The sequence below is a fragment of the Desulfovibrio sp. genome (assembly GCF_035644575.1).
Taxonomy (GTDB): domain Bacteria; phylum Desulfobacterota; class Desulfovibrionia; order Desulfovibrionales; family Desulfovibrionaceae; genus Desulfovibrio.
Genome location: NZ_DASQOG010000095.1, coordinates 1 through 55,346, shown reverse-complemented (window position 1 = coordinate 55,346; position 55,346 = coordinate 1). Strand labels below are relative to the sequence as shown.

At 56.2% G+C, this 55,346-nt stretch carries 45 protein-coding genes and 1 tRNA gene; 22 read left to right on the top strand and 24 right to left on the bottom strand.

Annotation, left to right across the window (positions count from 1 at the left end; all coding sequences use genetic code 11):
• Positions 1-44: 44 nt before the first annotated feature.
• Positions 45-139: transfer RNA gene (locus tag VEZ52_RS05350), tRNA-Ser, on the top strand.
• Positions 140-469: 330 nt separating this feature from the next.
• Positions 470-2,056: a P-loop ATPase, Sll1717 family gene (locus VEZ52_RS05345; RefSeq protein WP_324835867.1), complete on the top strand. Its 1,587-nt coding sequence runs from the start codon at positions 470-472 to the stop codon at positions 2,054-2,056.
• A 557-nt stretch (positions 2,057-2,613) separates the two neighbouring features.
• Here the strand turns inward: VEZ52_RS05345 and VEZ52_RS14630 are convergent.
• The 3 genes from VEZ52_RS14630 to VEZ52_RS05335 form a co-directional block, all read right to left on the bottom strand.
• Positions 2,614-2,898 carry a tyrosine-type recombinase/integrase gene (locus tag VEZ52_RS14630; RefSeq protein ID WP_414649503.1) on the bottom strand — a complete coding sequence of 95 codons (285 nt, stop codon included), beginning with the start codon at positions 2,896-2,898 and terminating at the stop codon, positions 2,614-2,616.
• Positions 2,899-3,224: 326 nt separating this feature from the next.
• The gene (locus VEZ52_RS05340; RefSeq protein WP_324835866.1) at positions 3,225-4,364 is read right to left on the bottom strand and encodes a flagellin; all 1,140 of its coding nucleotides are present in this window, start codon (positions 4,362-4,364) and stop codon (positions 3,225-3,227) included.
• A gap of 118 nt (positions 4,365-4,482) precedes the next feature.
• The gene (locus VEZ52_RS05335; RefSeq protein ID WP_324835865.1) at positions 4,483-6,555 is read right to left on the bottom strand and encodes a diguanylate cyclase; all 2,073 of its coding nucleotides are present in this window, start codon (positions 6,553-6,555) and stop codon (positions 4,483-4,485) included.
• A gap of 386 nt (positions 6,556-6,941) precedes the next feature.
• Here VEZ52_RS05335 and VEZ52_RS05330 point away from each other — a divergent pair, with 386 nt between their 5' ends.
• Both VEZ52_RS05330 and VEZ52_RS05325 read left to right on the top strand, forming a co-directional pair.
• Complete coding sequence (locus VEZ52_RS05330) at positions 6,942-7,976, top strand: glycoside hydrolase family 99-like domain-containing protein (RefSeq protein ID WP_324835864.1); 1,035 nt, start codon at positions 6,942-6,944, stop codon at positions 7,974-7,976.
• 189 nt (positions 7,977-8,165) lie between these two features.
• A complete protein-coding gene (locus tag VEZ52_RS05325) occupies positions 8,166-9,011 on the top strand; it encodes a hypothetical protein (RefSeq protein ID WP_324835863.1) in 846 nt (281 codons plus the stop codon).
• Positions 9,012-9,059: 48 nt separating this feature from the next.
• On the opposite strand, the gene VEZ52_RS05320 is transcribed toward VEZ52_RS05325, so the two are convergent.
• Positions 9,060-10,310, bottom strand: a complete 1,251-nt coding sequence (locus VEZ52_RS05320) for an HD-GYP domain-containing protein (RefSeq protein WP_324835862.1) — start codon at positions 10,308-10,310, stop codon at positions 9,060-9,062.
• A gap of 453 nt (positions 10,311-10,763) precedes the next feature.
• Between VEZ52_RS05320 and VEZ52_RS05315 the strand changes: the two genes are divergently transcribed.
• Positions 10,764-11,228, top strand: coding sequence for a VOC family protein (locus tag VEZ52_RS05315; RefSeq protein WP_324835861.1), 465 nt, complete (start codon positions 10,764-10,766; stop codon positions 11,226-11,228).
• Between the two features lie 93 nt (positions 11,229-11,321).
• On the opposite strand, the gene VEZ52_RS05310 is transcribed toward VEZ52_RS05315, so the two are convergent.
• Positions 11,322-13,634, bottom strand: coding sequence for a methyl-accepting chemotaxis protein (locus VEZ52_RS05310; RefSeq protein WP_324835860.1), 2,313 nt, complete (start codon positions 13,632-13,634; stop codon positions 11,322-11,324).
• A gap of 285 nt (positions 13,635-13,919) precedes the next feature.
• Here VEZ52_RS05310 and VEZ52_RS05305 point away from each other — a divergent pair, with 285 nt between their 5' ends.
• Together VEZ52_RS05305 and VEZ52_RS05300 are read left to right on the top strand one after the other, a co-directional pair.
• The gene (locus VEZ52_RS05305) at positions 13,920-15,575 is read left to right on the top strand and encodes a DUF6056 family protein (RefSeq protein WP_324835859.1); all 1,656 of its coding nucleotides are present in this window, start codon (positions 13,920-13,922) and stop codon (positions 15,573-15,575) included.
• Positions 15,576-15,612: 37 nt separating this feature from the next.
• Entirely contained in the window at positions 15,613-16,566 is a 954-nt protein-coding gene (locus VEZ52_RS05300) for a glycosyltransferase family 2 protein (protein ID WP_324835858.1), read from the top strand.
• Positions 16,567-16,625: 59 nt separating this feature from the next.
• Here the strand turns inward: VEZ52_RS05300 and VEZ52_RS05295 are convergent, their stop codons facing one another.
• From VEZ52_RS05295 to nifH, 9 genes are all read right to left on the bottom strand, one after another.
• On the bottom strand, positions 16,626-18,200 hold the full coding sequence (locus VEZ52_RS05295) for a sigma-54-dependent Fis family transcriptional regulator (protein WP_324835857.1): 1,575 nt from the start codon (positions 18,198-18,200) through the stop codon (positions 16,626-16,628).
• A gap of 106 nt (positions 18,201-18,306) precedes the next feature.
• On the bottom strand, positions 18,307-18,774 hold the full coding sequence (locus tag VEZ52_RS05290; RefSeq protein WP_324835855.1) for a pyridoxamine 5'-phosphate oxidase family protein: 468 nt from the start codon (positions 18,772-18,774) through the stop codon (positions 18,307-18,309).
• Positions 18,775-19,094: 320 nt separating this feature from the next.
• Positions 19,095-19,685: a gamma-glutamylcyclotransferase family protein gene (locus VEZ52_RS05285; protein ID WP_324835854.1), complete on the bottom strand. Its 591-nt coding sequence runs from the start codon at positions 19,683-19,685 to the stop codon at positions 19,095-19,097.
• A gap of 238 nt (positions 19,686-19,923) precedes the next feature.
• A complete protein-coding gene (anfK, locus tag VEZ52_RS05280) occupies positions 19,924-21,312 on the bottom strand; it encodes a Fe-only nitrogenase subunit beta (RefSeq protein ID WP_324835853.1) in 1,389 nt (462 codons plus the stop codon).
• A gap of 173 nt (positions 21,313-21,485) precedes the next feature.
• On the bottom strand, positions 21,486-21,839 hold the full coding sequence (gene anfG, locus VEZ52_RS05275; protein WP_324835852.1) for a Fe-only nitrogenase subunit delta: 354 nt from the start codon (positions 21,837-21,839) through the stop codon (positions 21,486-21,488).
• Positions 21,840-21,881: 42 nt separating this feature from the next.
• The gene (gene anfD, locus VEZ52_RS05270; protein ID WP_324835851.1) at positions 21,882-23,432 is read right to left on the bottom strand and encodes a nitrogenase iron-iron protein, alpha chain; all 1,551 of its coding nucleotides are present in this window, start codon (positions 23,430-23,432) and stop codon (positions 21,882-21,884) included.
• Positions 23,433-23,576: 144 nt separating this feature from the next.
• Entirely contained in the window at positions 23,577-23,948 is a 372-nt protein-coding gene (locus VEZ52_RS05265) for a P-II family nitrogen regulator (RefSeq protein ID WP_240823512.1), read from the bottom strand.
• 75 nt (positions 23,949-24,023) lie between these two features.
• Positions 24,024-24,341 (bottom strand): P-II family nitrogen regulator, encoded by a 318-nt coding sequence (locus tag VEZ52_RS05260; protein ID WP_192113562.1) that lies wholly within the window; start codon positions 24,339-24,341, stop codon positions 24,024-24,026.
• A gap of 285 nt (positions 24,342-24,626) precedes the next feature.
• The gene (nifH, locus tag VEZ52_RS05255) at positions 24,627-25,454 is read right to left on the bottom strand and encodes a nitrogenase iron protein (protein ID WP_215646824.1); all 828 of its coding nucleotides are present in this window, start codon (positions 25,452-25,454) and stop codon (positions 24,627-24,629) included.
• 552 nt (positions 25,455-26,006) lie between these two features.
• On the opposite strand from nifH, the gene VEZ52_RS05250 reads away from it, so the two are divergent.
• Positions 26,007-26,711, top strand: coding sequence for a Fe-only nitrogenase accessory AnfO family protein (locus tag VEZ52_RS05250; protein ID WP_324835850.1), 705 nt, complete (start codon positions 26,007-26,009; stop codon positions 26,709-26,711).
• A gap of 58 nt (positions 26,712-26,769) precedes the next feature.
• On the opposite strand, the gene VEZ52_RS05245 is transcribed toward VEZ52_RS05250, so the two are convergent.
• Positions 26,770-28,338, bottom strand: a complete 1,569-nt coding sequence (locus VEZ52_RS05245) for a sigma-54 dependent transcriptional regulator (RefSeq protein ID WP_324835849.1) — start codon at positions 28,336-28,338, stop codon at positions 26,770-26,772.
• Positions 28,335-29,807 carry a sensor histidine kinase gene (locus tag VEZ52_RS05240; RefSeq protein ID WP_324835848.1) on the bottom strand — a complete coding sequence of 491 codons (1,473 nt, stop codon included), beginning with the start codon at positions 29,805-29,807 and terminating at the stop codon, positions 28,335-28,337. Before VEZ52_RS05240 ends, VEZ52_RS05245 begins: the two co-directional genes overlap by 4 nt.
• Positions 29,808-30,066: 259 nt before the next feature.
• On the opposite strand from VEZ52_RS05240, the gene VEZ52_RS05235 reads away from it, so the two are divergent.
• The 3 genes from VEZ52_RS05235 to VEZ52_RS05225 all read left to right on the top strand — a co-directional run bounded on the left by VEZ52_RS05235 (position 30,067) and on the right by VEZ52_RS05225 (position 33,504).
• Entirely contained in the window at positions 30,067-30,480 is a 414-nt protein-coding gene (locus VEZ52_RS05235; protein ID WP_324835847.1) for a hypothetical protein, read from the top strand.
• Positions 30,481-30,614: 134 nt separating this feature from the next.
• Positions 30,615-31,685 (top strand): sulfite exporter TauE/SafE family protein, encoded by a 1,071-nt coding sequence (locus tag VEZ52_RS05230; protein WP_324835846.1) that lies wholly within the window; start codon positions 30,615-30,617, stop codon positions 31,683-31,685.
• Between the two features lie 211 nt (positions 31,686-31,896).
• A complete protein-coding gene (locus tag VEZ52_RS05225) occupies positions 31,897-33,504 on the top strand; it encodes a GGDEF domain-containing protein (RefSeq protein ID WP_324835845.1) in 1,608 nt (535 codons plus the stop codon).
• A gap of 59 nt (positions 33,505-33,563) precedes the next feature.
• Here the strand turns inward: VEZ52_RS05225 and VEZ52_RS05220 are convergent, their stop codons facing one another.
• Complete coding sequence (locus tag VEZ52_RS05220; RefSeq protein WP_324835844.1) at positions 33,564-35,456, bottom strand: sigma 54-interacting transcriptional regulator; 1,893 nt, start codon at positions 35,454-35,456, stop codon at positions 33,564-33,566.
• 299 nt (positions 35,457-35,755) lie between these two features.
• Between VEZ52_RS05220 and VEZ52_RS05215 the strand changes: the two genes are divergently transcribed.
• The 4 genes from VEZ52_RS05215 to VEZ52_RS05200 are packed head-to-tail and all read left to right on the top strand — an operon-like array spanning position 35,756 to position 40,270.
• The gene (locus VEZ52_RS05215) at positions 35,756-37,600 is read left to right on the top strand and encodes an FAD-binding protein (RefSeq protein WP_324835843.1); all 1,845 of its coding nucleotides are present in this window, start codon (positions 35,756-35,758) and stop codon (positions 37,598-37,600) included.
• On the top strand, positions 37,600-38,571 hold the full coding sequence (locus VEZ52_RS05210; RefSeq protein WP_324835842.1) for a succinate dehydrogenase/fumarate reductase iron-sulfur subunit: 972 nt from the start codon (positions 37,600-37,602) through the stop codon (positions 38,569-38,571). Before VEZ52_RS05215 ends, VEZ52_RS05210 begins: the two co-directional genes overlap by 1 nt.
• A 3-nt stretch (positions 38,572-38,574) precedes the next feature.
• Positions 38,575-39,444, top strand: a complete 870-nt coding sequence (locus tag VEZ52_RS05205) for a CoB--CoM heterodisulfide reductase iron-sulfur subunit B family protein (RefSeq protein WP_324835841.1) — start codon at positions 38,575-38,577, stop codon at positions 39,442-39,444.
• Positions 39,445-39,487: 43 nt separating this feature from the next.
• The gene (locus tag VEZ52_RS05200) at positions 39,488-40,270 is read left to right on the top strand and encodes a substrate-binding domain-containing protein (protein ID WP_324835840.1); all 783 of its coding nucleotides are present in this window, start codon (positions 39,488-39,490) and stop codon (positions 40,268-40,270) included.
• A gap of 119 nt (positions 40,271-40,389) precedes the next feature.
• Here VEZ52_RS05200 and VEZ52_RS05195 read toward each other — a convergent pair whose 3' ends face one another.
• The 3 genes from VEZ52_RS05195 to modA form a co-directional block, all read right to left on the bottom strand.
• A complete protein-coding gene (locus tag VEZ52_RS05195; protein ID WP_324835839.1) occupies positions 40,390-41,139 on the bottom strand; it encodes an ATP-binding cassette domain-containing protein in 750 nt (249 codons plus the stop codon).
• Entirely contained in the window at positions 41,136-41,816 is a 681-nt protein-coding gene (gene modB / locus VEZ52_RS05190; protein ID WP_298998414.1) for a molybdate ABC transporter permease subunit, read from the bottom strand. The genes VEZ52_RS05195 and modB overlap by 4 nt, the downstream gene beginning before the upstream one ends.
• A gap of 149 nt (positions 41,817-41,965) precedes the next feature.
• Positions 41,966-42,733 (bottom strand): molybdate ABC transporter substrate-binding protein, encoded by a 768-nt coding sequence (gene modA, locus VEZ52_RS05185; RefSeq protein ID WP_324835837.1) that lies wholly within the window; start codon positions 42,731-42,733, stop codon positions 41,966-41,968.
• Positions 42,734-42,887: 154 nt separating this feature from the next.
• Between modA and VEZ52_RS05180 the strand changes: the two genes are divergently transcribed.
• Complete coding sequence (locus tag VEZ52_RS05180) at positions 42,888-44,012, top strand: TOBE domain-containing protein (protein WP_291443451.1); 1,125 nt, start codon at positions 42,888-42,890, stop codon at positions 44,010-44,012.
• A gap of 95 nt (positions 44,013-44,107) precedes the next feature.
• Here the strand turns inward: VEZ52_RS05180 and VEZ52_RS05175 are convergent, their stop codons facing one another.
• The 4 genes from VEZ52_RS05175 to VEZ52_RS05160 all read right to left on the bottom strand — a co-directional run bounded on the left by VEZ52_RS05175 (position 44,108) and on the right by VEZ52_RS05160 (position 48,565).
• Positions 44,108-45,163, bottom strand: a complete 1,056-nt coding sequence (locus tag VEZ52_RS05175) for a GntG family PLP-dependent aldolase (protein WP_324835836.1) — start codon at positions 45,161-45,163, stop codon at positions 44,108-44,110.
• A 12-nt stretch (positions 45,164-45,175) separates the two neighbouring features.
• Positions 45,176-46,411, bottom strand: a complete 1,236-nt coding sequence (locus tag VEZ52_RS05170) for a dicarboxylate/amino acid:cation symporter (RefSeq protein WP_324835835.1) — start codon at positions 46,409-46,411, stop codon at positions 45,176-45,178.
• 67 nt (positions 46,412-46,478) lie between these two features.
• The gene (locus VEZ52_RS05165) at positions 46,479-47,135 is read right to left on the bottom strand and encodes a GntR family transcriptional regulator (protein ID WP_324835834.1); all 657 of its coding nucleotides are present in this window, start codon (positions 47,133-47,135) and stop codon (positions 46,479-46,481) included.
• Between the two features lie 470 nt (positions 47,136-47,605).
• Positions 47,606-48,565, bottom strand: coding sequence for a TIGR01212 family radical SAM protein (locus VEZ52_RS05160; protein ID WP_298998402.1), 960 nt, complete (start codon positions 48,563-48,565; stop codon positions 47,606-47,608).
• A 226-nt stretch (positions 48,566-48,791) separates the two neighbouring features.
• Here VEZ52_RS05160 and VEZ52_RS05155 point away from each other — a divergent pair, with 226 nt between their 5' ends.
• From VEZ52_RS05155 to VEZ52_RS05130, 6 genes are all read left to right on the top strand, one after another.
• Positions 48,792-49,832 carry a rod shape-determining protein gene (locus VEZ52_RS05155; protein WP_022659878.1) on the top strand — a complete coding sequence of 347 codons (1,041 nt, stop codon included), beginning with the start codon at positions 48,792-48,794 and terminating at the stop codon, positions 49,830-49,832.
• 121 nt (positions 49,833-49,953) lie between these two features.
• On the top strand, positions 49,954-50,844 hold the full coding sequence (gene mreC, locus VEZ52_RS05150; protein WP_298998399.1) for a rod shape-determining protein MreC: 891 nt from the start codon (positions 49,954-49,956) through the stop codon (positions 50,842-50,844).
• Positions 50,841-51,311: a hypothetical protein gene (locus tag VEZ52_RS05145; RefSeq protein ID WP_022659880.1), complete on the top strand. Its 471-nt coding sequence runs from the start codon at positions 50,841-50,843 to the stop codon at positions 51,309-51,311. Before mreC ends, VEZ52_RS05145 begins: the two co-directional genes overlap by 4 nt.
• The gene (mrdA, locus tag VEZ52_RS05140; RefSeq protein ID WP_324835833.1) at positions 51,295-53,211 is read left to right on the top strand and encodes a penicillin-binding protein 2; all 1,917 of its coding nucleotides are present in this window, start codon (positions 51,295-51,297) and stop codon (positions 53,209-53,211) included. Before VEZ52_RS05145 ends, mrdA begins: the two co-directional genes overlap by 17 nt.
• Before the next feature lie 189 nt (positions 53,212-53,400).
• Entirely contained in the window at positions 53,401-54,507 is a 1,107-nt protein-coding gene (rodA, locus tag VEZ52_RS05135; RefSeq protein ID WP_324835868.1) for a rod shape-determining protein RodA, read from the top strand.
• A 23-nt stretch (positions 54,508-54,530) separates the two neighbouring features.
• Positions 54,531-54,872, top strand: a complete 342-nt coding sequence (locus VEZ52_RS05130; RefSeq protein WP_192113538.1) for a bactofilin family protein — start codon at positions 54,531-54,533, stop codon at positions 54,870-54,872.
• The last annotated feature ends 474 nt before the right edge of the window (positions 54,873-55,346 follow it).

Genomic DNA, 55,346 nt, shown 5'->3' with positions numbered 1-55,346 from the left:
CTTTTCTGCATTCTGGTTCGCTTAATTGCTGGCCTGATGCATGCGGAGAGGTGTCCGAGCCGGCCGAAGGAGCTCGCCTGCTAAGCGAGTATACGGGCTTAAACCTGTATCGAGAGTTCAAATCTCTCCCTCTCCGCCACATACGCAAGTTAAACGGCGAGTTACTGTTAAAGGTAACTCGCCGTTTTTGCGTTCTAGCGGGGTGAAATTCGGGTCGGCGCGGGGTGACGTGCATACCGGCGTACATACTTTTGGGAAAACCCACAAAGGACACCCCGATAGAATTTGGGGAGATTTCTCAACATAAGCTAATACATATAGCCATCTCACCCTAATACCACCCAAACTTATTTCTTGATAATTATTATCCAAGCAGTATACCATAAAAATGTATTGAAATAAAGGTTCCCCTTACAATCAAAGCACTGCAAGCACCATCTCGCGCTTGCGTAACAACAGCGAGCTTTAAATGATCCCCATTAGCAACTTGAACACTGGATTCAACGACGCAGTAAATTATAAGCTTCGAGAAAACAAGGAAATTTTTAACAATTTTTTTGTAAATCAAAAAATCATTGAAGACATTGTACCTACTAATATATCTTTCCTAGTCGGCGACAAAGGAACAGGAAAAACTGCATATGCGGTATATATGACAAATAATGAGACAAAAAATACAAATTCTGTATTGCATTTCCTTATGGAGACAGAATATCAAAAATTTGTTCAACTCAAAAAAGAACATTCACTAGTGTTGTCTGACTACACACAAGCATGGCGTGTAATCATATACCTCTTAATGGCAAAGAAAATAAGTCAAAATGCGCCTGGAAATTTTAGTTTTTTTGGAAATAATAAATTTCAGAACCTAATAAATGCAATAGATGATTTTTACAATGACGCTTTTTCTCCAGAAATTATTACTGCAATGAATTTTGCAGAAAATTCACGCGTTGCTGCGCAGGTCATGAATAAACATATAGGGAAATTTGGCGGGGAAAACTCAACCTCTGTGAATTTTGTAAATCAGACATACCAAATCAACTTACTTTACTTACGCAAACAGTTTGAGGAAGCTTTTAGATCTATTAAACTCGTGAAAAATCACATCATATTTATTGACGGAATTGATGTACGGCCACAAAACATTCCTCATGAAGAATATCTTGACTGTGTAAGAGGCCTCGCAAATGCAATTTGGTCAGTAAATAATGATTTTTTTGCAAATATAAAAGATTCACATGGCAGAATGAAAGTTGTCCTCCTAGTCAGACCAGACATATTCAACCTTTTAGGTCTTCAGAATCAAAATACAAAAATGCGTGACAACTCTGTACTTCTTGATTGGAGAACAAAATATCCAGAATATCGAAAATCAGAACTTTTTTTGCTTGCAGATAAAATTCTAAGCTCTCAACAAGAATCAAAACTCGAACATGGTCAAGCATGGGACCACTACTTCCCATTTAAAGTTGAAAGCAAAATGAAGAAAGCAAATGACTCTTTTATTTCATTTTTAAGGTTTTCTTTATTCAGACCAAGAGATATAGTTACAATGATTAATATCATGAAACTTTCTGCCCTTGAAAGGGACAAGGAAGCTTCTCACTTTATAGTAAACGATTTTGATTCTCCGACTTTTAGGCGCGCTTACTCGACATATATGCTAGGAGAAATCAAAGACCAAATTTCATTCTACCACACACCAGAAGACTACGAAGATTTTTTAAGATTTTTTTCATATTTAGATGGCAAGACTAGATTCAATTACGAGGAATACACTGTATTCTTTGAACAATTTTATGATGAGATCATAAGCAAGAAGAGACAAATTCCAAAATTTTTCGGCTCGCCCGAAGATTTTTTACAGTTTCTGTACGAACTTAGTATCATTTGTTATATACAAGAGGCTGAAGACGATGCTGAAAAATTCATATCATGGTGTCATCAAGACAGAAGCACGGTTAATATTTCTCCAAAAGTGATAACAAGAGTGCGGTATGAAATTCATTACGGCCTTGCGAAAGCACTCAACGTTGGGAAACGCTTTAAATAACGGTATAGAAATCTATACTTAAACAATTGGAGCGCTGAGCCTCACCACGACATATCAGCGCTCTTTTTTAATACAATACATACAAATAATTTTATACTCTGCATCATAGTTTAAAGCAGAATGAATTTGGTGCATATTGTATATATAATTAATTATATATACAATATGCATACGATGAATATGCTAGTTTTAAATAAGATACATAATATACCACATCGATCACCTAATCATTTTCTTCCCGCTTTATGCAGGGAAAGCTCTTCACACTAATAACAAAATTGTAGGTTTTTTTACTCGACTATCCAAGTTCACGTACACAAGCTTGAAAAGAGGGATGCATCACTGATTGGCGCACATGACATGCTCCATTTTGACTCCAAACCGATTTTTATCATCACTCCTCCACCAAGACCGTCCAGCCCCCCCCCAAAAAAAACAGCTTATGCGTACCATTTTCCCGCACGCCGCATCAATCGTTATTATCCCAATCCTTACCGTTCACAAATAGGGCGAGCTGCCACAAAGCAACCCGCACTCTTCAACTGACACAACCAAGCCTACCCGTCGGCCTCAGCCTCATCCCCAGGGACAGCTACCGACTGAACCGCCCCTTCAATGACCCCGGCTAAGCGATCAAGATTGGGGGCAACGCTACGCAGGTAAATATCCGTTGTGGTGGGCCTCTGGTGGCCCAAAAGCTGCTGTATGTCGGTTATGTCGGCCTTTTGCGATTTGACCAGACAAACGGCAAAATAGTGCCTAATTGCGTGAAACCCGAATGGGGTTACCCCTGCCTTCTCGCAAAGCCGCTTCATCATCAGTTTCATCGAGGGCTGCCGCATGGAGTATGGGGCCTGAGTAACCGGGTTAATGAACACAAACCATATGTCCACTACACAGCAGCACTGGAAAAGGGAGGCCTCCCACGGCACTGCCATAGCCAGTACCCTACCCAGGTCGTCAGTGCTGGGAACGACTTAAACCTGTATCGAGAGTTCAAATCTCTCCCTCTCCGCCACATACGCAAGTAAAACGGCGAGTTACTGTCAAAGGTAACTCGCCGTTTTTGCGTCTGAATGGGGTAAAATTGGGGGCGGCACTTGGTGGGGTGCAGGTCGATGCACGTACTTTGGTATGCACCGACGTGAAAATTTCTGAAAAAAATTGATTACCCGCCAATGATCTGCATCGCCATCTTGGGCATGGAGTTGGCCTGAGAGAGCATGGCCACAGAAGACTGCGTCAAGATCTGTTCGCGTACAAACCGCGTCATTTCCGAGGACACGTCCACATCAGAAATACGCGATTCTGCTGCCTGAAGGTTTTCGGCCTGGGTCTGAAGATTGCTCACGGTATTCTCAAACCGGTTTTGCAAGGCCCCAAGCGAGGCGCGAATTTTATCTTTGGAAACAATGGCGTTGTTGATGGTGACCAAGGCTTCCTGCGCCTGAGTCTGGGTGGCTATGCTCATGTTCCCCGATCCGTCTTCGGACAAAATTCTGTCGCTTGAATACGTATCCACGGTCAGAATACCTGTCGCGACAAGAGCGTGCATTTTCCCGTTCAGATCTCGCACAAACGAATATGTTTCACCAGCGCGGCCATAATCAACAGCTGACGCAGTTGGTGAAAACTGGCTCTGCACGCTGGGGGGGACAGTTCCCCACCATATTTCGGTGTTCAGCGTGTTGGGACCACCATAGGAAAGCCCAAGGCTGGAAATGAGCCCATCCATTGTATTAGCCTCACTGGACAAACCCAGCGAACTGGCGGTGCAGTTACCTATCTGAATATAGTAGTAGTCTTCGGCACTATCGTTGGCTGTGCCAAAATGGATCTTCATTTTTCCGGTGGATGTTAGCCCCGCACCATCGTGGGAACTGCTGGACAGATTGCCGTTCAGCAGATGGATGCCGTTGAAGTCTGTGGCGTTGGCAATTCTGGTAATCTCAGACGCCATGGCCTGATATTCCGAATCAATCATGAGCCGTTGCGTGGAGTCGTATGTGCCAGTAGCGGCCTGTTCGGCCAACTCCTTCATGCGAATAAGCTTTTCATCAATAACGCCAAGCGCGCCGTCTGCCGTCTGGATCAACGATATGGCATCGTTGGCATTACGCACACCCTGATTAAGCGCGCTGATATCTGTGCGCATCAACTCACGAATGGCAAGACCAGCGGCATCATCTGAGGCACTGTTTACCCGCAACCCAGTGGAGAGACGCTGCGTGGATGTTGCCAGCTCGGTGTAGTGCGACTGAAGATTCGCCGCAACGCTATTAGCCATAGAATTGGTGCGTATGAACATGAGCCCCTCCAGATTTCTGGAGCACTGCAAATTTCATGCACATAATATCGGCCATTTTTTCCCATGAATGACTTGAAACAGCTCTTTTGCGCCAATATTCTGGCAACAGAGCACAAGCTCAATAGCGCTTACGCTTATTCTGCTCTGCAGCAGACTCAATTCCGTTTAAAAAAGCAAAGTATTTACCATCTTCCTTAACCATGTGGTTCAGCACGAGGTCGTGTATTATGCATTGCAGCATTTGCACTGGGGACACGGGATTTTCAGCATCCTGTTTAAGCAGGCCAGCGCACTTTTGCAGCAACTCTTTGTGCCGGGCCACATGCTCATCAACCTCTGGGTACCCGCTATTGCGCAGCACCGCTTCTTCGTCATTAAAGTGCTTTTCTACAATCTGGTGCACATCCTTAAACCGAGAATTGAGGTCCGGGGCATCTCCTTCTGCGAGCACACGTTCAAGCAGGCTGTTCACAATGGAAACCAGCTCCATGTGTTGCCCGTCCAGTTCCGTATTGCCGGAAGCATATTCGCTATTCCATAGCACCTTCAGCCCCAAGCTGCTCCCGTTGCGCATCTGGGCATACATTCCCCCATCATCTGCCTGAAATTTAACGCAGTTACGACCTTCGTGCTTTGCCAGATAAAGCTGTTCATCCGCGCGCTGCACAATCCACTCTGGAGTAGTGGATTCCTGGCAAATACATGACACAACGCCAACACTGACCGTCACCACCCTGGCTATCTGTGATGCCGCATGGGGAATCCCGCACTGCATGACAGCCTTGCGTATGCGCTCGGCCAGGCTCACTGCGCCAAGTATGTCAGTGTCGGGCAGGAGGCAGACAAATTCCTCGCCGCCGTATCGCGCCGCCAAGTCTGTGGGGCGGTTAAGGCATCGCGCCACGGCCTGAGCAACAGCCTGAAGGCATTCATCGCCCTTCACATGGCCATAGGTGTCATTGTAATTTTTGAAAAAATCTATGTCCAACATGATGAGCGAAAGCGTCGCCCCGGAGCGGATATGGCGATTGCGCTCATAAGCGAGCATGGCGTCAAAATGCCGCCTGTTGGAAATTTTTGTCAGGCCATCCTCGTTGGTCATCAACTCAAGTTTGTGGTTGGATTCCGCGAGGGCGATTTCTGCGAGCTTTCGTTCCGTAATGTCTTCGTGCGCCACCACAACCATGCGCGGGCCATCCCCGCAAAAAGGATTGACCCTGCCCAAAAACCAGCGCTTTTGCTCTGGTGAATGACAGCCATATTCCATGGAAAACGTCTCAAGTTTGCGGTCAAGAACATCCCTTATACCCTGAGCAAATGAGTTGGCTTCCAGGACATTATCAACGCACACGCCTTCGCAGACACGCAGATAATTTACCCCTTCGGAAACAAAATCCCGCGACATGCCATTCGCAGAAGCAAAGTTGCGCCAAGCCTGATTGACCAGAACGATCTCACCTTCGGCGTTGATAAGGGCGATATTGGCGGAAAGGCCGTCGAGCGTGGACTCCAGAAACTGCTTGGAAGAACGCAACTGGTCAGACAACTTCTGGCTCACCAACATAATGAGCCCTATCGTCCAAAAGGTGCTGGTGGTCATAAGAAGAAAATACGTTGCCGCCAGAGGGGATGGGCTTGTGAACAAGGCCATCCCCGGCCCTCCCCACCAGGGAAGAGCCGCGAAAATAAAAAGCCACAGCGTATTAAAAATAAATACATATTTTAAAAATCTGGCTGGCAGCGTATGCTTACAGTTGCCACCGGCAACTGTAAGAGCTGAAAGCAGCGAAAGTATTGAGCATGAAAAAGAAAGGAGTGTTCGTCGTAAAAATATGCTTCCTTCAATGAATGCCAAATAGCTCAGCGCAATCAGCGATACAGCCGCTATAATCAGCACAGATCGCAACAGTTTTTTATTTTCCACAAATTCTGCAAGGCCAATGTATATACACAAAAAACAAAGCAAAAATGAAGCTGTATAAATAAATATTGCAATGCTTGCGACTAACTCGACATCTCTGAACGAGTTCATGAAAAATCCAAAAACCATCACCACGCTGCCCAATACCCACCACTGGATCCCCTGCCCGCCCTTGTTGATCCGATACTGGAGTATAAAGGCAACAAGCTGAGTACAGCAGCACAAACCATAGCAAATAACTAAAGTTTTTATATCAATAAAATCAGCCATCTTGCAGATACTCGCGGTTGAGGGGTCACCTACTTCGGCCTGCTTACATCAACACAGGGTTAGCTGATTGTAAACAGCATTATACTGCACGCGGGTGTTACACAATGCCCTGGAGCTTCTCTAAGCAAGTTTGGCGGGATGAATGATACACACAGGGATTGACCAGCGTGGTATTGGGGCAAGGGTTAACCCTGGGAGTAGTCCTCAACGACTGCCAAACGTTGCGCGCATCAGCACACCTTCGCATAGTGACTTTCAGGCTTCTTCATGTTTTTGTGATGGGAGTTCACCGTTATAGTCAGCAGCAGGCCGCCCCCCGTATCGTTTGTTTTTCAGACAGTACGGGCGGGTTTTTGTTGATATTCAATGAACAGCCATGGCAAAATATGATAAAAGCTATCGCGTTCTATTTGCCGCAGTTTCATGTCATTCCAGAAAATGATATCTATGGCAAAAATTTTACGGAATGGTGCAACGTCCGAGGGGCCATTCCTCTGTATGAAGGGCATGCCCAGCCGCAGATTCCTCATGATATTCTGGGCTACTACGATCTTACTGATGAAAAGATCCTGACAAAGCAGCATCACATCGCCTGGGATAACAACGTTACGGCATTCTGCTATTATTACTACAATATGGCGGGCCGCACACTATTGAATGCGCCTCTGCACATCATCAACAAAAGCCGCCTGATACGGAACGAATTTTGCCTCTGTTGGGCGCACGAATGCTGGTACGACAATACCCAGCCCCAGAGGACAAAACCGTTTATCGCGCAGGAATATTCGCCGGGAAACGCCAAAAAAATTATCCGTGATCTCGCGCAGTATTTTGACAATCCGCGCCATATCAGAATAGACGGCAAACCCCTGCTGCTGGTGTTTGCACCGGAGCGCAATCCCCTGATGCCTGTGTACAGCGAGATCTGGCGCGAAGAAGCGTGGGCCATGGGGCACACAGAACTTTGCCTGGCTGGCGTAGAATGCCATGTGGGGCAGCATCCCGCCAATCTGGGGTTTGACGTTATGGTGGAATTTGCCCCGAACCTGAACCCCATGAACATGCTCTCCAGTGCAGGAGAAGAACCCCGCCGTTTTGATTATGTTGCCACCGTGCAGGACATGCTGCTGAAAGAAACCCCCGCCTACATCCGGCTGCGCTGCGTTTTCCCCGGGTGGGACAACACCCCCCGACGCGGCAGACACGGGCTATCTTTTGAGCACGCCTCAGTGGATGTATTCATCGCTGCCCTGCGCGCCATGGCGCAGCATACCCGCGCATATCTGCCAGAAGACATGCAATATGTTTTTATCAACGCCTGGAACGAATGGGGCGAGGGCTGCCATCTGGAGCCGGATCAAAAAGACGGCTTTGCGTACCTGCACGCGGTGCGCAGCGTCATGAACGAATTTAACGCCTAGCTGGCATCCCCATTGGAGAGGCTTTACGACAGCAAAGGGGCTTGGACAGCCCAAACGATGGATTACCACGGCGCACCCCCTTTCTCTTGCAACACGAGCCTCACTTTCGCCCGGCCTCATCCCTGTGCAATGCCCCCTACTGGTGCGTTGATACCCTTACTTTCTGAGAATTCTTCCACGTGCGAGCCGATGCGGAACCATATTTTATCAGAACCATACTTTACAAACATTCGTGCGCTGGGCAAATTAAAGCCTGTCAACACGCTCAATCATTCGTTATTGCCGGGACACGCCATGAACACGCACATGCCGCTACGATATGCCGCGACTATTTCAATTTTGCTTGCTGTTCTCGCGTTACAAGGATGCGGCGTCAGATCCATTTCTGATTCCGGCTATCAGGCGGAGGCTGGCAGATTGCGGCAACCAGGTCATTCTCTTTACAAAGGCGAGTTGACCGAATTTGAAGTGCTGGGGGTCAAGCCCACCGCTTCAGTCGCGCAGGAAGAAATCCAGCACGCGCTGGAAAACAGGCAACAGTTTTCCCTGCCCAAAGGCTCCTCTGTCATGCTTATCCAGTCAGGGGCCATCATGCCGGACGACAGCATGATCCAGGCATTGGAAGCGCATTACCGGGTTGCGGCTTTTTCCGGCATTCCAGTGGGCCAGGGCGATGCCAGCCACGCAGCAGCTTTACGGTTGGCTGCGGCAAAGGGCAATTGTGCAAAAATACTGGTCTATTGGGGAATTCTGGAAACAGCGCAAAAAGATATGAGCACAAAAGCGGTTTCCTGGGTTCCCATAGTTGGCGGCATCATTCCAGATGAATCGCAGGAGATGCGAATCCGCCTGAAAATGGCTCTTATCGATGTTGCAACAGGCCAGTGGGAAGCTTTTTCACCCAAGCCGATTCAGGATACATCAGCCAGTGCGCGCTACACACGCGCATCTTCAGACCAACAACAAGTGGCTGTTCTTAAAGCCCGGGCATATGCGGAACTGGCTCACGCCATCGTAAAAAAATACGCTGAATAGCCTGAGAGCAGTGCAAAACCGAGCGTCGCAGAGGACTGGCTCTGCCAGCTAACTGGCCGCTTCCGTCCTGTATTGTTCCCTGATGTTCTGCTGGCACTGCAACACAATAGCGTTTATTTCGTCCTTGTGCCCTTCTATGGCATCAAACATTTGATCAGAAATCTTTGCAGAGATACTTTTTCTGATTATATCAAAGGCCGTATCAATGGGCAGGCTCTTGCGATATGGGCGATCTTCCATCAAGGCTGCAATCACATCTGAAAACGCCAGTATTTTTGAACCCACATCCAGATTTTCATCTTGCAGGGAATACGGATACCCGGACCCATCTACCTTCTCATGATGGTTCTTGGCCCAGAGCACAATTTCATAAAACCACTCGGAAATGCTGAGACTGCTCAAAATCTGCCCCGTATAATACGTATGCAGCTTGACCTGATCAAATTCATCATCAGTGAGCGGGCCTCCCTTTTCAATAAGGCCGGGGTCGATTCCGATTTTACCTATATCGTGCAGATAGCCGCTGATCTTCAATTTCAGACAACGCTCGCGCGAAAAGCCAAATATTTTGCCGAGTTCACACGCAAGATTGGCTACGGTGTAGGAATGCGAGGCTGTGAAGTGGCTTCTAAAATCAATGATGCGCGAAATGGTCAGGGCAAAATCGAGAACATTTTCAAGGGTAAGATCAAAATTCATCGACGAATCGACCAGCCTGAAAAGCTGATCAAGCTCGAGATTATTGATTTCAATCCAGAAGATATCCGGAGCTGATGCCTGCGCAAAGGCAGCGAAGACATCAGGATGAAATGTGGTCGAAACGTTGGCCCTGATTTTTTCTATGACCGAGGCCTTTTGCTTGAGCACAAAAACATCTGGATTGATCAGCACGTCAACCCGGTCCGCAAGGTGAAGGATATGACTGTCCAGCAGCACCTCGCCTTCATCCATATTCAAAGATGCGTCATAGTGGATATGATGATGCCTGATGATCCTGGCAACATCCTTGAACGGGCCAAATGACGAAAGCATTCTGTATCCCATTTCACAGTGCGGTCTTGGATTATGCACATCTGCCTGAGTGAGCGCATTACGCTCCTGAACAGACAAGGCTCCAACATCGTGGACAGCTGCTGCAATGATCAGCCTGAAGAGCTGATCACAGTCAAGATTCATTTTTTTGCCAATATGATAGGCAATGACGGCTGTACGCCTATGGTGCGACTTTAAAAGGTAATTGCAGCTATCGATTGATTTGATGATCGGAACGGCCAATTCTTTCAGAGAAATAGCTTCCATGACAGGCAACCTTGCGTTAGATGAAAGCAAAGATAGTTTTTTTTACTAAACCACACAGGCTATAGCAAGCAATTTTACATTAAACACAAAAATAATCACACCACCGCAACGCATAACTAAACAGCATTTATAGAACATTCATCCTGCAACAAGCAGAAAACATCCCTAACAACGCACAAAATCTGATTTTCATACTATCAATACCACAGCATCTATGGATACTGACAATCAATAGCCACATACCAGACCACAACTGCATGTCTTTTACATCCCCGATTTCTTAAGCCCCAAGCCTGAAAAAACTGGATTGTCAGCGGCATGGCATTGATAGTGCCATACGCATGACATACAAATCGGACGCCCCCCAAGGACCCACGGGCCGCTGCCTTGCGCCGCAGCTAGTGCTAAATGCCTTTTGGCCTTTCCATTCCCATATACCGCAGAGGAGACGCCATGTTCCGCTATGTGCACACCAATATCATTGCAAAGGATGCCGCCAGGCTCATTGCCTTTTACAAGCAGACGCTGCATTGCACGAGCATGGGGCAAAAGCGTGATCTGCGAGGCCCGTGGCTTGACCGGCTCACCGGTTTGCCCAAGGCCCACATTATGGGTGAGCATTTGCTGCTGCCCGGCTATGACGGCAGCCATCCAACGCTTGAAATTTTTTCATACGACAGTCTGCGCGACACCTTGCCGCCGGAGGTCAACCGCCCTGGCTTTGCGCACATTGCATTTGAAGTGGACGATGTGGAAACAACCCTGGCAGAGATCGTTGCCGCAGGGGGCGGGCAGGTTGGCGAGGTTGTCACAGCCGCCTACCCCAACGACATGGAAGCAGTTTTTGTGTACGCGCGCGACCCTGAGGGCAACATTATTGAGCTGCAAAGCTGGCGAAAAGTGCAATCAAATTCATAGCCAGCGTTTTCCCTGCTCTATCAGACAGACAGAAGCCCCTGCGGCCCGGTAATTTCGGGCTGCAGGGGCTTCTGCAAAAGACGGTATCCGGTGCTAACTAGAGCGCAGGGCCGCTATAAGCTGTTCAAGCTTTTTGGTTTGCGCCACAAGTGCTCCGACCGCTTCAGTTGACTGAGCCATTGCATTATCCGTTTCAGAAGCGATAACGCTGATGGAACTGACCGCACGGTTTATCTCTTCAGATGTGGCAGACTGCTGCTCGGCGGCGGTGGCAATGGAACGCACCTGGTCCCCCGCAGATTCAACCATTTCAACAATTTCAGCCAAGGCCTCGCCAGAGCGTTGGGCCAACCCCGTGGCCTGGGTTACGCGCTCCACGGCGGCATCCATCTGCGCGGCAGCGGTATTGGTGCCGCTTTGTATGCCACCAATTGCCGTGCGCACCTCGGTGGTGGCGTGGGCGGTTTTTTCCGCCAGCTTGCGCACTTCGTCGGCCACCACGGCAAAACCACGCCCGGCCTCACCAGCGCGCGCCGCCTCAATGGCTGCATTGAGTGCCAGGAGGTTGGTCTGGTCGGCGATATCTGAAATAACGCCCATGATGGCTCCAATACCTTGCGCCTGCTCGCCCAGGCTGCGCATACTGTCGGTCATCTGCCCTGCTTCATTGCGGATGCTCTGCACGGCGGCACTGACTTCCTCCACCAGCCGGGCGCCGTCCTGCGCCTTCAGCTTGGCCTTTTCGGCATTTTCCGATGTGGCAGAGGCGCTTCTGGCTACCTCAAGGATTGTGGCGTTCATCTCTTCCACGGCATTGGCAGTGTCGCTCACGCGGCCACTCTGCTCACGCGCGCCCTCGCTCGAATGCGCGATCTGCTGCGAAAGCTGCTGCGAGGCTATGGCGATATTTTCCGCTACTTGCGAAACCTCAACGGCAGTCTGGGCAATTGCCGCATTCTGCGCTTCAATGCGCGTCTTCTGACCGTAAATTTCCGTCAGATCCGTCCAGAAAGTAATGGAACCCAGCATGCCGCCGTCCAGATCATAAAATGGCGTTGTCTGCACAGAGACGCGCAATTGCTTTCCAGACTGGGCCGTATAGTCAAACTCCCTGTTCAGAGCCTTACGCTCCTTGATGGCCCGGTCTGACAGCGTCTCATGGTTGGCATCCCCCCACGTGAAAAGGCCTGAGCGCTGGCCCAGATATGTATCCTTGGGGCCCGGCTTGCCCAGCAAGTTGCACACCTGTTCATTCAGCCAGGTCACCTTGAAATCGCTGCCCACGATGTAGCATGGCGTGGGTATGCCGTTGAGCACGCCCTGCGCAAAACCAAGGCGTTTTTTCAGCTCGTCCACCATTGTGCAGAGGTGCCCGGCAAAGCGTTTCATCTCCGCACGGTATTTGCCTGCGAGCACGGCCTTGAAATCACCCTGCGCCACGGCTTCTGTAAAATCTGTGAGCTGTTGCAGGGGAGCGAACACAAGCTTGCGGTTCACAACGCGTATCACCAGCGTCAGCAGAAGAACCGCGCCCACGCCCACCATGTACAGCACAGACCGCTGATCCGCCGCTGGCGCCGTAAGCTCGGAATCGTAGGCGCTCATACACACAAGCCACCCTGTAGCCGGTACTTTGGCCACAGACATGAACTTGTCCTCACCTTTCCATTCATAACTGAAAGTTCCGCTGCCCTTTGCGAGTGCGTCCTGAATGAATTTTTCCTTGGAATAATCCTGAAGCAGGAGCTTTTTGTCCATGCTGTGGGAAATGAAACGGCCGTTCTGGTCGATGGTAAAGCCGTATCCGCGCCGCCCCAACCGGATGGGGTCAATGGTCTTTTCCGTAAAGTCCGTCCAGCGGGGGCACACAGCCACAGCGCCGAGCAACGCGCCGTCCTTGCCGCGCACAGCTTTGGCCGCCACGTAGATCAGCACATCGCCCGAGGTGGCTTTCATGACGCTTTCGCTCAGGGCTACATCCTTGCCGCTGAATATCTGGCGGGCATAATCCCGATCAGCCCTGTTCCCCCCGGTCAAGTCGCCCATATCGGAATTGACCCCGGCAACGATACGCCCCCTGAGGTCAAAAAGCAGAAAAGACCAGTATCCTGGCAAGGATTTGACGTAGCTTGTCAATAATTCCTGCGCTTCCTGGGGCTGACCGGCAAAGGCCTTCAGCACAGGTTCCTGCCGGGAAAGGATGGTGGCCACATCCACAGACTGCTGGATGTATATTTCAGCAGAACGCGCCACAGTTTTACTGGCTTCGTTCAGGGCCTCGGTCTGCACTCCGGCAACCATGTGGTAGGACGAGGTGGACACGTAGATGACAAGCACGGTAATCACGGCAACAACCGCTGCCGTTACGGACAATGTGCAGATAGTATTGATGCTGATCTGGCGCATGGTAAACTCCGAAATACAGAGGTGGCCGGGGGTCGCTACGGGGGGGCAGGGCTGAAGGCTGACAGACATTTTCACGTTAATTTCTACCAGTATTGCTTCTTAACGACAATACCTGTTAAAACATTAGAACAACTGCCTACTCCCCGATGTCAGCAGCCCACGCCTTTGGCACTGAAGATAAACACATTGACATTGAAAGATATTTACTAATAGATACCAGCTACGGAAACGCATCTCGGGCTTTCAGCCCTTTTCCCTGACAGCATGGGCCAGGACTTTTACGAAATGCAACACACTGAATTAAATTCCGCCGCACAGACGGTTCAAAAATCCACTCGTTTACGTCGCAATCGCTTTATTTTCACAAGTCTGCTCATCATGGGCATCATGTCATGGTTCTGCGCCATGACACCGTGGGTCAGCGATGATTATGCCTTTTCGAGCATTTATCCTGGCTGCACCAGCCTGTGGGACATGCAAGTGCTCGAATACCGCGAATGGAGCGGGAAATTTGTCGGGCATTTCATGTCCCGCGTGCTGTTGCGCGGGCCAGCATGGCTGCACCCCCTACTCACTCCGGCCATGTTTCTGCTGCTCGTTGCCAGCGGCTCGCTGCTGGCTGTGGGCGCACAGTGGCGCGAACGCCTGAGCGCCTGGCACCTCGCCGTCATGGCCGGGCTTGTGTGGATTGCCCTGCCCGCATTTGGAACTGTTTTTTTCTGGCGCACCGGCACGGGTGATTACGGCTACAGCCTCGTGTGGGGCGTTCTTTTTTTGGTGCCGTACCGCATCTGGGCCGACAAAGCAGACTTCCGTATGCCGGGCGGCCTGCTTTATGCGCTTGTGGGTATTCTTGCAGGCTGGAGCAACGAGAATGTCGGCATGTTGGTTCTGCTTGCAGCTCTGGGCGTGACGCTGTTCCGCTGGCGCGCATCTCGCAACGTGCCTGCGTGGGCACTCTCGGGTATTGCCGGGGCAGCCTTTGGCTGGGGCATGATGATGGCCGCGCCGGGCAATGCCGTGCGCCTCGCAGCAGTTGGCGGCGCGGGAAAAATCCCCCTGCTGTCCCTGCCTGCCTTTTTGCGCTTTTTGGAATTCTGGAGCACGCAACAGCTTGAAATGCTGCCCTATTTCCTTGCATCTCTGGCCCTTGCATGGCTGTTGCGACGCCGGGGGCTTTTAAAGCCTGCCGTGTGGATCCCTTCAGTAATTTTCTTTCTCATGGCCCAGGCCAGCCTGGCAGCCTTTATTGCCAGCCCCTCAACACCCTATAGGGCCATGAGCGCCACATTCTTTTTCACTGCGCTCTGCCCTTTTTCTCTGCTTGCAGCTCTGAACCCATCAAGCATCAAGGCCAAGGCTCTTTTTGTCATATTCTGCGCCCTGCTGCTCTCAAGCGTGCTGATAGAAGCCCGCGTTTTTCTTATGGCGCAGCCAGTCATCGCCACGCATAACAATAGCACCTTGCGCAGCCTAGACTACCCGGAAACAGACAAGTATTTCTTTCCAGGTTACGATATCCGCGAAGTAAGCCTTTTCTCAACGGATTGGCGCAATCTAGTGCCGTGGAACGAGTCGCGCACGTTACGCGTCTTTGAAGCGCCCGATGCCCGAACGCTCGTGGCATGCAACATTGCTTTTTTTGACAACCTGCCCCAGGGCAAAGTTCATGTGGCAGCCAGGATACGCACCGCCACCACGGCAAGCCTGTTGCAACAGGCGGCAAGGGCCTTGTTTGAAAGCCCTGACGAGGGAATTGTTTCAGCCAGAACAGCTGCTCTGCGGTATTTCCCCGCCTCCGCCACTGTTACGGACGATGGCAAGGCAGCGTTGTTTATTCCCGGAATCAAATCTGTGGACGACATCGCCTATATCGCTGTAGAACAGCTTGGCGCGCCCCTTGTGTGGCGCAGAGCAAGTGCGCCTCATTTGCAAAACTGATCGCATCCAACGTACTCTCCGCATGGAGGAATAAGCCTTGTCCCGCACCGCCCCATTGTTGGCACTGGTTGTACCCTGCTATAATGAAGAGGAAACCCTGCCCCGCACTCTGAATGCCCTGGCCGAGTTGTTGGCCGACCTCAAAAAACAGGGCCGTGTGCATGCGGAGAGTTTTGCCCTCTATGTGAACGATGGCAGCCGTGACCGCACTTGGGAACTGCTTGAAGAACGGCACGCGATCGACCCCTTTTGCCGGGCTGCAAGCTTTGCCGCCAATGCAGGCCACCAGAACGCCGTATGGGCGGGCATGGTCACCGCGCGCGATATGGGCGTGGACTGCATCATCAGCCTTGATGCCGATTTACAGGACGACATCGCCGCCATCCCTGAAATGATCGACCGCTATACAGAAGGCAACGACATCGTCTATGGCGTGCGTAACGACCGCAGCACAGATACGCCTTTCAAACGGCGTACTGCGCACATGTTTTACGGATTCATGCGCTGGCTCAAGGTGCCGTTGATCCCCGACCATGCCGACTACCGCCTTGTGGCCCGCCCCGTGCTGGAAGCGCTGAACGAAATTCATGAGCATTCACTCTTTCTGCGCGGAATCTTTCCGGCTCTCGGCTTTAAAAGCGCGCAGGTCTTCTACGTGCGCCAGTGCCGCATGGCCGGTGAAAGCAAGTATCCTTTCTGGAAGATGGTGTCTTTTGCCTGGAAGGGCATTACGGCATGCAGCGTTGCGCCCCTGCGCATTGCTGGCCTTATGAGCATGCTCTGCATGCTGGCGGCGCTGGCCTTCAGCGGCGTTTCCCTGCTCAAATACGCCATGGGCGAAACCATTCAGGGCTGGACGTCACTGATTATTGTGGTCTTGCTGCTGGGCTCCGTGCAACTTTTCTGCATGGCGCTGGTGGGGGAATACCTTGCCAAAGTCTTTACCGAAGTGCGCCACAGACCTCGCTACATCATTGCCAAAAAGCTGTAAGCGTAAGTTGCACAGGAATACTACGTGCGGCCCTCCAGCAAAAATTTTGAGGGAGCTGCCTAGCCGTCGGCGCGAAACTGCTTGTACGTCAGGTTGAATTTCTTCATGCGCAGCCCCATGCTGCGGCGCGTCAGACCGAGGTTTTCTGCGGCCTTGCTGGTGTTGCCGCGACAACGACGCAGGGTCTCCACCAGCATATCGTATTCTATGGAGGCCAGCCGGGCCTCCATACCTGTGGGTTGTGCTGCTTGCGGGGTTTCTGTCTGTTGCAGGGCAAGCGGCAGATCATAGACGTGCAGCAAACTGCCCTCAGCCAGAATCACCGCCCTGTGGATAACATTTTCAAGCTCGCGCACGTTGCCCGGCCAGGTGTGGCGCATAAGCAGATTCAGGGCCGCAGGTGAAATGCCCGTCAGGCTTTTTTCCGTTTCTCTGGCATAGTGGGCCGCAAAGTGCTCGGCCAGCGCCACCACATCGTCGCCCCGCTCGCGCAGTGGCGGAATCATGATGGGAAACACGTTGAACCTGTAAAACAGGTCTTCCCTGAACGTCCCCGCCGCCACCATTTCGGCAAGATTCCTGTTGGTGGCCGCGACTATGCGTATATTTACGGCAATGCTGCGGTTGCCGCCCACGCGCTCAAAGCAGCGCTCCTGCAACAGGCGCAGCAATTTGGCCTGTACGCCAAGGGGCAGCTCACCCACCTCGTCCAGAAAAATAGTGCCGCCATCGGCCTCTTCAAATCGTCCCTTGCGAAAAACCGCGCCGGTGAACGACCCTTTTTCGTGGCCGAAAAGTTCGCTTTCCACAATGCTTTCCGGCAGGGCCGCGCAGTTGCACTTGACGAATGGCCCGCCCGACGCAAGCCCGCCGTAGTGCAGCGCATTGGCGACCATTTCCTTGCCCACGCCGCTTTCGCCGAGCAACAGCACCGTGGTGCGCGTGGCGGAAACCTTGCGGATCAGATCGTACACATCCTGCATGGGACGCGAAATGCCAATCATATTTGATGGATGGAACCGCTCTTTTAGATCGCTGAGCAACAAACGGGTGCGTTTTTCCCACTCGACCTTGTCGATGTTTTCAACAAGATACAGCTCCACAGCATGGGCCAGCATCTGGGCCATGACGCTGAGCACATTCACATGCTGCTGAAGGGCTGACTCCGTGCGGTACAGGCGGCTGGCGCTGATGGCGCCCAGCACCTTGCGCCCATGCCGGATGGGTACGCAGATGAAGGACATATCCTTGTCGCGCTCAAGGGCAAGGCTGCCAGTGCGGTTCAGAAAAGCAGGTTCGCTGCCTATGTTGCGCACGATGATAGGCTCGGCGCTTTCCACCACCTTGCCGGTTATGCCCTCGCCCACGTGATACACGCCCCTGTCCTGCTCCGAGGGGGTGATGCCCATGCTGCGATAAACGAATACGTGGCCGGATTCACGGTGCAGCAGACTTATCATGCCCCGCGCCATGCCCATCTCGCGGCGCATGTAATCCAGCAGGCTGTCCAGAGCGGCCACGATATCGTTTTGTTCAGAAAGCAACCTGCCCACGTGGAGCAAGAGTGCGATAATCCTGCCACGGCAGGGATCAGCCTCGCATTCGTGCAACAGGTCTACGGCTGGGGAATTCATGGTGAACCAGACCATTGTTCAGAGTCTGCACCGGCTGCGCCGGCAGGGACAGCCCGGCTACGCGCCGGGCAAAAATCCCTAATTCCAATCTACCCCACGCGCCGAATCACGCATAGTATTTCCCGGTGATTTCATGAATGGTGATTTCAACCACCGCCGTCATCTTCAACATGTTTTCCGGGTAAGCCGTGCCCGCGTGCTGGGGCGTATGCTTGGCCACAACGACATCAAGCGCGGCGATCTTTACGTCGCGGTCTTCAACCACGGCGGCATTGCCTGTAATAATCACACTCTGGTAGGCGGTATTGGTGTCGCAGGGCGTGTCGGCCTGAATAAACGAGTGTGGGCCTTCAACTTCAAAACAGACCCTGGAATCAGCGCGCAGATTTTTCAGCTTCTGCCCTGCCGCCAAACCATGAAAGTAAATGCGGCCGTTCATGCGCACAAAGTGCACAGGAGTAACGTAAGGGAAACCATTTTCTCCCAGCGTGGCAAGGTGCCCGACCTGAACAGCATCCAGCAGGGAATCCATCTGTTCAGTGGTCAACGGGTGTTCTTTCATACGTAGCTGCATGATTCCTCCAGGGTAAACAGATACAGAGAGCGCGGTGCGAGCGCAAAATCCTGCATGTCCGCAGTCTTTATCGACAAAATATCTGACCTTAAAAACCGGACAGTTCGGAAAGCACTTTTTGCGGATATGCTCCCAGAAAAATCCTTTTACGTCAGGTCAGAGTTATTTCAAAGTAAAATTACCATGCAATTTTTATATATTCCTTAGCGTATTTTTATCTTTCAGACACGCTTGCGGCATAACACAGGCATAATACCTTGCGGCATAACTGGTGTACTGGTGTGAGGGCGCGCCGGACAGAAACCGGCCCACCCGGGGCCCTATCCGGCGCACTCTGCGCAGGTAGACTCACGCAGCACGCCCCTGAGTAGGGTATCCCGCTTGGGCACAGGATACCGCGCGGGCGCGTTCTGCAAATTTTCAAGATGGTTCATGTACGCGCCGGGCAGACCGTTGGCCCTTGCGCCAGCAAGAATGTGGGCCAGATACTCGCGGCTTGGCGGCACGGCTTGCCCCAACACATCTTTTTTGTACAACACGGCCGTGTGCTCACGGCCTGCCGCATCCACTACCAGCACAGGGTAATGAAAGTACGCCCCGCCGCCGTCCAGTCGCACGTTACACCACAAGTCAAGGCTTGCAGCGTCGCCGAACGACAGCTCGTACAGCACGCCCCACACCTCCTGCTTCTTGTCTGGCCCCGGCGTCTGCACCACGGTTTCCTGCCCTCCGTCCCACACGCGATTGCGGCCATAAAAAGCCAGTCTGTACCCCGGCAGGCAGGCCGCGCACACCACGCGAGCGGCAGAGCAGCGCTCAGCAATCTGCTGCGGATTCATGTTGGAGCCATAGGCAAAATAATACTGCCTGTCCTTGCGCCCGTACTGCTCAAAGCCCGTGGTGATATCCATGATGCATACCTTTTACAAAAAACGGGAGCGTTGGCTGGCTGGCAACATGCGCAATGCCCTGCCGTAACCCCGTTGCAGCCCGATATGGCCCGATGCGGCCCGGTGCGGATTTTTATTTTCGACGAGGAAGGCGGGCCTTTTTATGCAGGGAGTGCACTCTTCTGGTACCCGACCGGAATAAAAAGGCCCGCCTGACGCCGCCGGAAACAACTTGCCAGATATTCTGGCGCGCGGGCCGCTACCAGACGTTGAGAATCCATTCCTTGTTCTTCTTGTATTCCATGTCGGTAAACAGAGTGTTCGCCATGTTTTCAGCCAGCCACATGGCCCCGGCGTAACCCATGACCGGATAACGGTACAGGCCCGCGCGGTCGTAGGTGGGAAAGCCCACGCGCAGCATGGGAATGTTGTTGTCCATGGCTGCCCAACGCCCCTTGGAATGACCAAGAATCAGATCCAGCTCAAGTTCCTTGCGCTTCAGGCGGCCGTCCAGATCCCACAAGTCAGCGTTGGTGACCACTTCCATCTTCCAGTTGACCTTTTCCACCATTTCCTTGAGGCGCGGATCATTGGCGTAGCGGGAGTTGTCATCGCCAAGCAGCAAGAGCTGGGGCTTCATTTCAAGGTCAATACAGAACTGGGCAAGGCCGATGACCAGATCGGGATTGCCGTAGATAGCCACTTTTTTGTCTGCCAGAAACATGTGGGCCACATCGGTGATGGCGTCCAGGGCAATGCCGCGTTCGTGCACCAGCTCCTTGGTGAGGGGCTTGCCCGTGAGCTGCGAAACCTGCTTGAGGAAAATATCCGTATTGCGGATGCCAATGGGCGAAGGGCCGATAATTGTGGGAATATCAAATTCCTTGTGCAGATATTCCGCTGCCTTGCCGCCCTCGTACCTGTTGAGGGCAATGGTGCCCAGAGCATTGGCGGTATCCTTGAGGTCGGCAATGGTGGTGCTGCCGTGCGACTTGCCCGTGCCGTCCGGCAAGAGCGGCGAATCAAAACTCTCAATTTCAAACAGCACGTTGGCGTCCACGCCCATGAGCTTGAGCAGGTGCTTGAGTTCCTTGACGTCGCCGGGGTTTACCCAGCCGGTAACAAGGTTGAGCTTGCCGTTAGGTTCGCCCTTTTCCGCAAAGTGGGTGATGATGTCACGCACGGCCACATCATAGCCGCTGATCATGCTGCCCACAAAACTGGGAGTGTGGATGGCGATAAGGTGCACCTCGCGCCCTGCGTACTTTTCCTTGAGCAGGCCGTTGTTGAGCTTGGTCACCACGCCGTCGATATCGTCGCCGATAACCTCGGTAGAGCAGGTGGAAATGATGGGCACCACCTTCACTTCGGGATAGCGCATCAGCAGCACGTCCACAGCTTCTTCCACGCGGTTGGTTGCGCCAAATACCGCGCCGTCTTCATGCACCGAGGACGAAGCGATTTCAAAATTGTCCTTGAAGTGCTGCGAAAACAGCAAGCGCACAAACATGACGCAACCCTGGCCGCCATGAACGATGGCGATGCAGTCCTTGATGCCAATGCTCGCGTACTGCGCGCCGCAGGGCTGACAGGTGAATATGGGATTGATGACCCCTGCCCTTTCCTTTTCCATAATTTCGCAAGACATGGCAGTTCCTTATGTGAGGCCGGGCTGGCCCGGCGCTTGGCTGTTGTGAAAAGCAGTCTTCGGCTCCTGACAGGAACATGCCTTTCAGGCCAGGCCGCATGTTTTCAAGGGATCACCCTGTTTTGCCCGTGTCCGACGGCAGAAGAGACCTGCCGGACACGGGCACGACAAACCTAATATTTGGGATCCGTCAGCTCCAGATTCAGCGAACCGTGGATGGTCAGAAAATCCAGCCGGGTTTTGGCTGCAGCCATAAGCTCGCGGATGTCATCCTTGCCCATGCTGACAAGCCAAGGATTCTCGCTCGTTAGGCCACGGGCCATCATGACGGCGTCCACCCAGTAGCAGCGGTTTTCCGGCGATTCGATGTCGGGTTCCTCGCCGCAGAGTATCTGCATGGTCTGGGTCATTATGCCTTCGTTCTGCCGTTCCCTGTCCCATGCGCGGGAATGGAACTGCCAGAGGCATTTTTTCATGATATAGTCGATGACGACTTCAACATTTTCGCTAAGGGTTCCGGCACTCATGCTGCTCCTCCGCAATGGTAGGTCTGGTGGCTGGCCGCAGGGCTACACTGCCAGTGAAAGCGGTTCGGGGTAGGGCGGATATTCCTTGCCGCGCAGGTGGGTCACGCAATCGTAGCCGCCGGAGTATTCCCGCTCGCCCGCTTCGTCCTTGATGTCCCGCCCGCAGACCATTTCCTGGGTCATGAAACCCTGATCCAGCGGATACTCGTCCTTGGTAATGTCGATTTTTGCCAATTGGTGGATGGGTGAGTACACGGCATTGTAAATGTCGCGGGCAAAGCGCACCCAGCCTTCAAAGCCCTTCCAGGGGCCGTTGTGGTAGGCGTGGGCGTTGAGGTAAGGCACCAGCACCTTTTTTGCCACTTCGCCGGGCCGCTTGCCGGTAAAGATGATGTCGGCCTTCCAGTCTTCCATGGCCTCCAGGCCTTCAAGCTCATTGGGGTCGTCAATGGCAAGGGTGCCCACCTTGGCGCGGGCAATGCCCTTTTCAAAGTCACCCTGATGGCCGAACTTGGAGTAGATGGAAACCACATCCAGGCCCATTTCCTTTTCAATAATGTGCGCCCAGTGCCACAGTTTGGAGCCGCCGGGCCACAGGCAGACCTTCACGCCCTTGAGGCGCTTGGCGTACCAGTCAAGCTCAGGCTGCCAGCGGGCGGTTTCTTCGTCAATGATGGCCTGGGCTTCCTTTTCCAGCCCGAAAAACAGGCCGATCTTGAGCAGGGATTCGCTCACCATCTCGTGGCCGAAACCGTCAATATCAAGGCGCGGCGTGCCATAGCGCACACGCAGCTCGTTGCAGATGTATTCTGCCGAGCGGGCGCACTCAAGCACGTTGAGCTGGGCCTTGTGCATGGCACGCAGGTCGTCGTACTTGCCGTTGCCGGTAAAGACCGAAAGCACCTGAATGCCCATGCGCCGAAAGTAGTCACACATGATTTCCACATCGCCCTGAATGTTATAGTCGCCCACGTAGTTGATAACGTAGCGGCTCTTGATTTCAGGCTCGACCGTGCCCACCTTCTGGTTGATCCAGGCGATGTTGATCTTGTGGTGCCCGCCGGACTGGCTGGGGCCAGCAAAACCGGGCGAGTTGCACACAAAGATGTCCACTTCGGGCATTTCTTCCATGATCTCCTGGGCCAGGGCGTTGATGTCGTCGCCGATGAGGGCCGAAGCACAGGTCTGGTAGATGGTCATGCGCTTGATGTGCGGAAAAGCCCTGAAGGCCTCCTTGATGCTGTTGCGCAACTGGTCTTCCGCGCCAAAGACCACGTGCTTTTCCTTCATGTCCGAGGCAAAGGTGTACTTGAGCTGAAAGTTGCCGTCGTCGCTGATGTAGCGCTTGGTCTGCCATGTATCGTAGGTACAGCCTACGGGGCCGTGGCTCAGGTGGATCACATCCTTCATGGGCGTGCCGATCACGTGCTTGGCTCCGCAAAAGGCGCAACCGCGCTCGGAAATACTGCCGGGGATCGTGTTCAGGTATCCAAGTGGCAGACAGGTGGAGAGGTCATCGCTTTCGCCCTTGACCACGGCGTGCTTTTCCCGCTCGGGGATGCATTCGCTGCATTTAAAAAGATGGTATGGCATATCAGTATCCTTTACGCGGCCTAGAGCCGTTTACGAATGAAATGAGGTAACTGCTCTGCACGGATTTTTCTGAAAATCCTTGCCGCGAAATGCACGCACGCAGGCTTTGCCTGCCGTAAGCGGACATTTCAAGCGTTACATGCTCTAGAGTATGGCCGCTGTTCCCATTTCGCCGGTACGCACCCGCAGGGCCTGCTCAACCGGGCACACAATAATCTTGCCATCGCCGATGCCGCCCGTCTGGTTGATTTTGATGATGGTATTCACGACCCTGTCCAGCATGTTGGCTGGAACCACAATGGAAAGCAGCCGTTTGGGGACGTACATCATGCCTTTGTAGCTCCCCATGCCGCGCACAATGGGGCTTATCTCCACGGAAACCTCTTCGGCGATGCCCTTCTGTTTGCCCCGCCCGAATACGGGAATGACGCTCATGCCCGGAAAACCCATGCGGTCCAGGGCTTTTTTTGTGGCCGTCACCTTGTTGGGACGGATGATGGCGATAATCTCCTTCATGGCGAGCTCCTGAACTGTATTGCCTCAATGCTGTGCAAAAGCGCCTCTGGCGGCACAAAAGCAACGATGGTTGCGCTAGATGCCTTCCTGCCCGGTGCGGATGGTCAGCACCCGCTCCACCGGCGACACAAAAACCTTGCCGTCACCAAAATTTCCAGTGTTGGCATAGCTCTGCACAAGTTGGAGCACCTGATCCACGTGCTCGTCCTCCACCACCATCATGAGCAGATTCTTGGGCAGCTCGTCGTAGTGAACGCTGCCGCTGTCCAGCCCTTTCTGCTTGCCGCGCCCAAAGGCCTGAATTTTTGTCAGGGCCACAAAACCCGATGCGGCAAGCCCTTCCACCACGTTTTCGGTGCTCTCTGGACGAACGATGGCTCGTACCATTTTCATTGGCGGCTCCTTTTGAGTTGTTGAAACTGTCTCTTCACATGTGCTGTGTCAGGTCGCTAGCCGCGTTGGGCATTCCAACCTGCCAAAAGCGTATTTTGGTTCCTGGCAGGGAAAGTGCCTGTTGCAGGCTTCAGGCCGCGCTGGGCATTCCCGCCTGCCAAAAGCGTATTTTGTTTCCTGGCAAGGAAAATGCTCGGTTCAGGCCAGGGATAGTACTTTTGTGGTACAGCCCTGGACTGAAACGAGCATTTGACGCAGTCTAGGGGGCAAAAGACGCTTTTGGCACTAGTCGGCAATGCCATACTTGACGACCATCGCCTCCAACTGATCCATCGACAGCGGCTGAGGAATAACAAAGTTCTGATTGTTGATGATCTTTTCAGCCAGCTCGCTGTATTCCTTGGCCTGATTCTGGCTGTCGTCGTATTCGGTCACGGTTTTTTTGTTGAATTCGGCCTTTTGCACGATGTTGTCGCGGGGTACAAAGTGGATCATCTGCGTGCCGATGGAGGCGGTGAATTCTTCAAGAAATTCCCTTTCGCGGTCCACGTTGCGGCTATTGCAGATAATGCCGCCAAGGCGCACGCCGCTCTGCTTGGCGTACTTGAGCAGGCCCTTGCAGATGTTGTTGGCGGCGTAAATGGCCATCATTTCGCCGGAGGCCACTATGTAGACCTCCTGAGCCTTGCCGTCGCGGATGGGCATGGCAAAACCGCCGCACACCACGTCGCCGAGCACATCAAAGAACACGAAATCAAGATCGTCAGTGTACGCGCCCTGATTTTCCATGAGGTCGATGGCCGTGATCACGCCTCGGCCAGCACAGCCCACGCCCGGTTCGGGCCCGCCAGATTCCACGCAGAGGATGTCGTGAAAACCCTTCTTCACCACCTTGTCCAGAGTCACTTTTTCCGCACCCACGGCACGCAGGGTGTCCATGAGCGACTCCTGCGGCTTGCCGCCCAGAATCAGACGGGTGGAGTCGGCCTTGGGGTCGCAGCCATGGATGAAAATTTTCTTCCCGTGAAAATGGGCCATGGCCGCAGCCGTGTTCTGGGTTGTGGTGGACTTGCCGATGCCGCCCTTTCCGTAAATGGCTATCTTGCGAGGCATAACGCATTCTCCCGCCGTCTTCCGGCTGTTTTGACCAGGGACAAGGCGTCTCTGGCATCGTGTATGCCCCCCTTGTGCATCGGCTGTGCCATTGAGAGAATTTTTTAATTTATTATTTTTAAACAAATAGTTACATAAATTACACTTTGTCACGATTTAGAGCATGCGTACGCAAGCGTACAAAGCACTGTTTTTTTGAACATTTTGGTACATTTTATAAATATACCTGTGATTACAGCGTGTTAAAAAATCACCTTTTCAAACAATTTCGCGACCCAAAACAAACTACCAAAATTATAAAATGCTAATTTATTTAACTTTATATACAATCAGCAATCACTCCCGCTTTGTTATCGAGTCATAACTCTGTACGCAGGTGGAACGTACCTGCCCAGCATTGAGGGCAGGCATAGCACGCACACGGGCGCTCACAACAATAGTGTTATTATTTCAACATATTACTTATAACTATTTCCAAGCGCATGGATATTGCAAACGCCCCCATGAAAGGCCGGACTGCTTTGAGGCCCTGCCACAACACACGGAGAGCGTATGCAAGGTTTACTCGACGGTTCGCGGATTGCGGTTTTTCACGATGATCTAGGCGCACTGGCAGCGCCCACTGCGGCCAGCGCAGTGGCGGTGTACGTGCGGGGCGAACACGACTGGAGCGAAGACAAGAGGCACAGCTTCAGCCTGACCAGCGGCGCAGGCCTGACCGAACTGCGCGAGCAGATGCACGCGCTTGCCGCCAATCTGGGGGACTGCCGCATTGTGATTGGCGCGGAAGACCACGGCGCGCCCTACGGCGTGCTGGACAAGCTGGGATTTTACATCTGTATGATGGACAGGTTTGAGGCAGAGGCTCTGGAGGGAGTACGCAAGGGAGTGTTGGCAGCGGTGCAGCAGGCGACCCGCCCGCAGTGCGGTATGCTGCCCTCCAGCAGACCGCGAGAAATAGCACCGGGGCGCTTTTTTCTGGACATGTGCGAGGCCAAGATCACTGACCCCCTGTTCACAGCCAGAGAATCCATCCTGGTATTTGTTGAAACCACGCCTTTTAAACAGTTGCAGATCAAGTGCGATCACGAACCGCGCTGGCTGCCCAGCTTTGCGCTGGTGACGGGACTGGAAATTGAAAAGGAAGAGCTGGAATCAGGTCTCATGCTGGTGACGGTGCGCCAACCTGTTGACCGCAATGCCGATGCCCTGCTCGGGCAAAAGTGGTTTGACGGCACAGGCTGTTCGTGCGGCTAACGTCCGGCTGGAACCATGCCTGTTGCGCGTGCATGCCCCAGGATGGGGCTGAAGTACCTTATACGCCGTACTCCCGCAGCTTCCGCCACAGGGATGACCGACTGATGCCCAGCATGTCGGCGGCCAGAGTACGGTTGTCGCCCGCCAGTTCAAGGGCGTGCAGGATGTGCTGCTTTTCCATTTCGGCCAGCGGAACAAGGGGGGTCGCTGCGCCTGGTGCTGGCGCGGCTGGCACCGGTGCACATGGCGTTGTTGCCTGGGGGCAAACCGGGGTTGCAGCGGCGGCATCCTCCTGCCGGACGGCGACGATAGAAGAACCGGGATTGCGGACGGACAGGCGGGCTGCAACCTCGGAAACTTCCGGGGGCAGATGCGCCAGCCCTATGCTGCCGCCCGGCGGGCAAAACACCGCCGCCCGCTCAAGAATATTGGCCAGTTCACGCACGTTGCCGGGGAAGGGATACTGCCGCAGGGCATCAAGGGCGTCATCTTCAATCTCCAGCGGCACGGCCCCGCCCTGCTCCGCCAACCGCGCAAGAAAAAACCGCGCCAGCAGGGGGATGTCCTCTGTCCTGCTGCGCAGGGGCGGCAATTCCTGCGTTACCACGGCTACGCGGTAGTACAGATCACGCCGGAAGCGCCCTGCCTCCACCTCTTCCTTGAGGTTGCGGTTGGTGGCGGCGATAATGCGCACGTCCACGGGTATGTCCACCGTACCGCCCACGCGGCGCAGGTTTTGCTCCTGCAAGACGCGCAGCAGCTTGACCTGCATGCCCGGCGGCATTTCACCCATCTCGTCCAAAAACAACGTGCCGCCACTGGCAGCCTCAAACAGACCTTCCTTGCGCCGCACCGCGCCGGAAAAGGCCCCCTGCTCATGCCCGAAAAGTTCGCTTTCAAGCAATTCCGGCGAGAGCGCGCCGCAGTTGATGGCCAAGAAACGCCGTCGCGCCCGCTGGCTCTGGGCGTGCATGGTGCGGGCAGCCAGCTCCTTGCCGGTACCTGTTTCACCTTGCAGCAGAACGGCCACATCCGTGGGGGCCAGCCGCATGAGCGCCTGCCGCAGACCGCACATGGCTGGCGACATGCCCACCATTTCCGGCACGGAGCCGCTTGCCTCAAGCTGGGCCCGCATCTGGGCGACCTGCTGTCGCAGGCGGCGCTTCTCCAGCGCCCGCGCCACCAGCATGCGCGCTTCTTCCAACGAGTATGGCTTGGCCAGATAATGAAAAGCCCCCAGCCGCATGGCCTCCACGGCGCTTTCAATCATGGGGTAGCCCGTGACCATGATGACTTCCACATCCGGCTTGCTGGAGCGTACCGCCTTGAGCACTTCCATACCGTTCATGCCCGCCATGGCGATATCAGTGATGACCACGTCAAAATCCTGCTCGGCCAGCAGTTTCAGGCCTTCTTCGCCGCTGCCCGCCTGAGCCGATTCATGTCCGCCGCGCTCCAGGGCGCGCGCAAGATTGGCGCGGGCCATGCGCTCATCGTCAATGATCAGCAACCGGCCACCGCCGCCAGCCCGTTGCGCGGCGTCAAGCCCGTGATTGCCGGGCCGGGCTTCGCCGGGTTTTGCCTGTGCGGGTGATTGCTCCGAAAGCCGGAACCGTTCCGTAGTCATGCCTCTGCTCCTGAACCGTCTGCGTCATGCCGTTCCGCAAGGGGTAGCCGCACGGTAAAACACGCCCCTTGCCCCGGTTGGCTCTGCACTTCGAGCGTTCCATTGTGCTTGCCCACAATGCCAAAGGCTATGGACAGCCCAAGGCCCGTCCCCTCGCCCACGGGCTTGAGGCTGAAAAAGGGATCAAACACCCGGCCAAGGTTCTCGGGTTCAATACCCTTGCCAGAGTCGCACACGCGCAGCTCCGCCATACCCGCCGGTTCGTCCACAGAGGCGGTGATATGCACTTCGCCCTTGCCGTTCATGGCCTGTGCCGCATTGAGCAGCAGGTTGATAAGCACTTCCTGCATGCGCTGGGCATCCACGGGCAGTTGCAGTCCTTCAGGCACGTCCACCGTTATCTGCACCGCTGCGCCCATGTCGTGCCGCACAAGGCCAACAGCCCTGCGCACAAGGCCGGAAAGATCATGCAGGGCAACGGTAAAGGGCCGGTCGCGCGCAAAATCCAGCAGGCCGCGCACAATATCGCGGGCACGAACAACCTCGGCCTGGATTTCACCCAGCTGCGCCGTCACGTCTTCCGCCGTGGGCATGGGGCGCAGGCCCTGCCGGGCATCGTTCACATCCTCGCCGAGCAGCTGACAGCCAACGGAAATATTATTGAGGGGATTGTTCAGCTGGTGGGCTACGCCGGAGGTCAGTACGCCGAGAGAGGCCAGCTTTTTCTCCTGCAACAGCAGGGCGTGGCGCTTTTCCAGCTCCGCCGCCATGCCGTCAAGCGTCTGGAGGACATGCCGCGCTTCTTCCTCAAGCTGCGGCGGGGGCGGCGGCAGGGGCATGCCCGCGCCAACGCTGCGGGCGGCGCTTTCAATGGCCCCAAGGGCGCGCATGATGTGCCTGCCGATAAGCCATGCAAAAGCCACTCCGCAGGCCAGCAGGGCCGCAATGGCCCCCAGCAGCTGGGCGCGCAGATCCCCCACGGCGGTAAAAATGCCCTGACGCATGCGGCGCACCGCCGAATCAGCCAGCTCGCTCAGGCGCTGCCCCTGATCGGTGAGCGCCGCGCCGTCTGTGGGCTGATCCTCCAGCAGGGCCTCATAGGTGCCGATGCCTTCCAGCAGCAGGTCGAGATTATGGTGCGCGCCGTCGCCCACCCGGCGGCCCATGGCGGCGTTATAATCCTGCCCCACGGATGTGGCCCGCTCCCGCGCCAGTTCCACAAAACTGCGCAAGGCAAGCAGGTCGCCCTTTCTGCCGGGAAAAAGTTGCAGATTTTTTTCGTACCTGCGCATCTCGAGCACATCGCTGCGCAGGTCGTCCACCATATCGATCAGGCGGGCCGCCCTGTCGATGCGCCCCAGATCATAACAGGCAATGCCGCCCAAAAGCAGCAGCATGACCAGAAACAGGCCCGTGCCCACGGCAATCTTGCCGCGAATGGTATGCCAGATGGAAAAATGCGGAAGCATGCCTCACCCCCGCAGGCGCAAGAGGTTACACCCGCGCCCGACGCTGTTTCAATTTGCAACAGCGTATAAAAATAAAACAAAGCTGACAAGCCTTGGTTTGCAACAAGTTGCGGCCCTTGCCCACTTGAGCATGTCAGAATGAAACAGTCCGGGGACAGCGCACAGCACGAAACAAAACGGATAAACTCATGTAAATCCAGCATGTTAATGATTGAACTTTTTGGCACAATAGTTGTAACGGCCAGCGCAGGAGGCCGACATGAACACCCTGCAAAAAACGATGGAAAACTGGTTTACCGCTGTGGCGTATGCCGATGCCGGGCAATCCGGCTGGACAGACGATTTGTGGACTCTGAACGGCAAGCGCGAAAGCACCGCGCTGAAGCAGACCCTGCTTTATGGCGCGGGCAGCATCCTCATTTACCTGCTGGCTTTTAGCAACGCCGATGCCTTTGCCGCCTTGTGCGCAAAGGGTGGCCTGTGGACAGCCCTGCCCATCGCCTCAGTACTGCTGCTCTCATACGTGCACGGTCACTTTGCCGGTGCGCTCTGGGAATTGTGCGGCATTACCGGCGTGCAAAAGAAGAGCGCGCAAGCCACCGCAAAGGCTGCGCCCCGTCAGAGCGCCGCGCCTGCTCCCCGGCTGGACACCACTGCCGTGGTCCACGGCTAACCGACCTTTTCTCACAAGTCCGGGCCGCGCCGCCCGGCTCAATTTTTTTGTTCATCGGCGGCATGGCGGCGGCATGTTTGGCCTTACGCCAGCACACAACAGTACGCCCAGGCAATTCGCCAGCCGGAGGTAACATGGATCTGCTCAGTCTTGACCCGTCCCAGTTCATCACACTCACGCCCGTTTCTGTGGCCTTTCTGCTGGCCGTGGGATTTGTGGGCGGGCTTGTAAGCGGCTTTATCGGTTCCGGCGGGGCCTTCATTCTCACGCCGGGCATGATGGGCCTGGGTGTGCCAGGCGCCGTGGCTGTTGCCAGCAACATGTGCCACAAGTTCCCCAAGGCCATGGTGGGCGCCATCAAGCGCTACCGCTTCGGCCAGGTGGATGTAAAACTGGGCATGGTTATCGCCGCCACAGCTGGCATAGGCGTACAGATTGGCATCCGCATTCAGCGTTTTATTCTGGAAAAGTGGGGCCAGGCCGGGTCTGATCTCTACGTCAGCGTTTCCTTTGTGGTGGTGCTGGTTGTGGTGGGCAGCTACATTCTCAAGGATGCCCTGCACTCCAGCCATTCCGGCAAGGAGGATGACGAAAGCACGCCGCCCCTTGCCCAAAAGTTGCAGGCCATCAACCTGCCTCCCATGATGTCCTTTCCCAAATCCGGCTTGCGTATTTCGCTGTGGTTTACCCTGCCCGTGGGCATCGCCACTGGCATGCTGGCCGCCACCATTGCCGTGGGCGGATTTGTGGGCGTGCCGGGGCTTATCTATGTGATCGGCGTACCCGGACTCATTGCATCCGGCACGGAACTGGTCACTGCCTTTGTCATGGGCCTGTGCGGCTCGGTCAACTGGGCCATGCACGGCATGATAGACATCCGCCTCGTCTTTATCATTCTGGCTGGCTCTCTGCTTGGTGTGCAGCTTGGGGCCATCGGCACCACCTACGTCAAGCCCATCATGATCAAGTACGTCATGGCCGCCATCATGCTCATTGTTGCCGCAAGCCGCATTGTCGCCTTGCCGGGTTACCTCAGCGCGCTTGGGCTTATCCAGATGGGGCCGGGGATTCTCTATCTGCTCAAGGTCGTGAGCTTCATAACCATGTGCGCCGGATTGCTCGTTGGCGCGGGCATGATCCTTGGCGGCATGTGGCGCGGGCAAAAGCGCAACCGCAAAGAAGCGGCGCTGAGCAGCGCGGCCTAAGCTATCTCTCTTAAACAAACCCCAATAACATCTTCTCCTCAAACCCTATAGCAAAAGGGGGGTGCATTGCGTCTGCACCCCCCTTTTATTTTCCTGTCAACGGCAGTGCGCGGACAATTGGCCCCATTGCCTATTTCCTGATTTTCTGTATGCTTTCAAAATCACCATCATATCCTGTCAGCTTTTCTGCCATCCCTTCGCAGGAGGAGCCATGCGCATATTCACGCGCAGCCTCAAGACGCAGTTTATTGAGGCATTCACGCTGCTTATCCTGCTGTCTTCATGCTTTCTTGCGGCCATAACAGGGCGCGAGGCCAGCAGCGAGGCCCGCTACGAACGCGGCCTGCTGCTGACCAATCGCGTGCAATCCCTTGCCAAGGCTCTTGATCAGTCCATGTGGTTCTGGATCAAGGAGGTGGGCACTCTGCGCCACACTGTGGGGTTGATCGGCGGCGATATGAAAAAAGCATCTATCGCCGTGAACCGATTGCAGGACACCATGCCCGCTTTTGCCTGGATCGGCCTCATGAATCCCCAGGGCAAGGTTCTGGTAGCCACCGATGGCGTTCTGGAAGGAGCAGATCTTTCCATCTGCGCCATCTTCCGCCAGGGCAAAAACGGCCTCTTTGTGGGCGACGTGCGCAAGGCCACCCTGCTTGCCCAACTGCTGCCCCACCCGGAAAACGCCCCGATGAAATTTGTGGACATCAGCATGCCCATTGGCGAGGGCGAGCTGAAAGACTGGGTGCTGGTAGCCCATCTGAGCTGGGCATGGGCCAGAGAGGTGGAGGAATTCATACTTTCGGGCGAAGGCTCGGATACCAACACCAAGATCATGGTTCTCGGTGCAGACGGCAGCGTTATTCTGGGCGGCGACACTGAAAAGCCCCTGGCCCTGCCCCTGCTGCAAACGCTTGAACACTCCACTTCGGCCTGGGCAGTGGAAACATGGCCCGATGGGCTTTCCTATCTGACTGCGGCTGTAAACTGCACGGGATTCAAAGACTACGATGGCTTGCAGTGGAGCGTGGTTGCGCGGCAATCGCTTGATGCCGCCTACGAACCCGTGCGTCGCCTTGTGGCGCGCATTCTTGTGGCGGGGCTCTTGCTGGCGGTGCTGTTCGCGCTGGTTGCCGGATACATCGCCCAGCGCACCATTGCCCCCCTCAAGGCGCTTACCGCAGCCGCCGACAGGCTCAGCCGGGGCGAACGCGTCACCATTCCGCGCAACCGGGGCATACGCGAAATCGAGGTACTTTCAGCATCCTTGTCCACCCTGGTCGAAAACCTCACCCGCACAGAAAGAGACCGAAACCGCATCCAGCATGCCGCTGAACGTGATGCCCTCACAGGCCTGCTGAACAGGCACGGTCTGGCTGCGCGCATTGACGAGGCCATGCCCAGCCTGATGCAAAATCAGGGGCTGGTTGAGCTGCTGTACATGGATCTGGACGGCTTTAAACCAATCAACGATGCGCACGGGCACCATGTGGGCGATGCCGTGCTGACCATTCTGGGGCAGCGCCTCACGCGATGTCTGCGCAAGGATGATGTACTGGTGCGGCTGGGGGGCGATGAATTTCTGGCCCTGCTCGGCCACACCAGGGGCACGCCAGACATACTGCGCACCATAAACCGCATACGCGAGGAGGTGGGATCGCCCATTTCCTTCGATGGCCTCATGCTGCGCATTGGCATCAGCATTGGGCATGCCACATGGCACTGCGCGAACGAGTCTGTTGAAGATGCACTCAAACGGGCCGACAGCGAACTTTACATGGCCAAGCGGGTGTCAAAGGCCTCGCATGAAGTACTGTAGCAGCACATTGCAGCAGGCCTGAGGCCGCAGCATTCCGCCGGAATAGTCCCGGCACCCCCTCAGTTCATATCCTTGCACAGACGCCACAACGTACTGCGGCTGATGCCCAGCAGGGCCGCTGCCCGAACCTTTGAATTGCCGCAGCTATGCAGGGCTTCGCGCACGCTCTCAGGGGTGAGGATCTTGCGCTCCATGACGGTCTTTGCGGTTTGGGGCAAACCGGGGTGGCGCAGTTCTTCAAGCAGGCGCTCTCCAACGGCGGCATCATAGCCATGTGGTGAAACGACCGTCAGCCGTTCCGCCACAGTGCGCAGTTGGCGCACGTTGCCCGGCCAGGGCAGGGACTGCAAGGCCTGGACAAAGGTCTTGGGCAACTGAAGGGACGGCCTTTGTTCTGCTTCATACTGGGCGTGAAACTCCTGCAAAAAAGCCGCAGCAAGCAGGGGGATATCTTCCTTCCGTTCCCGAAGCGGCGGAATGTGCAAGGGCAGCACATGCAGGCGATAATATAGATCTTCGCGCAATCTTCCTTCTGCAACATCCTGCCACAGGTCGCTGTTTGCGGCGGCAATGATGCGCACATCAGCCGGAACAACCACGTTGCTGCCAAGACGCATGATTTCTTTTTCCTGCAATACGCGCAGCAAGCGCGTCTGAAACGAAGGCGAAATGGTTCCCACCTCGTCCAAGAACAGGGTGCCACCCTGCGCCAGCTCAAAAATACCGATTTTCCCGCCTCTACGTCCACCGGTAAACGCGCCTTCCGCGTAGCCAAAAAGTTCGCTTTCCAGCAGGGATTCGGGCATGGCCGCGCAGTTCAGCGACACAAAGGGGCCGAGCCTGCGGGGGGACGCATTGTGTATGCCCTGCGCCAGGATTTCCTTGCCCGTGCCGCTTTCGCCAGTAATGCACACGCCTGCTTCCGAAGCGGCGTACAGCCGGGCCTGCTCCATGAGCGATTCCACGATGCTGCTGGTGTGCAAAAAATTCTCAAGGGTGTAGCGCGCCCGGAACCCTCGATTATACGCCTGCCGGACTCTTTCCTCCGCCTGGAGGATGCGCGAGGCGGGCTGCATGCTGAAGACCACACCGGCAGGTTTTTTCCCCACGCGGATGGGGATGGTGTTGACGATGAGCTGTTCGCGCTGTTTGCTGGCCGCCGTCACATTGTGCAGGGGTTCGTGCCGTTCATGGGCGCTGGCAAGGGGCAAGGCGGGAAATACGCTGCTGACGGGCGTGCCAATGACGTTGAGCGCATTGACCTGGAGCATGCTGCAGGCCTGGGGATTGATTTCCTCAATGGCGCCGCGCTCGTCCACAGCCAGAATGCCTTCAGAAATCCCGTCGAGAATGCTGCGGTAGCGCTCCTTTTCCTTAAGCGTCTTGCGCCTTGTCTGCACAACGCTGACGATGCTGTCAAAAAAGCTGGCGGGTATTTCGGGCTGCTCGTGCAGATCCACAAAGGGCAGGCCGCATTTTTGGGCTGCCCTGCGGGTAATATCGCCGCCAACAATGATTTCAAGCCCCCGTTGCTGGGCACGCAGTACGCCTTCTTCAAGGCTGCGCTTGTCACTGTACAGGATGATCTCGGGCTGAAAGCCCAGCAGTTCCTCGCACAGAGCCAGGTTGCACTCCCCGGTGCGTATCTGGGTAATACCAATACGCCTGCCCATGGTTGAAGCTTTTTTGAGCGCCCGCAGCTGATTGGCCGTGGTATCCGGCAGGGCCACCACCGGCACGGAAAGCTGGCGCAGAATGTAGGCCGTCCCCCTGCGGGACAAGATGACCTCAACCCCCTGCTCCTCAATGATCTGCCGCACTGGCTCAACGGCATCTTCAAGATCGAAAACCGCCTCCACAAGCCGACAGGGCTTGCCCTCCAGTACCTTGCGAACAGTGTCCACATTGCGTTGCGATGAAAAAACCAGACCGATCACAGGGGAAGCGTTCATGCGGACTCCTTGCTGCTCCAGAGCATAGGCTGCAAGTTGCGCAGACGCAAGTTTCAATACGTTTCAATAATACTACTGAAACGTTTCTGAAACATTTTTACTGCTCTACCGGGGCTGGAGCAGCGGCATAGATCACACCGACGCAAAAATATTCATAACAAACAGTTTTTATTAAAAAACTATGACAAGTCAGATTCATTGTTTGCACAGTGCGCACACGCTTGCGCTTTTTGGCACAAAACTTGTTAAAGGCGGGCACCTGTGAATTCCCTCTTTGTTTATTGCATCTGGAGGAAACAATGTCAGAAAAAAAACTGTTCATGAACCGACGCACCTTCATCAAGGCCTCGGTGGTCACGGCAGGCGCCCTGACCTTTACCTTCGGCCTGGGTGGGTTTGGTTCCTCCCTGTGGGCCGCCAACAACAAACCCATGCTGGATTTTGACATCATTGTCATCGGCTCTGGCGGCGCTGGCCTGCGCGCGGCGGTTTCCGCCATGGAGGCCAACCCCAAGGCCCGGATCTGCGTGGTGGCCAAGACCATGCCCACCCGCTGCGCCACAGCAATGGCCGAGGGCGGCATCAATGGCGTTATCGATTTCAGCAAAGGCGACTCTTACGACCTGCACGCCTTTGATACTGTCAAAGGCGGCGACTACCTTGTGGATCAGGACGCCGTGCTGGATTTCTGCGAAGAAGCAGGCCGCACCATCCACGCCCTTGATTACCTTGGCATGCCTTTTTCGCGCGATGATGCCGGCGCGCCCAAGGCGCGCTATGCGGGCGGCGCGTCTAAGGTCCGGTGTATTTATTCGGCCGACAAGACAGGCCACATTGTCATCCAGACCCTGTTTGCCGAGGCGCTTACGCGTGGGGTCAAATTTCTCATGGATTACCAGCTGCTCGACATTGGTAAAAGCAATGGCGCGCTGGAAGGCGTTGTGCTGCGCAATATCCGCACAGGCGAAATCATGCCCGTGCGGGCCAAGGCAGTCATTATGGCCAGCGGCGGCTACAGCCGGGTGTACTGGAACCGCTCGTCCACTCCCTATGTGGCGACAGGCGATGGACCTGCGGCAGCCCTGCGCGCCGGGGTTCCCATGAAAGACCCCGAGATGACGCAGTTTCACCCAACAGGGGTTGTCCATGGCGGCGTGCTCATTACAGAAGCCGCGCGCGGCGAAGGCGGCTATCTGATCAACCGCCTGGGCGAACGCTTCATGTCCCGCTACGCCAAGGACCGCATGGAGCTGGCCCCCCGCGACATCGTATCGCGCTCCATCGAATCGGAAATTCTCGCTGGCCGGGCCTTTGGCGAGGGCATGGAGTCCTATGTCTATCTTGACCTGCGCCACCTGGGCGAAGCCAAGATCGACAAGGATCTGCCGCTGATCCGCCACATCGGCAAACTGTTTGAAGGTATCGACCTCGTCAAGGAACCCATGATCATCAGGCCCACGGCCCACTACTGCATGGGCGGCATTGACGTGCTGAACTACCGCCAGATGAACACCTCCCTGCCGGGGCTGTACGCCGCCGGAGAAGCGTCCAATGTTTCCATCCACGGCGCCAACCGCCTTGGCGGCAATTCGCTGGCTGAGGCCTCCGCCACCGGCAACTGGGCCGGGCAGGGGGCCGCCGCCTACGCCAAGGGGAGCACGCCTGCCGCCGAAGGCAAAAATCTGCTCGAACTGTGCGACAAGTGGACAGACCACTACGCCAAGGTTACGGCCCGCACCGCCAAAACGGACATCTTTGCCATCCGCGAGCGCCTTGGCGAGGTCATGTGGGACAACATGGGCATCTTCCGCACTGAAGACAAGATGCGGCAGGCTACCGAAGAGCTGGATTCCCTGTCCAGAGCCTACGAAGACGCCAGCGTACCCTGCACCAATCCAGGCTACAACACGCTCTACACACAGTATGTTGAGCTGGGCAATCTGCTCACCTGCGCCAAGGCGGCGACATTTGCCGCAAGGGCGCGGCAGGAATCACGCGGAGCGCACTGCCGCACAGATTTTCCCAAGCGCGATGACGAGCGCTTTCTCAAGCACTCGCTCGTTACCCTGGCAGATGGCGGCATGAAGCTCGACTGGCGCGACGTGAGCATCACCAAATTCAAGCCTCAGGAGCGTAAGTACTGATGAACGACGCAGTATTCATAGTTATTGAGCGTTTTGACGGAAAAAAACGGTTCCCGCAGGAGTACACGCTGACCCGCGCGGACGTGCACAATAAAACCGTGCTCAGCACCCTGATTTTTATCAAGGAGCATCTGGACCCCACCCTCAACTTTACCGCCGCGTGCCGCATGGCCATTTGCGGCGCTTGCGGCGTCAGGCTCAACGGGCAGCCCATCATCGCCTGCGACACCAGCATGGAAGATCAGCTGGCGCTGTATGCCACCAACAGGGTTACCATCGCGCCGCTTGCCAATTTCAAGGTTATTTCAGACCTGGTGGTGGATTGGGAGCCCGCGCTTGAAAATCTGCGCAAGGTTCACCCCTCGCTGATGGCCCGCAAAGAATTTTCCAAGGAAAAAGGCTGCAAGCAAAGCGTTGGCGACATGGAAAAAATCGCGGACATGTGGGACTGCGTTCTTTGCGGATGCTGCGCATCGTCCTGCAACAAACTTTCCGTCAACCGGGCAGACTATCTTGAGCCCTTTGTCTTCAACATCGCCGCCCGCATGGCGGTGGATTCGCGCAGCAAAGACCCCATGGTTCACGCCAAGCCAGCTTTTGACATCGGCCTGTGGAAATGCGTGCATTGTCAGGAATGCGCCAACGTATGCCCCAAGCATATCAAACCGGTGGAAGGCATAAGCATGATGCGCAATATCACCGTGAACCGGGGACTCAACCAGGGCAAAGGGCCGGAGCATGCCGAAGCCTTCCTGACAGACATGCGCGACACGGGCCGCCTTAACGAAATGAAAATGGCCCTGCGTACAGAAGGCGTAACCGCCATGACCAGAGTTGGCCTTGCCGTCAACCTGCTGCGGCGCGGCAAGGTTCACCCCACAGATCTTTTGGGCAACGACCCCATCAAGGGGCAGGCCGATTTTGTCCGCATTCTTGATCTGGCAAAAGCTGATGCCAAGGGTAAGGAGTAAAACATGCTGAAGCGTTATGCTTTTTTTCCCGGCTGTGTGCTGAATGCCGCCGCCAGCGAAGCGCGCACGGCCCTTGAGGCCAGTGCGAAACTGCTGGACGTGGAACTGGTGGAAATACCGGGCTGGAGCTGTTGCGGCGCATCACATGTGCAGGACATAGCCCCCAATGAGGCTCTGGCCGCCAATGCCCGCAATCTGGCACTGGGCGAACAGATCGGCGCTCCGGTTATTACCGCGTGCAGCACCTGCGCCCTCATGCTGCGCACTGCCAAGGGCGAGCTTGATCATGGCAAAAAAGATCAGGCAAACCGCTGGCTTTCGCCCGCCAAGCTTGAATACAAAGGCACTGCGGAAGTAACCACCCTGCTGTGGGAACTCGCCAAAGACCTGCCCGCCCTCAAGGCAAAGGTCAAAAAGCCCCTCGCAGGACTGAACGTGGCCTGCTTTTATGGCTGTCACAGCATACGGCCCGAGCCCATCATGAACTTTGAAAGCTCGCGCGTGCCGCACAGCCTGGAAGACATCGTCGTTGCTCTGGGCGCCACGCCGGTGCCCTATGCCCGCCGCCTTGACTGCTGCGGTTTCCATGCGGTCTACCCGGCGGAGCACGACGCCATGGTGATGGTCTCGTCACTGGTCACAGATGCCGCCAAAGCCAAGGCCCATTGCGTTGTGTCGCCCTGCCCCCTGTGCCAGATGCAGCTGGACATGTATCAGGGCAATGCCGCTGACGAGACGGGCAGCAAGGCCTCGGTGCCTGCCCTGCACCTGCCTCAATTACTGGCCATCGCACTGGGAGCCGCGCCTGATTCTCTGGGCCTGGACAGGCTCATTGTGGCCCCGGATGAGCTGAAAAAGGTTCTTTCGCTGTAGCAGACAGCGTCATTAATCATAATCCGTACCAAGGGGAACCAAGATGAACAAGATTCTCAGGTCTGCATGTCTGGCTGTATGCGGCACGGCCTTGTTGGCTCTTGCAAGCCTTGCCAGCGCTGCTGAAATCAGCGTTGTCAGCTCCGGCGGCTTTGCAGCCGCCTACAAGGCGCTTTGCCCGGAGTTTGAAAAGACCACGGGTGATACCCTCAAATCCGCGTGGGGACCGTCCATGGGCGATACCCACAACGCCATCCCCCAGCGACTGGAACGCGGCGAGTCCATTGACGTGGTCATCATGGTGGGCAATTCGCTCGACAAGCTGGTCAAGGAAGGCAAGGTCGATCCGTCAAGCACGGTACTGCTGGCGCGCTCCAAGGTTGCCCTGGCCGTGAAGGCCGGAGCGCCCACCCCTGATATCTCGACCGTGGAGGCTCTGAAGCAGGCCATGCTCCATGCCAAAAGCATTGCCTATTCCGACAGCGCCAGCGGCAAATACATCTCCAACGTTTTGATTCCCAAGCTGGGCCTTACGGATGCCCTCAAGGATAAGGCCCGCATGATCCCTGCGGAGCCTGTGGGCAAGATGGTGGCCCGTGGCGAAGCCGAGATCGGTTTTCAGCAACTCAGTGAACTCAAGCCCATTGAAGGTATCCATATCGTGGGCCTGATCCCCGAGGCCGTGCAGGAAGTAACGCTGTTCTCCGCAGGCATGGTCAAGGGAGCCAAAAACCCGGAAGGCGCAAAGGCCCTGCTGCAGTACCTTGCTTCGCCGCAATCCGCAAAAGTCATTGACGATACAGGCCTGGAAGCGGCCAACCGCTAACTTTTGATCCCTGATGCCAAAAGCCCCTGTCCGGCATACGGACAGGGGCTTTTGGCCTGTAAAGGGCATCTGGATTGAGCCTGAGCCTGCAAATCATCCGGCAAACTTTTGCGCGCCGTTCAGGCCCAGGCCTGCTCCTGCAAATGCCGCAGACACTTGCCAGCTGTGGCAAAATCCTTGCGCAGATCGGCATAGTCCGGCACCGTGCGCGCGCCGCCCCGGTCATAGAGCACAAGCCCGCCCGCAAAGGTATCCACATCGTCAGGGTCGTGGCTGATAATCACGGCGGGGATGGTCAGATCATCCATCAGTTCGAGCAGTTCTTCGCGCAGGCGCTCGCGCAGCAGGGGATCAAGCGCAGAAAAAGGCTCATCAAGCAGCAGGAGCAAGGGGTCCGCATTAAGGGCGCGGGCCAGTGCCGCGCGCTGCCGCTGCCCGCCGGATATCTGCGAGGGCAGGTGGGCAGCCAGATGGCCGATGCCCAAACGTTCCAGCATGGCCTGCGCCTTGTCGCGTTCCTCGCCGCGCACCTTCCAGGGCCAGCAGCCCGTGCGCGGATAGGCCACGTTCTGCAACAGGCTCAGGTGCGGAAACAGGGCGTAATCCTGAAACATGTAGCCGATGCGCCGCTTCTGCACAGAAACAAACACGCCCTGCGCGGCATCGTACAACGTACAGTCGCCAATGCGGATGTGGCCTGCGTCGGGCTTTGTCAGCCCCGCCAGACACTGCATGGTCAGCGACTTGCCGGAACCGGAAGGGCCAAAAAGCACGGCGCACTTGTGCTCGTCACCGATATCGTAGCGCACATCCAGGTTGAAGGGCGTAACCCCGTTCCTGAAACTTTTTACCAGCCGCAACGAAATCATCTGCGCCGCCTCTTGAGTTTCACAAGCAGTTCCGCCGCCATCAGCAGGGCCACGCACACGGCGGAGGTAATGAACACAAGCCATGAGGCCTGGAGGTCATTACCCGCCTGAAAGGCATCGTAGATGGCGAGGGCCAGGGTCTGGGTCTTGCCGGGGATATTGCCCGCAATCATCAGGGTTGCGCCAAATTCGCCCATGCCGCGCGCAAAGGCCAGCATGATGCCCGCAAAAATACCCTTCCAGGCCAAAGGCAGAGACACGCTGACAAACACCCGCCATTCCGAAGCCCCAAGCGTGCGGGCCGCGTCTTCCAGATGTTTGTCCACCTGCTCCAGCGCTGCGCGGGCTGACTTGTAGATGAGCGGAAACACCACAACCGTGGCTGCAACCACAGCCCCCTGCCAGGAAAAAATCAGATTGATGCCCAGTTCCGCCAATCCATGCCCAAAAACGCCGCGCCGCCCCACCAGCAAAATAAGATAGTAGCCCAGCACTGTGGGGGGCAGCACCAGCGGCAACGAGCACAGGGCGTCCAGCAGGGCGGGCATGGGGCCTTTTTTGCGGGCCAGCCGCCAGGCCGCCAGCGTTGCCACAACAAAGGAAACAGCCGTAGCCGCTCCTGCCACGCGCAACGAAAGCTCCAGCGGGCTCCAGATAAACGCCAGGTCAAAATCCATTTCCAACTCTGCCCCCTGCCACTGAACGGATCCGTTGATGCGTAAAAAATACTGAAGGCGGTTGCCGCTTCTGCCAAAACGGCAACCGCCAGTAAGCACAATCCATCATTGCAGGCCCGCGCGCAAGGGCACGGGCACGCCTTCATGCACTACGGCTTGGAGAAACCGTACTTGGCAAGCACAGCCTGACCTTCAGGGGAAAGCACAAAGTTCAGAAACTCCTGGCCCATCTTGGCATCCTTGCCAGTGTTGGCAACAGCGATGGGATAGCTCACGGGATCGTGGCCTTCCACAATCATGACAACTTCAACCTTGTCTGCCAGCTGTTTGGCATCGGTGCGGTAAACAAAACCGGCATCAACCTCGCCACGGGCCACATAGTCCAGCACCTGACGCACGCTGTTTCCCAGGATAAGCTGGGGCTGCACGGCTTCCCACAATTTTGCGGTGTTCAGCGCATCCTTGGTGTAACGCCCGGCGGGCACAGAATCGGGATTGCCGATGGCAACGCGCTTGAAGGCCTTGATGTCTTCAAGCTTGGCGGGCTTTTTGGAGCCAGCGGGCACGATAAGCACCAGATCGTTGAGCGCAAAATTCTTGCGCGTAGCGGGGTCAACAACCTTGGCGGCCACAGCCTTGTCCATGGTGCCCTGGTCGGCAGAGGCAAAGACGTCTACGGGCGCGCCTTCCTGAATCTGTTTGAGCAGCGGATTGGAGGCGGCATAGTTGGTATGCACCTGCAAGCCTGTGTGCTTCTTTTCAAACACGCCTTTGATTTCGTTAAAGGCATTGGTAAGGCTGGCAGCGGCAGAAACTGTCATTTCAGCAGCCTGAACGGGAAGGCTGAGCAAGGCCACGCAACCCAGCGCCAAAGCTATGCGGCAAAAGGCCCCACGAGCGTATGCAGTCTTTTTCATGAAATTCCTCCGTGCGCCAGAAGCGCGGTTTGTATGCCAACAGTACAGAACCCTTGAAGGCGAGCAATACAGTCACGTTTTTTGACGAAAGCGTGAACACTGTACAACAAAAGGGTTTTACTTGTATAAGGCAGGAAAACTGACGGGAATCAGCATGGAAAAAAACAAAAACCGTGAGGAAATGGCCGCGCTTTTGCGCTCCCTCTCTTCCGCAGACAGGGCATGGCTGCGCCAGCGCCTTATGCGGCGGGATTCTGCCGCTCTGCTGCAGGATACAGGGCGCATCAGCCCGCGCGAGCTTCTGGCCGTGGAAACATGGCTGTGGGAACGGGCCAGCGCCGCCCGCGGCCCGCGCGAAAAACGCCCTCGCCTGCGCATGTGGCTGATTTTCATGCTGCTGCGCTACGCGGCCCTGCGGCTTGTGGAAATTTTTGAGATCATGCCCGCGCATCTTGATTTTCAGGACGGCGTTATCCATGTGCCGGGCAGCAACGATGCCCCCGGGCGCGAGGTTCCCCTGCCGCTTACCATCAGCCGCCGCCTCAGGCGCGTGCTGGAGGACCCGGCGCTGTTTCCTGAAACACGCGAGCTCATGCGCTGCGATGCCAGTTATGTGCGCCGCTGCCTGCAACAGTGCGGCGCAGCCTGCGGCCTGCCCAAGGGCCTTTTGAGCGCCCGCGCCCTGCGCCATACCCGCGCCCTCGAGCTGGGCAGGCAGGGCCTGCCCCTGCCTGTGGTGGATATTTTTCTTGGCCGGCGATCCGCGCCCGGTCAGAGCGGCATTGTCCGCTGCGACCCGCAGGAGGCCAAACGCCTGCTGCGCGAACAACTGCAAAGGGAGCGACCCATGAAAACCAGTGCGCGCAACGTCTTTCAGGGGCGCATAACCTCATTGCGCCAGAGCGGGCTGCTGGTCGAAGTGGTGCTGCGCACCGCAGGCGGCCTGCGTGTGGCCTCGCTCATTACGGACGAAAGCGCCAAGACCCTGGCCCTCAATGAAGGCAAGCTCGTCAATGCCAGCATCAAGGCCCCCTGGGTGCTGGTGCAGGGCGGAGAACTCTCGCCCAAAAGCTCCCCTCCGGCGGAGAACTGCTTTACCGGCGTGGTGGAAAGGGTGCGGGAAGATGAAATGGTGGCCGAAATTCTGGTGGCGCTTGGCGAAGGCAGTCAGGTCTGCGCCCTGCGCAACCGTGGGCCGGAAAATCCCATCAATCTTGTGGCCGGGCAGACTGTAACGGTATTTTTTAAAGCTTTTTCCGTCATTCTCACCGTAGATTAGCCAGCGAACACGCAAATAAAGCCGCGCCGATCAGTCGTAATGACCATCGGCGCGGCTTTGTTGTTTTTTATTTCAGCGACAGCTTACAGGCAGGACTACTTCCACAGGGCGCGGTTTTCTTCCATAAAACGCTCAAAGGCCTCAATGGCGCGCGCCATATCCTGACGCCCCACGCCATTGTAAGTTGTCAGTCGCAGGTGATCCTTGCCCATGCCCTTTGCCAGCAGCCCCAGAGGCGCAAGCTTCTGCTCGAACCATTCTGAAGACCTGCCGGAAGCGCTTATATCCAGCATCACAATATTGCTCTGCACGGGCGTGAGCACAAACTCGCCATAGGCCGCCAGGGCCGCGCCGAGGTGGCGGGCGTTTTCGTGGTCTTCCGCAAGGCGATCAATGCCCGTGCGCAGGGCCACCAGCCCGGCAGCGGCCATAATGCCCGCCTGCCGCATGCCGCCGCCAAGCAGCTTGCGCGTCTGCCGCGCCTGGGCAATAAACTCGCGCGTTCCGCACAGCACGGAACCGAACGGAGCGCCCAGCCCCTTGGAAAGGCAGAACATCACGCTGTCCGCGCAGGCGGCCAGATGTGCGGCGTCCACCCCGAGGGCCACGGCGGCGTTGAACAGCCTCGCGCCGTCCATGTGCACGGGAATCCCTGCCTTGCGGGCCGTAGCGGCCAGCGCCTGCTGCCGCGCCAGCGACACGCAGATGCCGCCGCCGAAGTTGTGGCTGTTTTCCACACAGGCCAGCTTGACACCCGGCGTCGCGCAGGCGGATGCAAAGGACGCGGCTTCGGGCATGCCCTGCACATCCCGCGAATAAAACACAGGCTGAATGCCCAGGAACTTTTCCATGAAGGGCGATTTTTCGGTGCGGAACACATGCAGGTCCGGCTCCAGAGCCGCAGCATCGCCACGGTCGCACCAGGTTGCCAGCGCGACCATATTGGCCATGGTTCCCGACGGGCAGAAAAGCGCGGCTTCCTTGCCCAGCAGTTCGGCGGCATAATCTTCCAGCCGATTGACTGTGGGGTCGCCGCCGCGCCCTTCCGCGTCAACACGGCCATCATCGCCCACTTCGGCCTCGCGCATGGCGGCGCGCATGTCCTCGGTGGGAACGGTCAGGGTATCACTGCGCAGATCGACTACAGGCATGAATGTCACCTTTTAGACTTCGGCGGTTTCTTCCGTCGGTTCATAGGCAATGCCCGCCCAGCGCATGACAAGCTTCACCGCGACGGTGTTGCTGACCACGTTGACGGCGGTACGGCCCATGTCCAGAAAAGCGTCCACGCCCGCGATGATGGCCAGAGCCTCCACAGGAATGCCAATGGTTGTCAGCACCATGGCAATGGCCACAAGGCCGCCTGAGGGCACGTTGGCGCTGCCCTTGCTGGCAAGCGTGGTCACCACGATGATGGAAAGCAGGGTGCTGGGATCCAGCGGGATGTTATAGGCATCAGCCAGAAAACCCACGGCCAGCGCAAAATACATGATGGAGCCGTCGCGGTTGAAGGCATATCCCAAGGGCAGCACCACAGAGGCCACGGCCTTGGGAACGCCCATTTCCACCAGTTTTTCCATGTGCAGGGGCAGGGTCGCCTCTGACGAACGCGTGGCAAAAGCCAGAATAACAGGTTCGCTCACGGCCTTGGCGGTCTTGAGGGGGTGTTCGCCGATGCAGAGCATTAAAATGGCGAACAGCACCAGCAGCACGCCAAGCCCCAGATACATGACCAGAACCAGCTTGAGCAGGGCCAGAATGGTGTGCATGCCCTGCGTGGAAAACAGCCAGGCAATGATGGCAAAAATGGCGATGGGCGACAGGGCGATGATCCAGCCCGTGAGCTTGAAAACAGCGCCCATCAGAGCGTCCAGCACGTCAACGAGGGGCTTTGCCCTGCTGCCGGTGGAGGCCAACGCAAGGCCCAGCAGCACAGCGAACACCAGCACGGGCAGGAGGTTGGTGCCCGACATGGCCGCGAACACGTTGGAGGGGATCATGTCGAGAAAAAACTTTGTCCAGTTGACCGTGGTATTGATGTTCTTGGGCAGTTCAGCCGTGTGCGACAGGTTGACGCCCACACCGGGGTGGAAAATGCCGTTGAGGACCAGGCCAATGATGATCGCCACCACCGTGGCAATAAAGAAATAGAGCAGGCTGATGGCGGATACCTTGCCCAACTGCTTGGCGCTGTTGCCCATCTGGTAGATGCCGAGGGTGATGGCCGTGAACACCAGCGGCACCACGATCATCTTGATGGCCTGCACAAAGGCTGTACCCACCGGGGCCAGGGCCTGGGAAAAGTGCGGCGCAAGAAAGCCGAACACAATGCCCAGGACAAGGCCGAGCACCATCTGAATTGGCAGCGGAATGGGCCGCTTTTTGCTGGTTTTTGTCATTTCCATCGCCTCTCTTCCCCCTCTGTTCCTTGCACGTAAAACGTCTTGTGATGCTCAGCGGCCAGGTTTAGCCGAGAACTGCAAGCAGTGAACGCAGTTTCGTTTCCATGGCCTTTTGCAGATGATCCCAGACAAGCTGGTGAGCCAGTGTTTGATTGCGATCCAGAATGGCGTTGCCAATGGCGATATGTTCCTTGATCACCACGCGTGTCCGTTCTGCATCGTAATTTTTGACGCGCTGCATGGCCAATGAGTTCTGTACGCGCACGTCTGCATAGAGTTTTGCCAGCCGCGTGTTGCCCGCGGCCTGAAATATGGCTTTGTGGAAATCCCAACCGATGCGCTGGGCCTCAAAGGTATCAAGCTCCGGCCCGTCGGGCAGGGCCTGAAGCTCGGCAAGACAGGCGCGCAGCTCCGGGCTGCCGCCTTTTTCCGCAGCCAGCTTGGCGGCCATGCCTTCGAGCGCCAGACGCACCTCGTGGATTTCTTTCAGGTCTTCCACAGACAGGCGCTGCACAAAGGTGCCCCGCAGAGGAACGCTCATGAGAACGCCCTCCCTGCACAGATCCTTGATGGCCTCGCGCACTGGCGTGCGCCCAAGTTGCAGGCTTTCAGCCAGAGTACGTTCCGACAGTTCTTCGCCGGGGCTGAGCTGCCCCTGCGCGATCATGGAACGGATGGCCTCATACGCTGTGGAAGATGCCTTGGTGTTTGTCTGCTTCATGCCTGGTATACCAGCATAAAGCCAAATAAATGTCCATATGCCGCAGGACAACTTCAGCATGGTAACCTTATAATATTACAGAGGGGTGGAGTTTTTTGACCGAGAATAAACGAGTTGATTTGCGGCAACACCAAGTGAAACCAACAGGAATTCTTATGAAACCAGCTGAGCAAAGCCGTTAATGACGCAACCAGCCCCCCAGAGCCAACGATTGTGTCCGGCAAAGATTTTTGGGCGCTGGCAAGGAAGTAGTTATTTTTGCGAGAGGAGTGTACTCTCACGGTACTCGGCCTGAGCAAAAATCATCCCTGACGCAGAAGACACATCAACCCAGCAGACATGGTGTCCGGCGAGGATTTTTGGGCGCTGGCAAGGAAGTGTGGCTTTTTGTGAGGGGAGTGTACTCGCTTTAGCCGTTGCGACAAAGGAAGCTACGGATAAAGACAGCAACGCTATGGTACTCGACCCGATCAAAAATCCACACTGACGCCGCCAGCGCTCAAAAAGACCGCCGGACACACCTCGGGGGAGTCGCAGAACTTGCCTTGCCATATATCCCTCGCCCCCAGCGCCCGCCGCAAATCTCCCAGCAGGCCGCGCTTGTCCGTGCCCCAGGCGGGAGCCAGCAGTTCTCCGGGGGCGGGGTCGCTCTGGAGGCGGTGCATGACGATGTGCGAAGGGATGCGCGGCAGGGCGGCGCAGAGGAGGTCGACGTATTCATCGCGCCAGAGGGGGTGATACTGGCCTGCGGTGTACTGGCGGGCAAGTTCCGTCCCCTTGGGCACGTAGACGTTGTGCAGTTTGAGACCGCTTATCGGCAGGGAGAGCGCCCAGTCGAGGCTTTGCAGAAAATGGCCTTCGTCTTCACCGGGCAGACCGGCCATGAGGTGAGCGCATACGGCAATATCGCGCGCGGCGGCCGTGCGCAGGGCATTTTCAGCGCTGGCTGCGGTATGGCCCCGGTTAATGCGGGCCAGGGTTTGGTCATGGGCCGTCTGCAGGCCCAGTTCCAGCCAGAGGTCGCAATCAAGGCCCGCGAGCATGTCGAGCTTTTCGTCATCAAGGCAGTCGGGGCGGGTTCCTACGGCAATTCCAAAACAGCCGGGCAGTTGGCGAACCGTTTGGAGCAGTTGTTGCAAGCGTTCTGATGGCCCATACGTGTTAGAGAAGGATTGCAGGTATGCAATAAAGCGCGTATTGGGGTCGTCCCGCAGGTATATGGAACGCCAGAAATTCCACTGTTGCAGTAGGGAATTGCCCTGTTTTGCGCGGCCCGAGCCGGACCCATTGGCATTGCAAAACGTGCAGCCGGAAAACGAAAGCGTACCGTCGCGGTTGGGGCAGGAGGCCCCGGCGTCAAGTGGAATTTTTTGCACCCGGCTGCCGTAGCGTCGATTATAATAAGCGGCCAGAGTATGCCAGCGCTGCATGTTTGCGTCCCTTGAAGGCTTATTTCCGCGCCTTCCGGCGGGACAAATATTTTAACCCTGCGTCCACCGTCTTGACTTCATGCCAGTTTTAGCAGAACAGTTTTCAGCCTGACGTTACCAATTCCAACAGCGCCCCCACTCCAGGCCTCTTCGCCTCGCCGGGTGCGGGAGTTGTTTCAACATGACGGTAAGGTAGCACACCAGCACAGCGAGGCAAGTTAGAGTAATGTCCAAAATTCTGGATTTCGCACTAGGATTGTTTTCCAATGACCTGGCCATTGACCTTGGCACAGCCAACACCTGCGTTTATGTCAAGGGGCAGGGAATTGTGTTGCGCGAGCCCTCGGTGGTCGCGGTCAAGAAAGACCCGCGCGGCAACAATGTAGTTCTTGCCGTTGGGCACGATGCCAAGCGCATGCTGGGCAGAACCCCTGGCAACATCTGGGCTATCCGCCCCATGAAAGACGGCGTTATCGCCGACTTTGAAGTTACCGAGGCCATGCTGCGCCATTTTATCGCCAAGGTTCACAATTCGCGGCGTCTTGTACGCCCGCGCATCATGATCTGCGTACCTACGGGCATCACCCAGGTGGAAAAGCGCGCCGTGAAAGAGTCGGCCCAGTCCGCTGGCGCACGAGAAGTGTACCTCATCGAGGAACCCATGGCAGCGGCCATCGGCGCGGATCTGCCCATTCAGGAACCCACCTCCAACATGGTGGTGGATATCGGCGGCGGCACCACTGAAGTGGCGGTCATCTCCCTTTCGGGCATTGTGTACTCGCGCTCAGTGCGCGTGGGCGGCGACAAGATGGACGAAGCCATCATGACCCACGTCAAGCGCAAGTATAATATGCTCATCGGCGAATCTTCCGCTGAAGAAATCAAGATCAAGATCGCATCCGCCTACCCCCTCGATCCGGAACAACAGATCGAAGTCAAGGGCCGCGACCTTGTGACGGGTATTCCGCAAAATATTATCATCACCTCTGAAGAAGTGCGCAAAGCCATTTCTGAACAGGTGGACAGCATCGTTCAGGCTGTGCGCATCGCCCTGGAACAGACCCCGCCTGAACTGGCGGCGGATATTGTGGACAGGGGCATTGTGCTCACGGGCGGCGGCGCGCTGCTCAAGGGCCTTGACCAGCTGCTGCGCGAAGAAACCTCATTGCCCATTACGGTTGTGGACGATCCCTTGTCCACCGTTGTGGTGGGTACCGGCAAAGCGCTGGACAACCTGCACATTCTCAAAGAAGTGTGCATCGACTAGAACCGACCTTGTCCTCGCGCCCCTGTGCGGCTGACGCAATGCCGGAACACAAGCTTCCGGTTCTGCGTCTCCGGCACAGGGGCGCGGTTTATTCCGCACCGGCTTTCAGGAGCTTCCGCCTGTGACACTGCGGCGTCTTCTCCTCCTCGCGGGCATTTTGCTCATCCTGTTTCTGGGCATGTATTCCTGGAATCAGCGCACGCGCGTTCTGGACGACCTGGCCGCGAAACTGGGGCTTGAAATCACCGGCGCGGTGCTCACGCCTGTTCGTTCCGCGCAGGACGCTGCGGAAAACATGTGGGATCGCTATTTTGACCTTGTGGGCGTGCGCGAAGAAAACGAAGCCCTCAAGCAAAAGGTGGACGAGCTTGAAGCGCGCCTGCTTGCCAATGGTGAAGACCTGGCCGAGCTCAAGCGCCTGCGCGCCCTGGTGCAACTGCCAGTAGACCAGACATGGCGCCCCCTTGGCGCCCGCGTTCTTTCCGGCCGCATGGGCCCCAACGCCGTTCTTGACAGCATCACCATCAGCCGGGGCTACAGCACGGGCGGACGCCCGGGCACGCCGCTGGTCACGCACCTTGGGCTGGTTGGCCGCGTTCTCAAGGCCAGCGCCCACAGTTCCATTGTGCTGCTGCTCACCGATCCCAGCAGCCGCATAGCCGTTTTTTCGCAGGAAAGCCGGGCTCCCGGCATCCTCATGGGCATGGGCACAGGCCAGAAGCTTGAAGTCAACTTTGTGCAGCGCGACGCCAAGGTCAAGCCCGGCGAAATAATCATCACCTCCGGCCTCGACGGCAAGTACCCCAAGGGCATCCCTGTGGCGCGCGTACTGCGCGTGGCTCCTTCGGACTACACCCAGTTCATGGCCATCAAGGCTGAACCGCTGGTTGACCTGCAACACCTTGAAGAAGTGCTGCTGCTCGAAGCCACCGGCGCGCCCCGCCCGCTGGAACCCAGCGAAGCTCCCAAAGAATTCGTGGGCCCGCCCGCGCCCAAAAGCGCCACGCCATGAGAACGCTCCGCAGCATTGCATGGTGGGCCTTTTTCATGGCCTGCGCCATTGTTTTGCAGGCGGCGGTACCGGGGCTTGATGTGCTCACGGTAGGGCTGATCATCCTGTTGCAGGAACGGGATTATAAAAATATGCTCTGGCTGCTGCCCGTGTTCATCCTGTTGCAGGAAGGCATGGGTACGCGCCCCTTCGGGGCCGTCATTGTCTGGTATGCCGCTGTCATTTTGCTGTTCAAAATGGGCCGCTGGCTGTTTGAAGTGGAAAATTTCATTTTTGTCTTTTTGCTGTCAGCCTGCCTGGGCGCCGCATACTACGCCATTGCGTGGCTCATGGCCCCTTTGCAGAACCTGCCTTTCGATGTGCAGGGAACCCTGGACACAAGCCTGATTCAGGCCATCTTTGTGCCCTTCGCCTGGCGGCTGTTGGTGGCCACCCGCCACTGGAACCCCAATGATCAGGAAAACTGACAATACCTCGCTGCTGGCGCACAAAGACAAGGCGCAGCATAAGGGCATCCGCTCCTGGCTCAAGATTCAGGTCGAGAGCGAGGGCTATCAGCCGCCGCGAGCTGGCGCAATCCTGCTTCAGGTTCTGGTTGGTATGATGTTTTTTGTGCTTGTGGTGCGCTTCTGGTATTTGCAGGTGCACAGAGGCGAAGAATTTGCGCGTCAGGCGCAGGACAACCGCCTGCGTATCGAGCGCATCTTTGCGCCGCGCGGGCGCATCATGGACGACAAGGGAAAGGTGCTGGCCGACAACCGCACCGCATACGGCCTTTCCATCGTGCGCGAAGACTGCCACGACATCCCCGCCACCCTGGCCCAGATAAGCGAATGGTCGGGCATCCCCCTCCAGCAGGTCTGGGACAAGTTCCGTCAGGACCGCTTCAAGGTTAAACCCTTTGAACCTCTGCTGCTCATCACAGATATCGACTTTGACCTTGTGGCCCGCATTGAATCCGAGATCCACGAATGGCCGGGGCTTGAAATTGTGGTGCGCACCAAGCGCAGCTACCCCGAGAAGGAGCTTTTCGCCCATATTCTTGGCTACGTGGCAGAAGCCAACGAGCAGGAAATGACCGCAGACAGCGCCCTGGCCATGGGCGATCTGGTGGGCAAGCAGGGGCTGGAACTGGAGCTGGAAAAGCAGTTGCGGGGCCGCAAGGGTTTATACGATGTCGAAGTTGACGCTCACGCCCGCGTGCTTGGCAAAACCCTGCGCGATGAACCGCGCGGCGGGCACGAAATACATCTTTCGCTTGATGCGGGCCTGCAAAAGGCTGCCTGGGACGCCCTTGGCGGCGAGGCTGGCTGCATCGTGGTCATGGAGCCGGACAGCGGCAAACTGCGCGCGCTGGTGACATCCCCGGCCTACGACAACAATCTTTTTGCCGCGGGCATTTCGCAACGCGATTGGGACGCACTGCGCACCAATAACCGCTTTCCCTTGCAGAACCGCGTTATCCAGAGCGTGTACCCTCCAGGCTCCGTATGGAAGCTGGTTATGGCCACCATGCTGCTTGAAAAGGGCGTTAACCCTCGTGAAAGCGTGTTCTGCCCCGGTCAGGTCAAGCTGGGCAACCAGATTTTCCGCTGCTGGAAGCGCGGCGGGCACGGCTCGGAAGACCTCGTGCACGCTCTCATCGACTCCTGCGATGTCTATTTCTACCTCATGGGCGACCGTCTGGGCATTGACAAGCTGGAAGAATTCGCCAAGGCTTGTGGATTCGGGCGGCCTACAGGCATTGACCTGCCACACGAAAAATCGGGCCTTGTGCCTTCGCGCGACTGGAAACGGCGGCGTTTTGGCCGCCCGTGGACGCGCGGTGAAACTTACAACGTGTCCATCGGTCAGGGCTACACCCTGGTGACGCCGGTGCAGGTGGCCGTATTTGTTTCGGCCCTGCTCAACGGCGGCGATCTGCTCAAGCCCCAGCTTGTGGATGACGCCACCCGCGAAGTGCGCGGGCGTGTGCCCGCCAAGCCTGAAACGCTCAAGTTTGTGGTGGAGGCCATGCGCCGCACTGCCAACGGCGGCACGGCCAAGGTTGTGGGCCGCAAGGATGCCGACATGGGCGGCAAAACAGGCACGGCGCAGGTGGTCAAGCTCAAGATGGCTGCGGGCGACCGCCGCCTGAAAATGTCAGAAATGGAATATGCCCAGCGCGACCACGCGTGGATCGCCACCTGGGGTGTTAAAGACGGCAAAACCTATGTGGTCATTGTCATGGTAGAACACGGCGGCGGCGGTTCAAGCGTGGCTGGCCCTGTGGCCCGCAAGGTTTACGACTATCTTTTCGGGCCTGACCCCAACGCGCCCATGGTTGTATTGCCCGCCCCCACCGCAGCCGTAGAGCCCACGGATTAGGCAACATGCGCAAAGAGCTGGCACCGCGCGCGGGCGCAAACAATGCTTGCCCCACTGGCAACAACGCAGCCAACAATCGCTGCGAGGCCCACCACGGCCAACGAGTGTTGCGGTGCATGGCGGCGGCACATGGGCAAGCCTTTTCACACCACCCTGCAACCACGCATTCCTGACAAGCGGACAAGCGGCATGGATAATCGCCTTTTCAGCTATATCAACTGGGGCCTTCTGGCCTGTATGCTGCTGCTCTATCTTGTGGGCGTGGGCAACCTGTATTCCGCCAGCGGTACGCGCGTGGAATCTGGCCTGGCATTCAATTCCTTTTATCAGCGCCAGCTGATCTGGGGCCTGTGCGGCGTGGTGTGCATGCTGCTGGCAATGGTTTTTGACTACCGCCAGTTGCGCAACCTTGCCTGGCCCTTCTTTCTCATAACCGTTTTTCTTCTGCTGCTGGTGCCCATTGCGGGCAAAACAGTCTACGGTGCCAAGCGCTGGATTTCACTGGGCTTCATGAGCTTGCAGCCTTCAGAAATGGCCAAGCTTTCCGTACTGATTCTGGTGGCGCGCCTGCTGGCGCGCGACAGCCGCCCCCTGGGCTGGAAAAATTTTTCCAGCGTGCTTTGCGTGGGCCTTGTTCCTTGCGGGCTTATCATCGTTCAGCCCGACCTGGGCACTACCCTGCTGATATTGCTGATCATGGGCGGCATGATCCTGTTCCACGGGCTTAAGGGCTACGTGCTCAAAACGTGCCTTCTGGTTGCACCAGCCGCGGTGGCCTTCATGTGGTTTGTGGGCATGCACGATTACCAGCGCCAGCGCATCCTGACGTTTCTGGACCCCGGCAACGACCCGCGCGGCACCGGGTATCACATCATCCAGTCGCGCATTGCCATTGGCTCGGGCGAATTGTGGGGCAAGGGCTTTCGCGAAGGCACGCAGAGCCAGTTGCGCTTTCTGCCAGAACGCCACTCCGACTTTGCCGTGGCTGTTTTTGGCGAGGAATGGGGCTTTGTGGGTTGCGTGGCTCTGGTCACGCTGTTCTGCCTTTTTTTGCTTTCCATCTTCTCAACCGCGGTGCAGGCCAAGGATCGCTTTGGCAGTACCCTCGTGGTTGGGGTGTTTTTTTACTTTTTCTGGCAAATTTTTATCAACATGGGCATGGTCATAGGCCTCATGCCGGTGGTGGGCATTCCCTTGCCCTTCATCAGCTACGGCGGCAGCGCCACAGTGGTCAACTTCACACTGCTTGGTATTGTACTCAACGTGTCCATGCGACGTTTCATGTTTAAAAGCTAACTGCAAAGCCAAAGGGGATAAACGTGGCAAAGGACGAAATAGCGTACCTCGGCTCCGATACCGTCTATGAAGGCAAGCTCAACTTCAAGGGCACTGTGCGCATTGAAGGCCGCTATACTGGCGAAATTGTCAGTGACGGTACGCTCAACGTGGGCAAGGATGCCCAGGTGCAAGGCACCCTTGATGTTGGCGAACTGCTGCTTTCCGGCCACTTCACCGGCGATGTGACGGCCAAACGCCGCATCGTGGTTTACAGCTCCGGGGTGCTTGAAGGCCAGGTTGTCACCCCAAATCTGCTCACAGAAGAAGGCGGCATCATTGAAGGCCAGATCAGCATGAAGGCCCCGGTCAAGCCCAAAGCATAAGGGCCCAAGGCTTAAGCGCCAAAGGCAAGAGCGCCTAGAGGCGTGCCGGCGACGTTTTCACAATGTTCGCCCTTCCCTGTGCTGATTGATCCATGAAACTCTGCGGCGGCTCTGTTGCGGTGCCGGATTCAGCGCATGCAGCATAGCTTCTGCCAATGCAATGATCCAGGCCAGCAGCCCGCTGAAATCGTTTTACATTGGTGCTCTCTTGCCTGTTTGCGACGCATTCGCCGGGGCATGCCAGACTACATTTGCCTGATGCAGAAAAATAGCGCATAGTTGGAACTGGAAAACGTGTTACAAACCAGATCAACAATTCATGCGCGGCAGGTTTTAATGCCTGTCGAAACGCTTTCCTCAGGAGGCACCTATGGCACACGATTATTTCCGTGCGCTCAGGGATGTGGCGCTGGTTATCAACTCCAGCCTTGAGCCCCGCGAAGTTCTGCACAAAATCACCGAGCAAACCGCCGT

Coding starts and splice junctions, on each gene's coding strand:
- VEZ52_RS05345 (WP_324835867.1), top strand. CDS start 470: ATGATCCCCATTAGCAACTTGAACACTGGATTCAACGACGCAGTAAAT.
- VEZ52_RS14630 (WP_414649503.1), bottom strand. CDS start 2,898: ATGCGGCAGCCCTCGATGAAACTGATGATGAAGCGGCTTTGCGAGAAG.
- VEZ52_RS05340 (WP_324835866.1), bottom strand. CDS start 4,364: ATGTTCATACGCACCAATTCTATGGCTAATAGCGTTGCGGCGAATCTT.
- VEZ52_RS05335 (WP_324835865.1), bottom strand. CDS start 6,555: ATGGCTGATTTTATTGATATAAAAACTTTAGTTATTTGCTATGGTTTG.
- VEZ52_RS05330 (WP_324835864.1), top strand. CDS start 6,942: ATGATAAAAGCTATCGCGTTCTATTTGCCGCAGTTTCATGTCATTCCA.
- VEZ52_RS05325 (WP_324835863.1), top strand. CDS start 8,166: ATGCGGAACCATATTTTATCAGAACCATACTTTACAAACATTCGTGCG.
- VEZ52_RS05320 (WP_324835862.1), bottom strand. CDS start 10,310: ATGGAAGCTATTTCTCTGAAAGAATTGGCCGTTCCGATCATCAAATCA.
- VEZ52_RS05315 (WP_324835861.1), top strand. CDS start 10,764: ATGTTCCGCTATGTGCACACCAATATCATTGCAAAGGATGCCGCCAGG.
- VEZ52_RS05310 (WP_324835860.1), bottom strand. CDS start 13,634: ATGCGCCAGATCAGCATCAATACTATCTGCACATTGTCCGTAACGGCA.
- VEZ52_RS05305 (WP_324835859.1), top strand. CDS start 13,920: ATGCAACACACTGAATTAAATTCCGCCGCACAGACGGTTCAAAAATCC.
- VEZ52_RS05295 (WP_324835857.1), bottom strand. CDS start 18,200: ATGAATTCCCCAGCCGTAGACCTGTTGCACGAATGCGAGGCTGATCCC.
- VEZ52_RS05290 (WP_324835855.1), bottom strand. CDS start 18,774: ATGCAGCTACGTATGAAAGAACACCCGTTGACCACTGAACAGATGGAT.
- VEZ52_RS05285 (WP_324835854.1), bottom strand. CDS start 19,685: ATGGATATCACCACGGGCTTTGAGCAGTACGGGCGCAAGGACAGGCAG.
- anfK (WP_324835853.1), bottom strand. CDS start 21,312: ATGTCTTGCGAAATTATGGAAAAGGAAAGGGCAGGGGTCATCAATCCC.
- anfG (WP_324835852.1), bottom strand. CDS start 21,839: ATGAGTGCCGGAACCCTTAGCGAAAATGTTGAAGTCGTCATCGACTAT.
- anfD (WP_324835851.1), bottom strand. CDS start 23,432: ATGCCATACCATCTTTTTAAATGCAGCGAATGCATCCCCGAGCGGGAA.
- VEZ52_RS05265 (WP_240823512.1), bottom strand. CDS start 23,948: ATGAAGGAGATTATCGCCATCATCCGTCCCAACAAGGTGACGGCCACA.
- VEZ52_RS05260 (WP_192113562.1), bottom strand. CDS start 24,341: ATGAAAATGGTACGAGCCATCGTTCGTCCAGAGAGCACCGAAAACGTG.
- nifH (WP_215646824.1), bottom strand. CDS start 25,454: ATGCCTCGCAAGATAGCCATTTACGGAAAGGGCGGCATCGGCAAGTCC.
- VEZ52_RS05250 (WP_324835850.1), top strand. CDS start 26,007: ATGCAAGGTTTACTCGACGGTTCGCGGATTGCGGTTTTTCACGATGAT.
- VEZ52_RS05245 (WP_324835849.1), bottom strand. CDS start 28,338: ATGACTACGGAACGGTTCCGGCTTTCGGAGCAATCACCCGCACAGGCA.
- VEZ52_RS05240 (WP_324835848.1), bottom strand. CDS start 29,807: ATGCTTCCGCATTTTTCCATCTGGCATACCATTCGCGGCAAGATTGCC.
- VEZ52_RS05235 (WP_324835847.1), top strand. CDS start 30,067: ATGAACACCCTGCAAAAAACGATGGAAAACTGGTTTACCGCTGTGGCG.
- VEZ52_RS05230 (WP_324835846.1), top strand. CDS start 30,615: ATGGATCTGCTCAGTCTTGACCCGTCCCAGTTCATCACACTCACGCCC.
- VEZ52_RS05225 (WP_324835845.1), top strand. CDS start 31,897: ATGCGCATATTCACGCGCAGCCTCAAGACGCAGTTTATTGAGGCATTC.
- VEZ52_RS05220 (WP_324835844.1), bottom strand. CDS start 35,456: ATGAACGCTTCCCCTGTGATCGGTCTGGTTTTTTCATCGCAACGCAAT.
- VEZ52_RS05215 (WP_324835843.1), top strand. CDS start 35,756: ATGTCAGAAAAAAAACTGTTCATGAACCGACGCACCTTCATCAAGGCC.
- VEZ52_RS05210 (WP_324835842.1), top strand. CDS start 37,600: ATGAACGACGCAGTATTCATAGTTATTGAGCGTTTTGACGGAAAAAAA.
- VEZ52_RS05205 (WP_324835841.1), top strand. CDS start 38,575: ATGCTGAAGCGTTATGCTTTTTTTCCCGGCTGTGTGCTGAATGCCGCC.
- VEZ52_RS05200 (WP_324835840.1), top strand. CDS start 39,488: ATGAACAAGATTCTCAGGTCTGCATGTCTGGCTGTATGCGGCACGGCC.
- VEZ52_RS05195 (WP_324835839.1), bottom strand. CDS start 41,139: ATGATTTCGTTGCGGCTGGTAAAAAGTTTCAGGAACGGGGTTACGCCC.
- modB (WP_298998414.1), bottom strand. CDS start 41,816: ATGGATTTTGACCTGGCGTTTATCTGGAGCCCGCTGGAGCTTTCGTTG.
- modA (WP_324835837.1), bottom strand. CDS start 42,733: ATGAAAAAGACTGCATACGCTCGTGGGGCCTTTTGCCGCATAGCTTTG.
- VEZ52_RS05180 (WP_291443451.1), top strand. CDS start 42,888: ATGGAAAAAAACAAAAACCGTGAGGAAATGGCCGCGCTTTTGCGCTCC.
- VEZ52_RS05175 (WP_324835836.1), bottom strand. CDS start 45,163: ATGCCTGTAGTCGATCTGCGCAGTGATACCCTGACCGTTCCCACCGAG.
- VEZ52_RS05170 (WP_324835835.1), bottom strand. CDS start 46,411: ATGACAAAAACCAGCAAAAAGCGGCCCATTCCGCTGCCAATTCAGATG.
- VEZ52_RS05165 (WP_324835834.1), bottom strand. CDS start 47,135: ATGAAGCAGACAAACACCAAGGCATCTTCCACAGCGTATGAGGCCATC.
- VEZ52_RS05160 (WP_298998402.1), bottom strand. CDS start 48,565: ATGCAGCGCTGGCATACTCTGGCCGCTTATTATAATCGACGCTACGGC.
- VEZ52_RS05155 (WP_022659878.1), top strand. CDS start 48,792: ATGTCCAAAATTCTGGATTTCGCACTAGGATTGTTTTCCAATGACCTG.
- VEZ52_RS05145 (WP_022659880.1), top strand. CDS start 50,841: ATGAGAACGCTCCGCAGCATTGCATGGTGGGCCTTTTTCATGGCCTGC.
- mrdA (WP_324835833.1), top strand. CDS start 51,295: ATGATCAGGAAAACTGACAATACCTCGCTGCTGGCGCACAAAGACAAG.
- rodA (WP_324835868.1), top strand. CDS start 53,401: ATGGATAATCGCCTTTTCAGCTATATCAACTGGGGCCTTCTGGCCTGT.